Genomic DNA, 57,671 nt, shown 5'->3' with positions numbered 1-57,671 from the left:
AACCGGTTTCCATCCTGGTCGGCTCGCCGTGCCGGAGATCCGCGACCTGCGGGTGCTCGGGCTTGTCGGCATCGTGGACCCGCCCCGGCCGGAGGCGCGCGAAGCTATCGCGGCCTGCCGCCAGGCGGGCGTTGGCGTTAAGATGATCACCGGCGATCACCCCGACACGGCCTCTGCTATCGCCAGTGATCTCGGCCTGGAGGGCAGCGCACTTACGGGTGCGGAGCTTGAAGGACTGACGCAGGAGGACCTGAGCCGACGGATCGATGGCATTGCGGTGTTCGCCCGCGTCGCACCGGAGCACAAGGTCAGGATCGTCCGGGCCCTGAAGGCCCAGGGGCATGTGGTCGCCATGACCGGCGACGGTGTCAACGATGCGCCGGCGCTTAAGAGCGCAGACATCGGAGTCGTGATGGGCCGGACCGGAACCGAGGTGGCCAAGGAGGCGGCCACCATGGTGTTGACGAACGATAACTTCGCCACGATCACGGCGGCCATCCGGGAGGGGCGAGCGCTCTACGACAACATCGTCAAGTTCGTCCGCTTCCAGCTCTCGACCACCATCGCGGCGATCATGACGGTGTTCACGGCGCCGCTGCTCGGCTTTCCCGATCCGTTGACGCCGATTCAGATCCTATGGGTGGCGATGATCATGGATGGACCGCCGGCCGTAGCGCTCGCGCTCGATTCAGCGCGTCCGGGCCTCATGCATGAGCCGCCCCGCCGTCCCGACGCGCAGATCCTGTCGGCCCCTCGTCTAGGCAAGATCCTGGCATTCGGGACCACAATGACGGTGGGAACGCTGGTTCTGCTCTGGTACGGGCTGCAACACCATCCGCGCGAGTACGCCCTCACGCTGGCGTTCACCACGTTCGTCCTGTTCCAGGTGTTCAACGTGTTCAACGCCCGCGCGGAGCGGGGCACGAGCTTCAACAAGAGGTTCTTCCACAACTGGATGCTCTGGCTGTCTCTTGCCGTTGTGGTTCTGTTGCAGGGATTGGCCATCTACTGGGGGCCGGCCTCGGCGCTGTTCGGCACCGTTCCTCTATCGTGGCCAGATCTCGGAATCGCGTTCATCATGGCGGCGAGCGTGCTGTTTCTGGAAGAGGGACGCAAACTGGCTGTGAACCTATGGGAAGTGGCGGCTGCGCGCGCGTCCTTCGGGTTAAAGAAGCGGATCGGCGCGGACATTTAGGGCTAGGCCGGGTTGCGCGAAACTCAGCTCTTTACCGGTGTCCGTTTGCTGTGAAAGCTGATGGCGCTGATCTGAGTTAGATCAAACTGTCCGAACTTTCCGCCGGGTACCTTCAAAAAATGCATTTTCCGGAGATGCCGATGGCCATCAGAGACATTTTGCTCACCCTTACCAGCTATCCGGACCCGACGCCGGTTTCAGTGATTGATCGGGCCGTATCGCTAACCTCGCTTTTTGGCGCACACATAGCGGCGATCTCATGCGAGGCTCATGTACAGGTTCCCGGCAGCTTGCTGTCCGGCGCTGGCAATCTCGGCGCCATCGTGGCCAGCGAGGCTCACAAGAGCAGAAGGAACGCACAGGACCTGCTGGCGGCGTTTGAGGCGGCCGCTCAGAAATTCGGCGTGCAGCGCGAGATCATTCTTGAGCGTTGCCTGACATTCGAAGTGCCGGAGCTGTTGGCGGAATATGCGCGGCTACGTGACCTAACGATCGTGCCGGTGCCGGAATCTTATGATCAATGGCATGCCGAAGCCATCGTCTTTGGGTCGGGGCGGCCGACCCTTGCCCTCCCTGAAACTCCAGCCTCCAAGCCGGTCGAACTGAACAGAGTTATCGTTGCCTGGGACTTCAGCCGCGCGGCCGCGCGCGCTGTCTCCGATGGCATTCCGATTCTAGAGAAGGCGCGAGAAGTGTACGTTCTCACGGTGACCAACGAGAAAGTGATTCCAGGCAAGCGATCGTCATCCGAACTGGCCAAGAACCTGTCGCGGCATGGAATCGATGTGATCGTCGAGGAGGTGGATGCCGCCGGACGGGCCATCGGCGACGTTCTTGCAGCGCAGATCGAGTCCCGCAGAGCGGATCTCCTCGTCATGGGCGCCTATGGCCATTCGCGCTTACGTGAGTTCATATTGGGAGGCGCAACCCGAAGCATCCTGACGAAGCCGCCGATTCCAGTGCTGTTTTCTCATTGAACGGCAGGAGGCCGACAGCTTCGCAAAGTAGGTCGCAAGCGCCGCGTTTTGCTCCGGCCTTAAGCCAGTGTCGCCTAGTTGCCCTGGGCCGACGTCGACAGCTCTGTGTTGGTCCGTCTTACCCCAAAATCGGACATACGAGCGGATGCGCCTAACGGTGCGATCGCGATGACCAGACCGGGACCAGGAATGGTTAATCGCCGCGCAGTCGGTATTGCGAGCGGTACACGTAACCGGTACACAAGTGTTCGCCGGTTAGCTCAAAAGACCAGCAATATCTGCGTATTTTGGCGGTGGCGATCCAGTCCTTTCCTGGGCACCAGCTTTTTCTGGATATCCAGCATTTCCAGATAGATAAATCGCATCCTTGTGTTGCGTGCCCCTTCGCTGTGCAACGAAGGGCTGTGGCCCCCCGATGCGCCGAATGGCTCTCTGTCGGTCATTCCTGCAGCGCATTCCGGCCGGATTGCCGCCGCCTGCCATCACGGACCTGACGCGGACTTCGGATTCATCCTTGTCATTCGCGCCGAGAGATGCGCCCCGTGCGCGGCACGCGCAATTGTACCGGGGCCGAGGCTCGTGCCCCGATGCCAGTGATTCTCAAATCACGCCCGGTAACAGGCGCTCACTTTGAGCGCCAACCGGCGAGGGGGCGCCCTTCGCATGGGACGACGTCTCGCCCAAAATGGCCTCTCGACTCAACGCGGATTTCGGCGATCGCTCACGATGTCGACGCGTCATTCGTATCGATCGCGAGTTCGTCACTCGCGACGCGTGTGACGTCACCTATCCGGCAATTGATCTGCTCGCTGTTTCGCCGTTTCCAATTCGCACGACAATCTGCGGAGCCGAACGGCTGATAACAATGATGTTGACGACGATTGACCGCTTGTTGCGGTAACACGAGCGCAAAGCTGCGTGCACGGCCGCTCCTGCAGATTATGCAACGCTGGTCTGTGATTGATGTCCGGCGCAAAACTCGGATAGCCTTCGGGAAGGCCTAACCCGACAGGGAGTGTGCTTCGTTGAAGAATGATCAAGTGCCAAAGCTTCTTCGACGCGACCTGCTTCGGCTGACGATTGTCGGTGCCGGTGCGTTGGGTGCCGGCCAATTGTTGCCGGCGTCGGCTTCCGCAAAACCCGTTGATCTCGATCAGAAGCGGAGGGCTCGCTATCGACCTGACTCCCAGGAAGTCAGGAATTTCTATCGCGTCAACAGCTATCCCGCTCGATAGGAGACTTCCGTGCTGACCAGGAAGTCCGAACGTCGTCCGGAGCGTGCCAGGCTTTTCGATGCGGCGGCCGATGAAGCATCGACGAAACTGGACCGGCGGACGTTCCTGAAGCGCTCTGGAGTCACGGCCGGCGCATTGGCCACGGTGGGCGAGCTCGCGCTGCACAGCGTGCGCAAGGCCGAAGCCGGTCCGCCGCCACCCGTCGGCGCAACGGTCACGACCCGCAAGAACGTCTGCACGCACTGCTCGGTCGGTTGCTCGGTGATCGCCAAGGTCGCCAACGGCGTATGGATTGGGCAGGAGCCCGACTACGACAGTCCGATCAATCGCGGCTCGCATTGCTGCAAGGGTGCGGCGGTTCGCGATGACGTGTTGAACGAGCGACGCCTGCGTTACCCCGTCAAGCTCGTCAACGGACAGTGGACACGCATCTCCTGGGAGACGGCGATCGACGAGATCGGCGACAAGCTGCTGGATATCCGCCAGAAGGCGGGGCCCGACTCGGTCTATTGGCTTGGCTCCGCCAAGTTCACCAACGAGGCCGCTTATCTCAATCGCAAGCTTGCGGCGTTCTGGGGCACCAATAATTCCGATCACCAGGCGCGGATCTGCCACTCCACGACGGTCACCGGCGTAGCCAATACCTGGGGCTACGGCGCGATGACCAACAGCTACAACGACATCCGCAACGCCAAGACCATCCTGTTGATGGGTGGCAATCCCGCCGAGGCCCATCCGGTTTCCCTGCAGCACATTCTTGAGGGCAAGGAGCTCAACCGCGCCAACATGATCGTGGTCGATCCCCGGATGACGCGGACCGCTGCTCACGCGACCGAGTATGTCCGGGTTCGTCCCGGCACGCATATCGCCACGATCTACGGCATGCTGTGGCACATTTTCGAGAATGGCTGGGAGGACAAGGAATTCCTCAATCAGCGCGTCTACGGCCTGGATGAGGTCCGGAAGCAGGTTGCGAAGTGGCCGCCCAAGGAGGTCGAGCGCGTGACCGGCCTGCCGGAGGCGCAGGTCAGGCACGTCGCCGAACTGTTCGCCAAACAAAGGCCGTCCACCCTGATCTGGGCGATGGGGCAGACTCAATTCACCACCGGCACCGCCAATGTCCGCGCCAGCTGCCTGCTGCTGCTCGCCACCGGCAACATGGGGGTGCCCGGCGCAGGCGCCAACATTTTCCGCGGCCACACCAACGTGCAGGGTGCAACCGATCTCGGTCTCGATGTCACGTCGCTGCCGCTGTACTACGGTCTTGCCGAGGAGGCCTGGCGGCATTGGTGCCGGGTATGGGAGGTCGATTACGACTGGATGAAGTCGCGCTTCCCCGACAAGAAGCTGATGGAAACGCCCGGCATTCCCAGCACGCGCTGGTTCGACGCAACCTTGTTGCCACAGAATCAGGTCAGCCAGCCCAATCCGGTACAGGCCATGTTCATCATGGGCCATGGCGTCAACACCATCACGCGGATGCCGGAAGCGGTGAAGGGCATCGAGAAGCTGGAGTTGCTGGTGGTCTGCGATCCCTATCCGACCGCATGGTCGGTGCTGTCGGAGCGCAAGAACGGCACTTACCTTCTGCCGGCCTGCACGAGCTTCGAGATGGAAGGTTCGCGCACCAATTCGAACCGCTCCCTGCAATGGGGCGAAAAGATCGTCGATCCGGTCTTCGAATCGAAGAACGATTACGACACGATGTACCTGTTCGCCCGCAAGTTCGGATTTGCCGACCTGATGTTCAAGAACATCAAGGTCGAGAACGGCGCGGTCTCGGCCGAGGACATCCTGCGCGAGATCAACCGCGGCGGTTGGTCCACCGGCTATTGCGGACAGTCGCCGGAGCGGCTCAAGGCGCACATGAGAAACCAGCACAAGTTCGATCTGGTGACGCTGCGGGCACCGAAGGACGATCCGGAGGTTGGTGGAGATTATTACGGCCTGCCATGGCCATGCTGGGGCACGCCCGAGTACAGGCATCCGGGCACGCCGATCCTCTACAATACCAATCTTCCGGTGAAGGAGGGCGGCGGCACCTTCCGCGCGCGGTTCGGAGTCGAGCGCGTCGTGAAGCGCAAGGTGATGGAGAACGGGCAGGAGGTGGAGCGGGAAGATCACGACAATCTTCTTGCCGAAGGCTCGTACTCCGTCGGTTCGGAGATCAAGGACGGCTATCCCGAGTTCACCCTCGGCGTGCTGAAGAAACTCGGCTGGGACAAGGACCTCACGGCGCAAGAACGCGAGGTGATCGAGCGCATCAATCAGGCCGATCCCGACAAGGTGTCATGGTCGACCGATCTGTCCGGCGGCATCCAGCGGGTCGCGATCGAACACGGGTGTTCGCCTTACGGAAACGCCAAGGCGCGCATGATCGCGTGGAATCTTCCCGATCCGGTTCCGGTGCATCGCGAGCCGATCTACACGCCGCGTCCCGACCTCGTCGCCGACTATCCGACCTTGCCGGACGCGAAGCAATTCCGCGTGCCCAATATCGGCTTCTCCGTGCAGAAGGCCGCCGTCGATCGCGCGATCTCGAAGCAGTTCCCGCTGATCCTGAGCTCGGGTCGTCTGGTTGAATACGAAGGCGGTGGCGAGGAAACGCGGTCCAACAGATGGCTCGCCGAGCTGAAGCAGCACATGTACGTCGAGATCAACCCGGCGGACGCAGCCGAGCGCGGCATCGTCGATGGCGGCTGGGTCTGGGTGACCGGTGCAGAGAACAGCTCGCGGGCCCGGATGAAGGCGCAGGTGACTGAACGCGTCGGCAAGGGCGTTGCCTGGATGCCGTTCCATTTCGCCGGCTGGTACGAGGGCGCCGATCTCAGGGCGAAATATCCGGCGGGAGCCGATCCCATCGTGCTCGGCGAGAGCGTCAATACGCTGACGACCTATGGCTATGATCCTGCCACCGGCATGCAGGAGCCGAAAGCCACGCTGTGTCAGATCAGGGCCGCATGAGAGGTTAGACCAATGGCACGCATGAAATTCCTGTGTGATGCGGACCGTTGCATCGACTGCAATGCCTGTGTGACCGCCTGCAAGAACGAGAACGAGGTGCCCTGGGGCATCAACCGGCGGCGCGTCGTCACCATCAATGACGGCAAGCCGGGCGAGCGGTCGGTGTCGATGGCCTGCATGCATTGCACCGATGCGCCTTGCGCGTCGGTGTGTCCGGTCAAGTGCATCTACCCGACCGAAGACGGCATCGTCCTGCACAACAAGGATCTGTGCATCGGCTGCGGCTATTGCTTCTACGCCTGTCCGTTCGGAGCGCCGCAATATCCCCAGGTCGGGAATTTCGGCTCGCGAGGCAAGATGGACAAGTGCACCTATTGCGCGGGCGGCGGCGGACCGGAGGCGCCGGGCAGCGCCGAAGAATATGCGAAATACGGCTCGAACCGCTTCGGCGAAGGCAAGCTGCCGATGTGCGCCGAGATGTGCTCGACCAAGTCGCTGCTCGCAGGCGATGGCGACATCATCGCCCAGATCTACGAGGAGCGCGTCGAGAAGCGCGGCTACGGCTCCGGAGCCTGGGGCTGGACAACCGCCTATCACGAGGACGTCAAGTCGTAAGGGGACCTGCGTTTACCGCGATGGAAGGCCGACGATCAGCGACGAAGATTGGGTATCCGCCATGACGGCTTTCGCACGCATTCGCTTCGCAGCGCTGTTGTTGATGCTGTTCGGTCTCGCGACAGCTCCGGTCCTCGCCCAGAAGCTCGGTCCCGACGGGGCGCCCAATCCGACCGCCAGTGTGACCAATCAGAAGACGCTTCTCGAGCAGGTGCCGCGCATCCAGGGCCGGATCGACATCCCCGATGTCAAAGCCAGCGTGTTGATGCAGCCGGCGGGACGGACCTGGGATTATTTCCACGAGGTCCTGCTGCACTGGGGTGGGGCGCTGGTGATCCTCGGCATGCTTGCCGTGCTCGCGCTGGCCTATCTGATCATGGGCCGGCTTCGCATCGAGGCGGGGCGTTCCGGCCAGACGATCGTCCGTTTCAAGGCCTTCGAGCGGTTCGCGCATTGGCTGACAGCGGTTTCTTTCGTGCTGCTCGGCCTGACCGGCCTGAACATCACCTTCGGCAAGGTCCTGCTGCTGCCCCTCGTCGGCCCGGATCTATTCTCGGACATCTCCCAGGTCGCGAAGTACGTGCACAATTTCACGAGCTTCGCCTTCGTGGCGGGCCTCGTTCTGATCACGGTGCTTTTCTTCCGGGACAATCTGTTCAAGCGAGTCGATATTGACTGGGTCAAGCAGGGTGGCGGCTTCATCAAGTCGAAACATGCGCCTGCGGGCCGCTTCAATCTCGGTGAGAAAATGGTCTATTGGCTGTCGGTCGCAGCCGGCCTCCTGGTCTCCGCGTCGGGATTCGTGCTGCTGTTTCCCTTCTACGGCACCAACATAGCGGACATGCAGATCGCCCAGGTCGCCCACGCCGTCATCGCGATCCTGTTCATCGCGCTGATCCTGGGACACATCTATATCGGCACGCTCGGCATGGAAGGCGCATTCGAAGCCATGGGTACCGGCGAGGTCGATATCAATTGGGCGAGAGAGCATCACGACCGCTGGCTCGCCGAAAAGCTCGAAGCGGAAGGCCGGCAAGCTTCGGCTACACCGGCCGAATAGCGCGATGGCGCTCCGGCTACCCTGACCGGGCAATTCAGTTGGAGCGGCCGTCCGGGTCGCGCTTCCCGTCCCGGTCCCGCAGGTAATCGTCGGTGGTGCGGACGGTTGGGCCGGATGCGCCATAAGATTCAAAACCTTGTTCGGCGACGAAGCCGACGCGGCAGTCGCCGCACATCTTGATGGCGTCGAGCCGCTGCGCCGAGCCCGAATACATCCAGTGCTGGCCTTCGAGCTTCGCCACCACACGCTCGATGCTGCTCTTGACGCCGAATGGCTTGCCGCAGCGGATGCAGCAAAACGGCTCCTCTTCCTTGAGAACCCGGGTCGGCGCCCGACTGGCACGGAAGTCAATCTGCGGAACCAGTGTGATGACGTTTTCCGGGCACGTCGTCCGGCACAGCCCGCACTGGACGCAGGAGTCTTCGACGAACCGCAATGCCGGGCGCTCGGGGTCGTCGCGCAGGGCACTCGTCGGACAGACCGACACGCAGGACAGGCAAAGCGTACAGCCGGCAGCATCGATCTCGACGGCCCCGAACGGCGCGCCTTCGGGCAACGGAATGACATCGACGGGTGCGGGCGCCGCGCGGTGCAGTTCGGCCAGCGCAAAGCGCAGCACGTCGCGCTTGCCGCCCACCGCGCGGAAGCTCGCAGGGCGCGGAGTGGGGGCGTCGGCCGGCGCGGTGCGGAGCGCTTCGATCAAATGGTCCGGATCGTCGGTCGCTATGACGGAAAGCCGGGCCGGGCCGAAGCCGAGTCCGGCAAGGATCGGATCGGCGAGCGCGACCGTCCGCGTCAATCCGGAGACGTCGTGGCGCGGCTTGGCCCGCAGCAGGAAACGCACCGCCGACACGCCATAGGCAAAAGCCGCGATGATGCTCTCCAACCCGATTTGCGTGACCTCGTTGACCGCGAACGGCAGCACGTTCGCGGGCAAGCCGTCGCCGAACCGCGACAGCGCGTCGATCAGCGGCCCGCCGTGGCTTTCGTCATGGACGAGGACAACGGCCCGCTCGCCGCCCGCCTGACGGTATGCGAGCAGCAAGGCACGCAGCTTTCTGACCAGCGCGTCTTCCGCCGGCAGCGCATAGGACGCGGCGCCGGTGGGACAGGCGGTCGCGCATTGGCCGCAGCCCGCGCAGATGTCGGCGTCGATCGCCACATGGTTGCCGGCAGGTGTGATCGCGCCGGCCGGACAGGAATCGAGACAGCGGGTGCAGCCGGTCCGCTTCGAGCGCGAGTGCGCGCAAAGTCCGGCGTCGAAGGTGATGTAGCGTGGCTTCTCGAAGGTCCCGACGAGGTCGCGCGCCTTCAGCACGGCCTGGAGGATTGCTGCGGGACTGCCGGGATCCGCACGCAGATAGCCGTCGCGTAGGTCGGCAGGAACCAGCGCAGGCCCGCCGCTCAAGTCGAGGACGATGTCGCAGCTCGAACGGGCGTTGTTGCGCGAGGGGCCGAACGTCAGGGCGCGACGCGAGGACGGTGCGGCTTCGGCGAAATCGTCGACCACCAGATCGAACGCGCCCAGGTGACCCTTGACACTCGTTATCCGGCCTTTGGCAATCGGATAGTCGGCGTTACGTGGCGGTGCGATCGCGGCGGGTGGCGCAATCAGCACGGTGACGTCGAGATGCTCCCTGAGCAAGTCGCCAGCCTCGATCGCGGCCTCGTCGCGGCCGTAGATCAGGATGACTCCGCTGCTTTCCAGCTGGACCAGCGGCGCGGGTGCGGCGACTTCGGCCGCGGCGGCCAGCAGCGCGGCCATTTTCGGTCCCGCGCGGTCGGCATCGCCGGACCATCCGGCGGTCTCGCGGATGTTCGCAAACTGTATCGAATTCGCACGATTATTTTCAGCCGCAACCTGCGAAAACAGCGCCGCCTGCTGCGTGCAGGCCACCGTGAGCGGACCATCTTCGGCGGCGACAGCCTTGAATCGGCCGAGTTCGGCGCCGCAGAGCTGCGTCGCTGCCGTCACTTCACCGCGGCAGCCGCGGCGAATTGCGTCTGCATCGAGCGGCATCGTCCCTTCGCATGAGCAGATCAGGAGGCGCCTGCCGGTGTCGGATATGACGGTCACAATATCTCGCGGCTCCCAAAATAGAGCGGCCACCTACTGGCCCGTTCACCCCCGGAGTATATACTCCGGGTATCGGAAAAGACGACGCCCGTATCGTGAGCGCACGATTACTGCTCTCGCCGGGGCGAGCGCGGCGTCGCTGGATAGGTTGCGGAAGCAGGAACCACGTCTCGATCGCGAGAGGGCACATTGATATCGACAAGTCTTGCACGCATTGCTGTCGGTGTCGCAATCGAGCGGCGCAAGGCGAAGAGTGCGTGGGCCGATTTTCTGTGGCGGCCCGTCTCGGTGTTCGCGGGAGAGCCGACTGCGAAGCCGTGGACGCCGATTGGGGGCGAAGGCGAGGTCAAATTGTTCTATGCCGGTGATGCCGTGATCGAGCTGCACCGGACCGAAACCACCAACTATCGCGAAAATCTCACGTCGGGCTCGCCCACGCTGTGGGTCAATTTGCGCCCGACCGGTTCCGAGCCGCCCTACGAGCTGCTCGCGGTCACGGCCGATCCGGCGGAGGGCGAGGCGTTTACCGATGCAGGCAGCAATCTGGTCGAAGCCGTGCCGATGCCACCAGGCATTTCCGAGATCGTCGGCCGGTTCGTCGCCGAGCATCATGTCGAACGACCATTCGTCAAACGGCAGCGCAATCGTTAGCAACGGCATGAGAGAGATCAATGTCAGAGACTAGCGTCTTCGTTCGCTGGGCGCGGCTCAAGCAAGCCTCGAAAAGCCAAACCGCTGAACTTGCTCCGGCAGACAAGGAGCAGGCTGCCGAGCCGTCCGTAGCGAATGACGAGACAGACCGGCCTTTCGATCTCGCCAGTTTGCCGTCGATCGAATCTATCACCGCTCACACCGACATTGCGGCGTTCCTGCAGACGGGCGTTCCGGCCGAACTGACGCGCCTGGCACTGCGCCGTGCCTGGGCAGCCGACCCTGCGATCCGCGACTTCATCGGGATTGCGGAGAACCAGTGGGATTTCAACGATCCCAACGCAATTCCCGGATTTGGCCCGCTCGATCCGGCGGACAACGTCGCCGATCTCGTTGCGCAGATGTCGAAGGGGCTCGAGCAGGTGGGTGACGCGCTTGCGGACGTGCCGCCGTCAACCGAGCTCATTCCGCAAGGACGGCGCGATGCCGAACAGCCCGGTCTCGAGCCGACGACATGGGCAGCTCAATCGCTGCCCGATGATGCCACGGCACGACCGGACCGGGAGCGGAACCAGAGCATGCAGTCCGTTAGGGCTGCTGCCGGAGAGCCGCCCTCCCAGCCAACACGACGTCATGGCAGCGCATTACCTCGCTAGCAACCGGCAGGATTGTATGTCTTGCGCGATCGAACAATGATGGATCCAACTTCAACAACCGCTTCAGTGCGTATCGTCGATGAGTTCGACGTCGCCCGGGCGCAGGAATATGCGCTGTTGGCGACATTGCTGGCGCGCGGCCCGGACGCGCAGCTGCTGCACCGGCTCTCTGCATTGCACGGCGATGCCAGCCCGATGGGCGTGGCGCACATGGCGCTGGCGGATGCAGCGCGCCGGACCAATGAGCAGGCCGCATCGCGCGAGTTCTTCGCCCTCTTTGCAGGGTTGGGCAAGGGGTCGCTGCTGCCTTATGCATCACACTACCTGTCCGATACACTGTATGGCCGTCCACTTGCGCGGTTGCGGGAAACCCTCGGGGGTCTCGGCGTCGAAAAGGCTCCGGAGCGTACGGAGCCTGAAGATCACGCGGGATTTCTCTGTGAGATCATGGCTGGCCTTGCCGGCGGGAGCATTTTGGCGCCGGCGGGCGCCGAGCGCCTCTTCTTTGATCAGCATGTCTCACGCTGGATGAGGCGCTTTTTCGATGATCTCGAGCGGGCGCGTTCGGCTGACTTCTATGCCGCCGTTGGCGCGCTCGGACGGACGTTTGTCGATATCGAGGCGGAGGCCTTCGCGCTTCCGGGCTGAACACGGTGTTTTGTACGGGCGCCGCACAAATCCGTTTGGGAGCGTGCTAGATTATAAATGTAGGGATCAACAGGATGCGCGTTTTCATTATTGCCTGTCTGTTCGCCGCTGTTGTCGCACTCGGTGCCGCCGGCATCCTTGATCATTTCGTGCAGGAGTCCGCGACGACGGCGTTTGCCGAGTCGAGTGCCCGCGTTTAGCGGTCATTATTGTTTGTTAAGCTTTCTGTTCTCCACATAGACGTGGGAGACGCCATATGCGCCGGTCGCTGATCGCTTGTTTCGTCGTTGCAGCTCTGATCGCCGCTTCTGCCCTAATCTTCAGGACGCAACCTCGCGCGATAGAGCTGTCCGCCGCCGCCATGCCGTCCTTGGTCGAGCTGCATGCCATGGCGGGCGTCCATCAGCTCCCGGATGAGGAGATCGACGATCAGTCGCTCATTTTCCCGGCCAGCGTAAAGCAATAACCTGGCCTCAGACCACCCGTCTCCCGGTCCGTTCCGCCACCGCCTTCTGCACAAAGTACATCGCCACCAGCGAGACGATTGCCGACGCGACGACGACGTAGCCGATCCGGTCGAAATGGAGCAGCGAACCATCCGGTTGTTGCGCGATGATGGCGGCGGCGAGGACCGAACCGAGCCCCCCGGAGAGCTGCTGAAGCGAGGCGCTGACGGCGCTGAAGGAGCCGCGCTGGCTGGGGTCGGGGATCGCCGACATCAGCGCCTGCGACGGAATCATGCGCGAGAAGATGCCGACGAACATCAGCACGTTGACGAGGATCGCGGTCGCGAGCGAGACGTGGCCGAGATGAGTGTAGATCAGCACCATGATGACAGACACCACGCTGCCGAAGACGAAGGTCGGGTACTTGCCGAACGCGTCGCTGGCCTTGCCGACCAGCGGTCCCGTGACGATGCTGAACAGGCCGGAGACGAGATAGATCGTCGGCAGATGCAGGATGTCGATGCCGAGATTATGCACCGTGAAGGCGCTGGAGAAGGGCATCAGCATGTACCCGCCCGTCGCCAGCAGCGTCGTGACGGCGAAGGCCAGCGTATAGCGCGGTTGTCCGACGGTCGCGATCAGATGGCGGAACGGGTTTCTGTCCTGCTTCAGTTTCAGATGCGCGTCGACCGGCTCCATGGCGAAGATGATGACGGCGATTGCGAGGAGCGACAGACCGACGATCGCAATGAAGCAGACATGCCAGTTCCAGTGATTGGCGAGAAACAGCCCGGCGGGAATGCCGAGCACCTGGCTCGCGGCGAACGCGGTCTGGACGAAGCCCATCACGCGGCCGCGCAGGTGCAGCGCGAACAAATCGGTGATGATGGCCAGCACGACCGAGCCGATCACGCCACCGAACAATCCGGTCACGATCCTGCCGAGCAGCAGCACGTGGTAGGTCTGCGCCGCCGCGCAGAGCAGGGTCCCGAGCGTGAAGCCGACATAGAAGAACAGCAGCAGGCGCTTGCGGTCGAAGCGATCGGCAAAGCCGGCAGCCAGGATCCCCGATAGTCCCGCGCTGAACGCGTAGGCCGAGACCGCGACGCCGAATTGCCCGGCCGTGATGTCGAGCGCCGGCATCAAGATGGCGCCGAGCGGCGACATGATGATGAAATCGAGAATGATCGTGAACTGCGTGAACGCGAGCAGCGCGATCAGGAGCATCTGGTAGCGCGAAAAGCCGCGCGGGCGGTCCGATGGATCGTCGATAGGCGCGGCGAGCGTCTGTTCGGTCATGGGTCTCGATTCATGGCGAGCGGGGGAAGAGACTCGCAGATAAGGTGGGCCGGGACGATTTTCATGGGCCGCAGCCCGTTCGTTCCGCCGGAACATGAAGCTCACGCCGGGTTGTGGGATCCATGCAACAGCGAGTCCGGCAGTCCGCTCAACTCCGCTTCGGCCTGCGCCAGCCAGAATCGCATCCCCATCTCACGGTACATCGTCGTCGCGGTGATGAGCTCGTCGCGACCCTGATCCGGACGTCCCGCGTGCAGATACAATTGTCCGAGGCCGTGATGGCAGCGCGCGGCGAGCGGGCGGAGATCGAGTTCATCGGCGAGTGCGAGCGCCGCCCTGTAGTGACCTTCGGCCTGGTCCGGGGAGCTGTCGCCGCTGGAAGCTTCGCCCAGGAGGCGGAGGGCGGCCGCCTCGCCGCTGCGCTGGCCGTTTTCACGGGCCAGCGTCAGCGCCCGCCTGGCAGCCCTGAGAGCATCCGCCTGCCGGCCCGCGAGCAGGTACGCTTCCCCCAGAGGCGGCAGGAACAGCGCCTGGGCAAATCGATGCCCCATCTTCTCGAAGGCCCCAAGCGCCAGCTCCATCAGCGGCAGGCCTTCAGCCGTTCGCCCCAGCAGGGAATAAGCGTGGCCGAGGCTGCCGGAATTGCCTGCGACGAGGAATGGCAGGTTCCACTCGCGCGCCACCGCCAGTCCGCGCTCCAGCACCACGACTGCGCGGCTCAGCTCGCCCCTGGACGCGAGCAGATCGGCAAAACACCAGCTGACGATGCCGAGGCTGTAGGGGTGATCGACCGCCTCGGCGAGGCGGATGCCTTCCTCGCCGTGAGCGATTCCGCGCGCGAACTTGCCCTGGTCGGCGTAGATGCGGGCGAGAAAACCGTGGGCGGTGACCGCCGGAAATCCGGCGAGGGAAAATTGCTGGAGGCTGGCCTCGCCGTCGAGCAGCTCCAGCACGTTGAGGTAATGAGATTCCGACTCGCCGTAGTGCAGCGTCGAGAAGCAGGCGAGTCCGAGAAACAGCGATGCCGAGACCCGGAGCGAAAGTTCGCCCAGCTCTTCCGCGAGAAGATGGGCGTCCCGTCCGAACTTGACAGCGTCCTGCGGATGGCCGCTCAGGCTGAGTGTCTGGCACATGTGAACGGACGCGAGGCAAAGCCGACCGGGATCGTCGAGACGTCTCGCCAGTGCTTCGGCCTCGCGAAGATAGCCGACGATGCGCGCGAACTGGCCGAGCGGAAACAGCGAGGTCTTCAGGTCGAACCTGAGATCGATGGCCTGCTCCATCGTGTCCCGGGCCTGCGGCAGCGTTTCGAGGCCGCGCAGCGCCCGCTCGAAGAAACTGGCCGCTTCGCGATTGGCCCATCGCGCATGCGCGAGCCGCCCCGCGTTGATCCAGTGGTCGGTCGCCTCGCGGGCACGCCCGGCCTCGGTGAAATGATGGGCCACGATCTCGGGTTGGCTTTCGGCCAGCGCCGGGAAGTTCTCGATGAGGACTTTGGCGATATCGGCATGCAGTTGCTGCCTGCGGCTTCTCAGCATCGCGACATAGGCGGCGTCCTGGACCAGCGCGTGCTTGAACGTGTAGCTCGCCTGGAGCGGCGAGCCACGGCGGCTGACGAGGCCGGAGGCCGTCAGCCGTTCAAGCGCGGCGTCCAGATCGACAGGGGGCAGCGCGGATATTGCGGCGATCAGCTCGTAGGAGAATTCCCGCCCGATCGAAGCGCCGATCGAAGCCACGTCCTTCGCCGTGCCGAGCAGATCGAGGCGAGCGGCCAGCGAGGCCTGCAACGTTGCCGGAATAGCGAGCGACGGTCGCGGTCCCTCCGACCCTTCGATGTCGGATGCCTCGCGCAACAACGCCTGCTCGATCAGCGTGCGGGTCAATTCCTCGATGAACAGCGGTATGCCGTCGGTGCGCGACAGGATTTGCTCGACGACGGATTCGGGCAGGGGCTTGTCCCCGGCAACATCATCAATGATGCCGGCGCTGTCGCTGCGGCCAAGGCGGCTGAGGGGCAGCAGCGTCACATGTGGTTGGCCGATCCAGGGAGGTTGGAATTCCGGCCTGATGCTGATGAGCAGCAGCAGCGGCAGATTTGCGGCGCGACGCACCATCGCGTCGAGCAGGTCGAGCGATGTCGGGTCGATCCAGTGGGCGTCCTCGATCACGATCAGCCCGGGCGCCTGCTCCGTTCCGACTGAAAGCTGGTTGAGCAGCGCGTTGAGAGTCATCTCCCGCTTCTCCTGCGGGGAGATCGCCAGGACCGGAACCCGTCCGTCCGAGGGCACGCCGAGAAGCTCGGCGATCAGCGTGACATCGCGGGGCAGATTCTTCGTTGCGGCCGCGAGCAGGGATTCCAGCCTGTCGATGCGTGCGCCGGCGCTGCTCCCGGGCTCGAAATTGGCGGTACGTTCGAACTGGGTGATGAACGGGTAGAGCGCGCTGTGTGTATGATGCGGAGAGCAATGATAGCGCAAGCGGCTGTGGTGCTCGTCCTCGAGCCTCGCCAGCACGCTCTCGACGATACGCGACTTGCCGATTCCGGGCTCGCCCGAGATCAACACCACGCGGCCCGCGCCGGATTTCACCTGATTCCAGCGGCGCAGCAGCAGCTCGATCTCCTCCTGGCGGCCGACAAGCGCGGACAATGCATCGGCGCGCCGCGCATCGAAACGGCTGACGCCCTTGGCCTCGCCAAGCACCTGCCACGCGGACACAGGTTCTCGTAGTCCCTTGACCGCGATATCCGGAAGCGCGTGCGTGTCGAACAATTGCCCGAGCAGCCGCCGCGTGCTCGCCGCGATCGCAACCTCGCCCGGCCCAGCCGCGCTCTGCAGCCGCGTCGCCAGGTCCGGCGTCTCGCCGATCGCAACGTGCTGGCGCAGATCGCCGGGCCCGGGCTTTTCGCCGATCACCACGAGCCCCGTTGCAATCCCCACGCTCGCACGCGGTGCCGTACCGGCCGTTGCCTCCAAGGTGCGGACCGCGTCGACGATGGCGAGGCCCGCGCGTACGGCGCGTTCGGCATCGTGCTCGCGGGCCGCGGGATAACCGAAATAGATCAGGACTCCATTGCCCTGGTGCTGGGCGACGAAGCCCTGGAATTGCGCCGCGATCCTGGCCGCGACCTGATGGAATGCGATGATCTGGTCGTGGATATCTTCGGGGTCGCGCTCCGCGGACAGGGTCATCGCGCCGATCAAATGGCAGGCCATGATCGTCAACTGGCGCTGCTGCCGGCCGCCCGGGCGGAGCGATCCCGAAGGCGGTGCATCGTCGTCGCGTTCCGCGACGGCTATTTCGGTCTCCCGCGGGTGAACGCCATTCAGGGGCTCGTTCGTCCGCGCTGCACCGGATGGTTTGGCGCTGCGAAGCTCCGCGACGAGCGCCTGGGTAACCGCGTCGGGCTCTGTATTCAGCTCGCGCTTGAGCAGCGCGACGAGATCCTGATAGCGTTTCAGTGCTTCGGCCTTGCGTCCGGTGGCGTTGAGCGCCTGGATGACCAGTCGATGAGCGTCCTCACGCAAGGCATTCACAGCGATGGCCCGGTTGGCATTCCTGAGCGCGGATTCCGCATGTCCGGATTGCAGCGCGTGCTGGCCGTGCCTGACCATGGAATCGACCGCGAGGCCATCCAGCCGCTCCCGCTGCTGGTCGCGCCATTCCGACCACGCGTCTTCTTCGATGTTCAAATCCATCAGCAGCGGATTGCGGTAGAGATCGGCGGCCGCGGCCAGCGACGCGCGGCTGCCCTCGACGGTCAACATCTCAAAGCGGACCGCATCGCAATCGATCACGCCGGGCGCGAGCCAGACGTCATTATCGTCGCTTAGAATGGAGTCCTGCCCGAGAATCCGGCGTAGCCGCACCAGGCTCTGGCGCAGGTTCTGCCGCGCCTGGGTCTCGAAATGCGAACCCCACAGCAGGTTCGCGAGCTTTTCGCGCGGTTGGCGGCGCGGCGCGGTGCAGGCCAGATAGGCCAGCAATCCCGCAAGCTTCCGGCCCGGCAACGAAACCACGCCGTCATGTGTCGTCAGCTCAAAGCGCCCGAACAGCGAAAGACCAAATCTCGGAAGCGGCACGTAGTCTCTCACTCCAATGGCGAACGTGGCTCGGCGATAGTATCCCCGGAGCCACACCTTACATGTTTTGACATACTTTGAATGTCACGCGTGCAGGAGTCACGCTGCTGTCACGCTGGACTGACGCCGGGATTGACGGCGGTCTGCCTACAAATCCCCCGCGGCGCGCGCTCCCCAATGGCCAATTGGGGGATGGTGGGGACTAAACATGAATATTTCAGTCGTATTCCGGACGCGAGCAGGCGCGTTCCTTGCAACCGCACTCATTGCCGCGCTCGCGACTGGTGCGGGCGCTCCGCAAGCCCGGGCGCAGTTCGTGTGCGTCGATACTGCCGCCTCCGCGCAAGGTGCGACGGCAACCGGATCAGGCGGCAATTTCGCCTGCGGAACCAATGCCAATGCGACCGGCACAGGCGGCAATAACAGCGCGATCGGGTTTGGCGCCAACGCCAGCGGCAACGTCAGTGGCAACATCGCCGTTGGTCTCGCCAACGCCAGCGGTAATAGCAGCGTCAATACCGCGGTCGGGGACAACGCCAATGCCAGCGGCAACAACAGCATCAACACCGCGACCGGGGAAGCTCTTGCCAACGGCAACAACAGCTCCAACACCGCGAGCGGGTTTGACGCCATTGCCAGCGGTGACGGCAGCAAGAACGTCGCGGTCGGATCCAGCGCCCACGCCAGTGGCACCGGCAGCCAGAATATCGCGACCGGGGCGAACGCCAATGCCGTTGGCAACACCAGCAACAACGTCGCGTCCGGAACCAACGCCAACGCCAGCGGCAATGTCAGCTCCAATGTCGCGACCGGCTTGAACGCCAACGCGAGCGGGGCCGGAAGCCGAAACGTCGCGACCGGCGACGGCGCCAATGCCAGTGGCGCCGGCAGCTTCAACGCGGCGAACGGTTATCTTTCCAACGCGAGCGGCGCCAATTCCGGGAACACCGCGAGCGGGGCTGGCGCCCTGGCAAACGGCACCGGCAGCGCAAACGTCGCGATCGGCACCGACGCCAACGCGAGCGGAAACGGCGTCGCGAATACCGCGGTGGGCAACGTTGCCACCGCCACCGGTGCGAACGCGTCGGCCTTCGGCGCCGGCGCGTCGGCGACCTTCGCGAACTCCACCGCGATCGGCGCTGGCGCCACCGCGACGCGCGCGAACCAGCAGGTCTTTGGCACCGCGACCAACACCTACACGATGGCCGGCATCGCCTCGGCCGCGAGCACGGCCGCACAATCCGGGCCGACCCAACTCGTCACCACGGACGCCGCCGGCAATCTCGCTTCCACGTCGCTTGCTGCGCTCGGGCTCGCCAGCTCCGGCGACATCGCAGGCATCAACAATCAGCTCGCCGGCATCAATGCCCGCCTCAACGACCTCGACGGCAGGACCGGCAAGGCGATCAACGGTGTCGCGATGGCCTTCGCGATGTCCGGCTCGCCGTGGCTGATGCCGTCTGAAAAGGTCGCGGTGACCATGAACTGGGGCACGTTTCAGAACACCAACGCGCTCTCCATGAGTGCCGCGCTCCGCGTCAGCGAGCACGTGCAGGCCAGCGGCGGCCTGACCTACGGCACGAATGGCGGCGGATTGGGCGGACGCGTCGGAATGCGAGTCGGCTGGTGACGGTATGCGTGGTCATTCCATGCAGCCGGTGGCGCGTGCCCTGATTGCGCTGGCGCTACTGTTCTCCTGCGGGAATGACAGGGCGGCAGCACAACAAAAGGCGCCTGCGCCGGCGGCTGCTCCCGTGCAACCGTCCCTGCCCGTGACGCTGGAACAGACGCTCTATCTGATCCGCTCGACGCTGCTCACGCTCAACGATGCCAACCGCACCGGCAATTACACGGTGCTCCGCGATCTCGCCGCGCCCGATTTCCAGGCGCGCAACACCGCCGCCGATCTCGGGCTGAATTTTCTCGACCTGCGGCGTCGCAATTTCGATCTCTACGGCGCGGCGTTGCTGGCGCCGCAATTCACCGATGCACCAGCACTCGATCAACGGGGAATGCTGCGCCTCGCAGGTTACATTCCAACCCAGCCGCAGCAGATCAAGTTCGATCTCACGTTCCAGGTCGTAACCGGGCAGTGGCGTTTGTTCGGGATCGCCATCGCCACACCGGAAGCATCCGTGCAGCCGCGGGCTCAGGTTCAGGCCCAGACCCAACAAGCCCAGACCCAAGCGCCTCCCGCCAAGCTGGCCGCACCTCTGCAGAAGAAATCGCAATGAACCGCTCAGCCAACAGATTCTCAGCCGCGACCGTCATCGGCTGGAATTTTTCACTCCTCCCGGACGGATTTTGAAGAGGAACAAAGATCATGATGTATCGAATGATGATCGCCGCGGCGTTGTTCGCGGCGGTCAGCGCCGCCCCGGTTATGGCTTACAGGAATTCTCCGTCGCTAGGCGACGCGGCAGTACGAAAGAACATCCCGCCGCCGCCGAAGCCCACTCCGGCGCCCCCCAAGCCGCCAGCACCCACGTCCGGAAAGAAGCCGTAACCGCGGCTTGATTGCGTGTCCAGTAGCGAGGTCGCCGTGCATCCGGCGATCTCGCTGCTGTCAGTGTTCTCCAACGGCATGTCGTATTGGCTCATCATGCGCGCGCACCTCTGCGATTATGTTCGAGACGTGTGGAAACGCGCGCGTGTGGCCATGGCCTGCCTTACGGTTTCCTCGCTCGCGAATGCCGCCGAGCCGAACTGGTCGCTGAGCGCCGATCAGGAATTGCGCTATGCGAGCTGGAGCGGAACGCGAGGTTTTCCTGCCAGTGGCTCGACGGCGGCAGGCGCCGGTACGCAGGTCTATGCGCCACTGACGATCCAGGCGAGCGGGCAGCCGCTCGAAAACCTGAAAGTCGATCTGCTCGGCAGGGGCGGCTATGTCTGGTCGCGGCAGTCGACGCCCGGGCTGACCGGCAGCGTCACGACCACGACCGATACGGTCGTATCGGGGACAGCAACCTATCTCGGCATTCCCGGAATTCAGCCGTTTGTCTCCATGAGCGTCAACCTTCCCTCGGGGACGACGGCTCTCTATGGCAGCGCGGCGAATGCGCGGATGGATCAGGACATCGTCGACCTCGCAACCTTTGGCGAGGGTTTGAACATCGGGCCGACTGTCGGCGTTAACCTGCCCATCGGGGAGCAACTCATCGTGACGCTCAGCTCCGGCTATACATGGCGCGGCGCATATCGCATGGAAGCGCTGCTTGATCCCGCAAGCACAGAACCGCAGGCAACCACATTGGTGGGGCCGGGACGGGTGGCGACGCAGAGCGCGTCTCTCGGTTACCAGCTGGCAAATCTGATGTTGCTGGTCTCGGCGTCCTACGCCCGGGAGACCGCGACCTACCTGGATCACATCTCGTCCTATGCGCTCGGTGATCGCTACACGCTGTCAGGCACGGCCGGATACGCATGGACCCAATCGTCGAGCACCACATTCACGGTGTCATGGACGAATGCCGAGAAGAACAGGGTTCTCGATCCGGACCTGATGAAAATCATTCCCGAGTCGTTTCGCTCCAACAGCGCCGTGTATCGGTATCGCCTCGAGCAACCCTTCGTGAGCGGCAACTGGACCGTCGCACCGATGGTGAACTACATGCGGCGCGATCAAAATTCCTACAATCCGATCACGCAGCAATTCATTCCGGCAAAGACCCGCATCGGGACCGGAGGCTCTGCGCAATATTCGCTACGCGAGGGCATGTCCTTGAAAGCGACCGCGGAGCATTTCTGGATCAGCGAGAATCTCACCGAACTGACGCCCGATTTGCGCGTTCGCGGCTGGATTGCGATGTTTGGCGGGAGTATGAAATTTTGACGCGCATCATCACTGGGTTGAGCGGCCTTGCTCTTGCCATGGCATTCGCCGCCGGCTTGTCGCTTTTCGATCGGGCGCAGGCACAGACAAGATGCCCTGAGGGCAGGAGTGCCGGCGGCGAATGCGTCAATGGCGGGCTCGCCAGGTCGATGCGCCAGCGCGCGATCATCTTCTCGCAGCCCAAACTGTCCTACACCGGCGCGCCGGTCTCACAGAGCCGTGGCGACAGCCAGGACACAAACACCCCGAGATCAATCGAGCGGTCCTACGACAAGTATGGACCGCCACCGCCGCAACCGGTGCCGGCGGTGGTTCCGACAGTGCCGCCAACGCCGCCTCCGCCACCACCGCCCGTTACATCCGACAGGCGGCTCAAGCGCGATGTCTTGCTGATCCGGTGTTTCGACAGCGGGATTTGCCTCTACCGTTTTCGCTATCTCTGGGACGACACATTCTATGTCGGTGTGATGGCCCAGGAGGTTGAGCGGATCGCGCCGGATGCAGTGGTGCATGGTCCCGACGGCTATCTCCGCGTCCGCTACGATCTGCTCGGACTGCAGTTCCGCACCTGGAGTGAGGAAGGCCGCTCAACGCTATCCCCATCATATCTCCCTAACAAGATTGGGGTTTTCGTCATATCTACAGGTGCTTTGCATCCGCTTTCGGCCGCTCTTTCACCCCCGAATTAAGCCGCCCTTAGCGAATGCCCGCTAGGCTTGCGACCATCCCTTTCCCTGCTCCCCGGCCTTCGGGCCGGTCAGTCAATTTGCGGTCAGTCGAGCGTTTTCGGATGGAGCAGCCTGCCTGGCAGTACGAGTCTGGCGCCCCGACGTTGTCGGTCACGGCGGCGGCTGCGCGGACGCTGGTCATCGATCTCGAAGGCGCCCTGCTGCGGTCCGAACTCCTGATGGAGGCGCTGTTCTCGAGCCCGGCCCGCCTGCTGGCGCGGTTCGGGGCGGGCGGACGGCCGGGCATGGCGGCGCTCACGGATGTGCTGGCGCAGGCCGACATCGACTACGCCCACCTGCCCTATGATTCCAACGTGCTGAACCAGGCGCTGGCGGCGCGCGCGCGTGGCGAAAAAATCTATCTGGTCGCGGGCCGCCTTGCCGGCCATGCGGCGGGCATCGCCGCGCATCTCGGTTTCGACGGCGTCGTGACGCCGGCCGATCTCGCGGCGGGCGAGCTTCCATTCGATCGCGGCGCGATCGATCGCATCGAGACCCGTGACAGCCGCCACCCCGGCCTGAAGACCTGGGCGCAGGCGCTGCGCGTCTATCAATACGCCAAGAACACGCTGGTGTTCGTGCCTGCGATCACCGCGCACCAGATGAATCTTGCGACGCTCGGCTACGCGTTGCTGGCGTTCCTGGCATTCTCGGCCTGCGCGTCGGGCGCCTACCTGATGAACGATCTGCTCGACCTCGCCGCCGACCGGCAGCATCCGACCAAGCGCCATCGCGCGCTGGCGGCAGGTCGACTGCCGATGTCCTCGGCGCTGCTTGCGATCCCCGCGCTATGGTTGCTCGCGGTTGGCGCCAGCCTCTGCATCTCGCCCTTGTTCCTTGGCGTACTCGGCGGCTATCTCGCCACCACCATCGCCTATTCGCTCGCGCTCAAGCGCAAGATGCTGGTCGACGTCGTGACGCTCGCCGGCCTCTACACGCTGCGCATCATCGCCGGCGCGGTCGGCGTCGGCGTGGTGCTGTCGGAATGGCTCTTGATCTTCTCGTTGTTCGTGTTCACCTCGCTCGCGCTGATCAAGCGCTTCAGCGAGCTCAGCATGCGCGAGAGCGCCGGCCTCGCCGATCCCTCCAACCGCGATTACAGGATCACCGACCTGCACATCATCGGCGCGATGGCGGCGGCGAGTGCCATGAACGCGGTGACCGTGTTCTCGCTCTACGTCTCCTCCTCCGCGGTGACGCCGCTCTACAGCCGTCCCTGGATGCTGTGGCTGCTCAACCCGCTGCTGCTCTACTGGTTCGGCCGCGCCCTGATGATGGCGCATCGCCGCGAGATGCCCGACGATCCGATTCTCTACACTTTTCGCGATGGCGCCAGCCGCGCGACGGTGGCGGCGATGATCTGCATCATGCTGGCGGCGATCTGACCGCGCCCGGCGCGACCAGCTGCCGCTTGCGCGGCCCGCCGCCAGTGGCTACATCGCGGGCAATCCGATTAGCCTATGATGCCGACCGACCAATTCGATTGAGGTTTTGAAACGCCATGACCGTACGCCTGCATCGCGGCGACCTGCCCGACCTGTCCCGCTACACCGGAGCGGTGGCGATCGACACCGAGACCATGGGGCTGAACCCGCACCGCGACCGGCTCTGCGTGGTGCAGCTCTCGCCCGGCGACGGCAGCGCCGACGTGGTGCAGATCCCCAAGGGCCACACCGACGCGCCGAACCTGAAGGCCCTGCTGGCCAATCCCGGGATCACGAAAATCTTCCATTTCGCGCGGTTCGACGTCGCGGTGCTGTACGAGACGTTCGGCGTCATGACCGGCCCGATTTATTGCACCAAGATTGCCTCCCGCCTGACCCGCACCTACACCGACCGCCACGGCCTGAAAGACCTCGTGCGCGAGGTGCTCAATGTCGACCTCTCCAAGCAGCAGCAGTCCAGCGACTGGGGTTCCGACAGCCTGACCGAGCCGCAGCTCGCCTACGCCGCCTCCGACGTGCTGCACCTTCATGCCCTGCGCGAGCGGCTCGACGCCATGCTGGTGCGGGAAGGCCGCACCGCGCTGGCAAAAGCCTGTTTCGACTTCCTGCCGACCCGCGCCCTGCTCGACCTCCAGGGCTGGGCGGAAGAGGACATTTTCGCGCATTCCTGAGGCCTCCGGCCGCTGTTAGCTTAGGGCTGCCGCCCCGTTTCGGACACTTTCGTGCGGCCTGTCGCAGGCTGCATGTTCAGGCGGCGCCGGATACAATGGCGTGCGCCCTCAACCGGACGAGACGAGCGACACCTCGGGAGCTCAGGTGAATTCGGCCCAGAATCCAACCTACGACGCCGCGCTTGCGGCGAAGTTTGCCAGCGCGGCGCGCCACAGCCGCCTGGTGCGGATTCTGCGCATTGCCGTGCCGGCGACGGTGGCAGCATCCCTGGCCGCGATCGTCGCGGTCTCGACCTTCCTCAATCCGTTCCAGATCCCGATAAAACTCGACTCCGGAAATCTCGTGGTGACGGGCACCAAGATCACGATGGAATCGCCGCATCTGGCGGGCTTCACGCCGGACCAGCGGCCCTACGAGCTCTGGGCCAAGACCGCGACGCAGGACATCACCGATCCCGATCATGTCGATCTCAACGATTTGCGCGCGAAGGTGCTGATGGAAGACAAATCGACTTTGCTGCTCGATGCCCGCACCGGCCGCTTCGACAACAAGCAGCAGCAGCTCGACCTGCGCAAGGATATCTTCCTGCGCACCTCGACCGGCTACGAGGCACGGCTGAACTCGGCCTTCGTCGACATGGGCAAGGGAACGGTCTCCTCGGATGAGCATGTCGACGTCAAGCTGACCAACGGCACGCTGACCGCCGACCGGCTGCGGATCACGGAAGGCGGTGAGGTCATCCGCTTCGAGGGCAATGTGGTGATGCATCTGGACAAGCTGGATGACCCCGCCGTTGCCCAGCCTGCGGCGGCCGAGCAGCCCGCGCCGCCTGTAAAGACACGCACGCCTCAGAACAAGTCTGCCAATTCGAAGTGATTTTCATGATGGGATTCTTCTCGCGCAACGAAGACAAGCGGTGCGCCATTCTCGGTGCGGCCGCGCTCGCCGCCACTGTCGCGCTGGTCGCAACCGGTGCGGCCGTCGCGCAGAGCACGATGCAAGGCGTGCCCAACGCGATGCAGGGCTTTTCGCAAAACCGCGATCAGCCGATCCAGATCGAAGCGGCCTCGCTCGAGATGCGCGACAAGAAGAAGGAGGCGACCTTCTCCGGCAATGTGAAGGTCATCCAGGGCGACACCACCATGACCTCGAAGACGCTCGTGGTGTTTTACGATTCGGGCGGCGGCGACAAGCCGGCCGCGCCGCAGCCCGCACCTGCGAAAGGGGCGAAGGCGGCCCCGATGCAGTCGGCGACGCCGGGTCCGGGCGGCAGTTCCTCGATCAAGCGGCTGGAGGCGCGCGGCAATGTCGTCGTCACCCAGAAGGACCAGGTGGTGACGGGCGAGACCGCCGTGTTCGACACCAAGACCAACCTCATCACCATGCTCGGCGGCGTCGTCCTCACGCAGTGCAAGAACGTGCTGCGCGGCGACCGTCTGGCAGTCGACATGACCACGGGCGTCTCGCGGGTGGAATCCGACAGCGGCAGGGTGCAGGCATTGCTGCCGCAGGGCGGCAGCAATGATTGCGGATCGGGGAGCCCGGGCAAGCCCGCTGCGGCGCCGCCGATGCAATTGCCCGGCGCAGGCAAGCAAAAGTAAATTCCTGAAGTAACTTCAAGCGCTTGGGCCAGATTCTCCCGATCCGAGGTTGAAGCTTGCCCGGCGAGGCTGTATCTAGCGCGAAGGGCTTTCCAAGCGGGGTTCGCCGCTTTTCGGGCGTGTTTCACTGGGCATGAGACATTCCTTCACTCATGCTGCGCCGGCGAATCGCAAGGCCGGTGCGGCAGATCGCGGGATCACGCGCGGATCATCGCGCAGGATTGTCGTGAAAGGCTAGAAGGCGGGATGGTCGATCTCTTCAGCATGTTCCGTCGGCGCCCCGCCAAGCGCGGCCGGCCAGGATTTGCGCGCCAGGACATCACCGCCCTCGGTGACAGCGTCGGCGGTCTCGTGCCCAGCCCGGTGCGTGATGCATCGCCGATCGCCCGTGACCAGCCGATGCGCCCGCCCGACCATTTCCAGGCCGACTACCAGGCCGATTACCAGACCGAGCCGCCGCGTGCCCAGGCGGTGCATCCCGTGAGGGCCGCCAGCAGGTCCAACGGCGCCGGCGGGCCGCAGCTTCTGAAGCGGCCGGGCTTCCTGGCTGTGCATAGCGTGGAAAAGAGTTTCGGCAGCCGCCAGGTGGTGCGCGGCGTCAGCATCTATGTGCGCCGCGGCGAAGCGGTCGGCCTGCTCGGCCCGAACGGCGCCGGCAAGACCACCGTGTTCTACATGATCACCGGCCTTATCAAGCCCGATCGCGGTGCGATCGAGCTCGACGGCCACGACGTCACCAAGCTGCCGATGTATCAGCGCGCGCGGCTCGGCATCGGCTATCTGCCGCAGGAAGCCTCGATCTTTCGCGGCCTCACCGTCGAGCAGAACATCCGCGCGGTGCTCGAAGTGGTCGAGCCCTCGCGCAAGAAGCGCGAGCAGCAGCTCGATTCGCTGCTCGACGAATTCAACATCACGCGCTTGCGGAAATCGCCGTCGATCGCGCTGTCGGGCGGCGAGCGCCGCCGCGTCGAGATTGCGCGCGCGCTGGCGACGCGTCCGAACTACATGCTGCTCGACGAGCCTTTCGCGGGCATCGATCCGATCGCGGTCGGCGACATTCAGGACCTCGTCCGCCATCTCACCAACCGCGGCATCGGCGTGCTGATCACCGACCACAATGTGCGCGAGACACTAGGCCTGACCGATCGCGCCTATATCGTCTATGCCGGTGAAATCTTGACCGAGGGTAGCCCGGATGAGATCGTCGCCGATCCCGACGTTCGCCGGCTTTACCTTGGCGAGGAATTCCGCCTCTAGCCCTTTTTTCGCGTTCGTCAAGCCGTGTACATCGGGCCTGGACTAGGATAAGCAAAAATCGGACCAACTTTTGGGATCGGTTCTTGCTTCATGGCGCTCACGCAGAGATTAGAGTTCCGGCAATCGCAGTCGCTGGTCATGACGCCGCAGCTGATGCAGGCGATCAAGCTGCTGCAATTGTCCAATCTCGATCTCACGACCTTCGTGGAAGAGGAACTCGAGCGGAACCCCCTGCTGGAGCGGGCCAACGACGAGGCCCCCGCGGGTGAAGCCCCGGCCGAGACCGGCCAGTTCAGCGATTCCGACGGGGGGCACAACGACGAGCCGGGCGGCGGTCCGGGCGAGGCGTTCGAGCCAGGCCAGGAAGAATGGATGAGCAAGGATCTCGGCACCCGCGCCGAGATCGAGCAGACCCTGGATACGGGCCTGGACAACGTCTTCTCCGAGGAACCGGCCGAGGCCGCCGCGCGCAACGCCCAGGATGCGGCGCCGACCACCTATACCGAATGGGGCGGCGGTGCCTCCGGCGACGAGGACTACAATCTCGAAGCCTTCGTCGCCGCGGAAATCACGCTCGGCGACCATCTTGCCGAGCAGCTCTCGGTCGCCTTCACCGGCCCGGCGCAGCGCATGATCGGCCAGTACCTGATCGACCTCGTCGACGAGGCCGGCTATCTGCCGCCGGATCTCGGCCAGGCCGCCGAGCGCCTTGGCGCATCGCAAGCCGACGTCGAGGACGTCCTTGCCGTGCTGCAAAAATTCGATCCGCCCGGCGTCTGCGCGCGCAATTTGAGCGAATGCCTGGCGATCCAGCTCCGCGAACTCGACCGCTACGACCCGGCGATGCAGGCCCTCGTCGAGCACCTCGATCTGCTGGCGAAGCGCGACATCGCTTCGTTGCGCAAGCTCTGCGGCGTCGACGACGAGGACATCGCCGACATGATCGGCGAGATCCGCCGCCTCAATCCCAAGCCCGGCATGAAGTTCGGCTCGGCGCGGCTCCAGACCATGGTGCCCGACGTCTATGTCCGCCCGGGCCCGGATGGCGGCTGGCATGTCGAGCTCAACAGCGACACCTTGCCGCGCGTGCTGGTCAACCAGACCTATTATTCCGAGCTGTCGAAGAAGATCGGCAAGGACGGCGACAAGTCCTATTTCACCGACGCGCTCCAGAACGCGACCTGGCTGGTGCGCGCGCTCGATCAGCGCGCCCGCACCATCCTGAAAGTTGCAACGGAAATCGTGCGCCAGCAGGACGGCTTCTTCACCCACGGCGTGGCGCATCTGCGGCCGCTGAATCTGAAGGCCGTGGCCGACGCCATCCAGATGCATGAATCCACGGTGTCGCGCGTCACCGCCAACAAGTACATGGCGACAAATCGCGGCACATTCGAATTGAAATATTTCTTCACGGCCTCGATCGCCTCCGCCGACGGCGGCGAGGCGCATTCCGCCGAGGCCGTGCGCCACCACATCAAGCAGCTGATCGATTCGGAAGCGCCGGCGGCGATCCTGTCGGATGACACCATCGTGGAACGCTTACGCGCCTCGGGAATTGATATTGCCCGCCGCACGGTCGCGAAGTATCGCGAAGCCATGCGCATTCCCTCGTCGGTACAACGCCGCCGTGACAAGCAGAGCGCTCTTGGTAACGTCCTCTCCACCGCAATGCCCGATCGCTCCCGCAACACCGAGCCGGCCTGATTGCGCTGGCGCGAAATCGGGCTACTCTCGATCCCCCATCGAGACCGATCCAAGCTGGGCACTTAAAACCAAGCGAGGCATCACATGACCCTCAGAATCTCGGGAAAGAGCGTCAGCGTCGGCGACGCCCTGCGCGGCCGCGTGACCGATCGGACCGACGAGGTCCTGCGTAAATATTTCGACGGGAACTATTCCGGCCACATCACCCTGAGCAAGGATGGCTTCGGCTTCCGCACCGACTGTGCCCTGCATCTTGATACGGGAATTACGCTGGAGGCCGATTCGAACGCGCCGGATGCCTATGCCAGCGCCGACCAGGCGCTCCTGATGATCGAGAAGCGGCTCAAGCGCTACAAGAGCCGGCTCAAGGACCGCTCGGCCCGCAAGGCCCATGTCGCCTCCGCCGCTCTCGCCGCCCTCGATGCCACGAGCTATGTGCTGGAGGCGCCGGGCGAGGGCGAGGATGAGGAGGAAATCACCGGCTACAGTCCCGTCATCATCGCCGAGGCCACCACCTCGCTGAAGCAGCTGTCGGTGAGCGAGGCCGTGATGGAGCTGGACCTCAGCGGAGCGCCCTGCCTGGTATTCCAGCACGGCTCTAGCGGCCGGGTGAACATCATTTACCGCCGGGCCGACGGCAATGTCGGCTGGATCGACCCGCCGGGGGCCAAACCGGACGGTTAAGGGCCGGAACCGGCCCCCGTACCAACCGCAGCCCTTAACAATGAGCGGGGCAAAGCCGCACGCAGCAGTTGGCACCGGGATTGCGTTGGAGTAGAAGCGCCCCACATCAGGATCGGGGCTAAGTCCCCCTCCTGCTTCACCTTCTTGATGCCGGCCAGGCATGGTTTGACCAAGCTGGCCAATTCGGAACCTGACGGTTTAATTCACCTCGGAAACCTTCCATGCCGATTACCGATCTGGTCGCACCCGAGGCGATTCTCCCGGCATTGAAGGTCAACAGCAAGAAGCAGGCGCTGCAGGAGCTCGCGGCCAAGGCCGCCGAGCTGACCGGGCAGAACGAACGCTCCGTGTTCGAGGTGCTGCTGCAGCGTGAGAAGCTCGGCACCACCGCGGTCGGCTACGGCGTCGCCATTCCGCACGGCAAGCTGCCCAAGCTGGAAAAGATCTTCGGCCTGTTCGCGCGCCTCGATCGTCCGATCGATTTCGAGGCGATGGACGGCCAGCCCGTCGATCTCGTCTTCCTGCTGCTCGCCCCCGAAGGCGCCGGCGCCGATCACCTCAAGGCGCTGGCCCGCATCGCCCGCCTCCTGCGCGACCAGGATATCGCCAAGAAGCTCCGCGCCTCGCGCGACGCCCAGGCGATCTATTCGGTGCTGGCGCTGCCGCCCGCGACCGCGGCGTAACGTCGCCTCTCCTCGTCGCCCGCTGAGAAGCGGAATCGATCCACGCAATTGCCAATGCACGCCGGCCATCTCCGTGGCATGCGCGCGGGATGTCGTGATCGCGCAACAACCGACGAGATCATGCGAAAAAAATTCCCCGTTTGAGACGTCCGGCACATCGCGCCATGTCGGCGTCCGCTAAGGACGGCTAGGAACGCAAGTGGCGCTTGGATCGACGCGCCGTCCTGCGCTTTCGCTGATGTCGTTACCTATCGCCCGCAGTCGGGCCCATAGGATGAAAGTGGTTGGCGCGGTGCAGTGCAGGGCTATTGTGGCGGGGCTAGTCATAGCAGGTACCGCAGTCCCGGCCGTCGCGCAGGAAGCCGGATCGCTGCTCCGGGAGATGCAGCGGCAGCAGGAGTTGCAGCGGCAGGAAAGGCTGCCGGCCCCTGACGAGATTCGACCGTGGCAGGCGCCCGCGGCCATCCCCGACCGGGGCGAGCGCATCATCGTGAAGGGCGTTCGCTTCACCGGCAAGGTGGAACTGCTGCCACAGGCCGAGCGCGAGCAACTCGCTGCCTCGGTGCGCGGCAAGCGCCTCGGCATCAAAGGGCTCTATGCGTTGGCCGATCAGGTGACTGCCGTGCTCCAGGGCCGCGGCCGGTTGCTGGCGCGCGCGCTGCTGCCGCCTCAGGACATCACCAACGGCATCGTCACGATCGAGATCGCCGAGGGCGCGCTCAAGACCATCACGCTCGACCGCGCCAGGGGCGTGCGCGTGCGTGAGGACCCGTTGCGCGCGATCATCGAAGGTCGTCTCAAGCCGGACGGCGTGACGCGGCAGGATCTGGAAGACGCGCTGTTGCGGATGAACGACCTGCCTGGCGTGTCGGTGCATGCCAAGCTCGCGCCGGGCGATGCGCCGAACGCCAGCAAGCTCGTCGTCGGCGTCGCGCAGGTGCCCGTCGTCGGGGGCGGCCTCTGGGGCGACAATTACGGCAGCGCCAACGTCGGCAAGGCGCAGGGCAACGGGCTCATCTCGCTCACCGACGTGTCCGGCTACGGCGACCTGACGCGGCTTTCCGGCACGGTGTCGCAAGGGCAGGAGTTCGGCTCGCTGACGACGAGCGTGCCGCTCGGCGCCAGCGGCTTCATTGCCAATGCGAACTATAGCTATCTCGGCTACCACAACATCGACGCCATTGGCCGCGCCCTCGGCCTCACCGGTTTCGCTCATTTCGCCAATGCCGGCGTCGACTACAGCCTGATCCGCTCGCGCGATTTCAACCTCCAGCTCGGCGGCGCCGTGACCTGGAAGGCGCTGGTCGACGACAGCATCGTCGGAAAGCTTCAGGACAAGCGCTCGACCTCCGGCACGCTCAGCCTCAACGGCGACCGGCGCGACGCGCTGCTCGGCGGCGGCATCACCAACTGGTCGGTGAGCTGGACTTTTGGCGATCTCGATCTTTCGCGCCTGCCGGGCGCGCTCGCGGCGGACCAGGCCGGGCTCCGGACGCAAGGGCAGTTCAACCGGATCAATGCCGCGGTTGCCCGGCTTCAGGCCTTGCCCGGCGACTTCGCACTGTTCGGTCGCCTCTACGGGCAATGGGCCGACAAGAACCTCGATTCCTCGGAAGATTTTGCGCTGGGCGGCCCGTTCGGCGTGCGCGGCTATCCCGTGGGCGAGGCGCGCGGCGACATGGGCGTGCTCGGCACGCTCGAGCTCCGCTACAACGCGCCGCTGCCCGTGCGCTTCGGCGGCCTGCAACTCGCGAGCTTCCTGGACGGCGGCTACGTCAAGATCAACGTGTCGCCGAACGGCATCGCGCCGGTCACTGTCTGCGGCTGCAACGATTACGGGCTCGCCAGCGCCGGCCTCGCCGCGCGCTGGACGCGCGAATGGCTGAACGTCTCGGCGAGCTGGGCCCATACGCTGGGCGACAATCCCGGCCGTTCCATCATCACCGGCGCCAATGCCGATGGCGTCAAGGCCAACGATCAGTTCTGGCTGCAAGCCGGCATTCGCTTCTGATGTTTCGAGGGGGCACGCGATGACATCGACCCTGCCGCGGATGCGACTCGCAATCGCGCTGTCCGCGACCACGATGCTGACGCCGCCGGCGCTGGCGCAGACGCTGCCGACCGGCGGCCAGGTCGTGTCGGGACAGGCCACGATCAGTCAGTCCGGCAACGCCATGACGATCAACCAGTCGAGCGACCGGATGATCGCCAACTGGCAGAGTTTTTCGATCGGCGCCGGCAGCTCCGTGACCTTCAATCAGCCCGGCGCATCCTCGGTCGCGTTGAACCGCGTCGTCGGCCAGGACCCGTCAAGAATCCTCGGCAGCCTCAGCGCCAATGGCCAAGTATTCCTGATCAATCCGAACGGCATCGCCATCGGCAAGACCGGCAGCGTGCAGACCGGTGGCTTCGTCGCTTCCACGCTCGGCATCAGCAACGCTGATTTTCTGGCCGGCCGCTACAATTTCACCGGCAGCGGCGGCGCGATCACCAATGAGGGCAGCATCTCCGGCAAGGTGGTGGCGCTGATCTCGCCGAGCGTCAGCAATTCCGGCAGCATCACCGGCAGCACGGCGCTCGCCGCCGGCACCGACGTGCTGCTCGACTTCAACGGCGACGGCCTGCTCTCGGTCGAGGTCAAGGCCTCTACCGTCAAGACCCTGGTCGAGAACAAGGGATTGATCCGCGCCGATGGCGGGCTCGCCATCCTCACCGCCAGGGGCGCGAGCGACGCCATGAAGGGCGTCGTCAACAACACCGGCGTGGTGCAGGCCGCGAGCATCGGCAGCAGGAACGGCCGCATCCTTCTGCTCGGCGGTGCCAAGCACGGCGAGGTCAATGCCGGCGGCACGCTGCGGGCCCGCTCGGTCGAAACCTCCGCCGCCAAGGTCAATCTCGCCGCCGATCTGAAGGTCGATACGCTGGGCGGACGCTGGCTGATCGATCCCGTCAACATCACCATCGACGCGAACTACGCTGGCGTCTTGCAGACCGCGCTTGCGAGCGGCGACGTGACGGTGACGACCTCGGGCAGCGGCGCCGACGCGGGCAACGTCACGGTCAACTCCGCCGTCACCTGGGGCTCGCATATCCTGACGCTGCGGGCCGACAACAACATCGTCATCAATGCGCCGCTGACTTCGACCGGCACGACGAGCAGTGACGGCCTGGTCCTGCAATACGCACAGACCACGGCCACCGGTGGCTACACCATCAACGCACCGGTCAACCTGGCCGCTGGCAGCCTGTTCCAGACTCAGAAAGGAACTGATGCCGCCATCACCTATGCGGTGATCACCGACGTGAATGCCCTGCAGAACATCAACACCAACCGGTCCGGCAACTACGTGCTGGGCGCGAACATCGATGCCAGCGCCACGGCGGGCTGGAATGGTGGCGCCGGCTTCACACCGATCGGCGGCATCGGCGATATCAGCAGCTATTTTTCCGGCATTTTCGACGGGCTCGGTCACCACATCAGCAACCTGACCATCAACCGGCCGTCCAGCGATAACATCGGCCTGTTCGGCTACATCCATGGCGGGACCATCCGCAATGTCGGATTGGAAGGCGGCAGCGTGACGGGCAACAATGCCGTCGGCGGGCTGGTGGGGTCGAGCGGCCTCTGGGTCTACGGCGGCACGAGCAGCGTCGCTTACAACACCATCAGCAACGTTTACAACACGGGCAATGTGACCGGCAGCGGCGCCATGGTCGGCGGGCTGGTCGGCGACGCCTATATCACGACGATCAGCAACTCATATGCCACCGGCACGGTTGCGGGTTATGGCGCCGCCGGCGGGCTGGGAGGGCGCGTCGTCGCCTCGTCCGTCTCCAACTCGTATGCGACCGGCAACGTGTCCGCTGTCTGGGACGGCGCCGGCGGGCTGATCGGGTACAATATCGGCACGTGGATCGGACCGGGCCCGGCGGATTATGCCATCGGTACGGTGAGCCACTCTCATGCCACGGGTACGGTAACTGGCGGCGTCAATGTTGGTGGCTTGTTGGGTTACAGCAACATCGGTCTCGTCACCGACAGTTACGCCACTGGTAATGTCTCGGGCACAGGTTCTAATGGAGGCACAGGCACAGCTGCCGGCGGACTGGTGGGGTTCGCCTCGTACAGCCAGGTCGAGCGGTCTTACGCCACCGGCAACGTGTCCGGTGTCGATGCGGTCGGCGGGCTGGTGGGGGGCAACTGGTACGGCGGCACGGTAAGCCAATCTTACGCGACCGGCAACGTGTCCGGAACGAGGTCGGTCGGCGGGCTGGTCGGGCACAGCAATGAAGCCGTTTCAGTGCTCGATTCCTATGCCACGGGAGCGGTTTCAGGAAATTCCGAGGTCGGCGGGCTGGTGGGGGTGAATCAGGAAAGTCACGTGGGCCGGAGCTACTTCGCGGGCACCGTGTCGGGAACCAGCAATGTCGGCGCGATCGTGGGGATGAACTGGGATGGCGGCGACGTCACCCAAAGCTATGCGAACAGGGACACATCGGGGCAGAGCGCCGCCTGTGGCGCATCCTTCGGCGGCGGCATCTGCGATGGCGGCATGCTCACCACAGCACAGCTGCGCGATCCCTTCACCTTCATCAACAACGGCTTTGACTTCGTCGGCATCTGGGGCAAGTCCGTCAGCGGCGCCAACAACGGCATGCCGGTGCTGCGCGCGTTCGGCGACACCGTCTATGATGCCTATGTCAACGTCGCGGGCTCGGCCAGCACCACCTATGGCACGCTGGCCTCGCTCGGCGGATTGACGATGACCGGCGTGAACGCCAATCGCGTCACGCTCGGCTGGGGCAGCGCAGTCACCACCGCATTGGGCGCGGGCAGCTACAATCTCAGCGGCCCCGACGTTCTCAACGCGACCGGCTCGGGCGGCGCGGTCTATGTCGGCTCGGTCGCGGTCGGCCTCACCATCGACAGGGCGGCGCTCACCATCAGCGCCAACGCGTCCAAGACCTATGACGGCCTCGCCTTCTCCGGCGGCAGCGTCGCTTATTCCGGCTTCATGAATGGCGAGACTGCGTCCGTGCTGTCGGGCGCGCTCAGCTATGGCGGCACCGCGCAGGGCGCGGTGAATGCCGGCCGCTACAGCCTGACGGCGTCGGGCCTCTCCTCGGCCAACTATGTGATCACCTATGTCGACGGTTCGCTGACCGTCAACAAGGCGCCGCTCACCATTGCAGTCAACGGCGTCACGAAGATTTACGACGGCGTGCCGTTCTCCGGCGGCAGCGCGATCTATTCCGGCTTCGTGAACGGGGAGGGGATGTCCGCGCTATCCGGCACGCTCGTCTACGGCGGCTCGGCCCAGGGCACGCGTAATCCCGGGGTCTACAGCATCGCCGCCTCGGGGCTGACATCCGCGAACTACGACATCACCTATGTCGACGGCCGGCTCGCGATCATTCCGCGCGACGCGGGCGCCTGCTCGCTTGGGGCCGGCGGCAACCCGGTCTGCGGGGCCACTCCGCCCAATCCCGCCGCGCCCATCGGGCTGAACGACCAGGCGCCGATCGAGGTCGTGCTGCGGTAGAGCACCTGGCAGCGGCACAATCGCTGCACCTCGTGACGGCATTTGCGCCCACATGCTACGCCTGGTGAGACCGCAGAGGCGGCCCCCACGCGTTCGAACCGAAGCCCCGCCGTCCGCGACTTATTCTCGCAGCCGGGCGCTGTGATGTTTCTCCGCCGGATTTGACCGTCGCGCGTCCCGGCGCGGCTTCGGTGCAGGGTTTTTTGAGCCATGAATTGCGCTTCGATCGGCCGGATTTTCGGCCTGCTTTGCTCGGTCACCATTGCCGTGACGGCTGCCGTTCATGCCGACGATGCATCCAACGACCGCGTCATCGCCGAAAAGACCGAGATCATCGCGGCTGATCCGACCAACGCGGTTGCCTACGAGCTGCGTGGCGAAGCCTGGTACCTGAAGCGCGACAAGGATCGCGCCTTCGAGGATTGCAGCGCCGCGATACGAATCGATCCGAATTTCGGGCGGGCTTACAACTGCCGCGGCCGCGCCTATTCGGCGAAGGGCGAACGGGACCGCGCTTTGGCCGATTACAACGAGGCCATTCGCCTCGATCCCGGCTACGGCCCGTCCTACACCTCCCGTGCCCTCGAATATTTCAACAAGCGCGATTTCGATCCCGCGATTACTGCCTTCACCGAGGCCGTCGAACGCAACCCCAAGCAAGCCTATTTTGCGGTCGTCATGAGAGGCGAGGCGTATGCGGCGAAGGGCGACACCGATCGCGCCGTCGCCGATTACAACGAGGCGATGCGCCGCAATCCCTCCGCCGCATGGCCCTACGAGCTGCGAAGCACCGCCCATTTCGAGAAGGGCGAGTTCGATGCAGCGCTCGACGACTGCAACAGCGCGGTCCGTCTGGAGCCCAAGAGCGCCGGCGGGCATTACTGCCGGGCCGTCGTCCTCCTGAAAAAGGACGACGCCGATGGTGCCATTCGGGAGTTCGACGAGGTCACGAGGATCGCCCCGGCGTTCGTGAAGGCCTATCTCGCGCGTGCCGTCGCTTGGCACAAGAAGGGCGACGACAAACATGCCATTGCCGATTTCGACGAAGCGATCAGGCTGCAGCCGGGAAATTCGACGGCCTACAACAATCGCGCCGCTGCGTTTCGCGACATGGGCGAGCACGATCGCGCGCTCGCCGACTACAACGAGGCGATCCGGCTCGATCCCAACAACCAGGTCGCGTTGGTCAATCGCGGCATCCTCTATATGAAACTGTCCGACGCCAAACATGCGCGCGCGGATTTCAAGAGCGTGCTCGCGCTGCCGCCGGGCGACCAATGGGCCGTGGAGACGGCGCGCGAAGGGCTTGGCTTTTTGAAGTGATACGAGAGCAGGGCGCGCTGCAACTCCACACCCCGTTATTGCGAGGAGCCACCCGGTCCCGCCTTCGGCGGGCCGGATGGCAGGCTTCGCTGCGCTCGCAATGACGAGGAGAGCGCAGGCGATCTATCACCCAAATGAAAACGGGCACGGCTTTCGCCGGCGCCGCTCGTGCGCGTCAGCAGACCGTCGGCAGCAGGCGCCGGACTTCGTCGAGCAGTTCGGAAATCGCCGTCTTGTCGCCCGCGAGGTGCCTAAGCAGCGCACTTTGGAATAGACCGTCGAACAGCGCATAGAGCGCGGCGGGCGACGACGCCGGCCGCTTGCCGCCGAGCTCGGCATAGCGGGAGGCGATGCGCCAGATCATCGCTTCCAGGCTCTTGTCGATCTCGAGTACATCCTTGCGAAACGCCGCCTCGAACATCGCCTGCGAGCGCAGGTCGTACCAAAGGCGGTGCATACGGGCTTCGTTCTGCAGCGTTGCTGCGAGCTTGGCGAGGAAACCCTCCGTCAATTCGTCGCGGCTCGTTGCTGTCGCGACGACATCGTCATATCGCGTCACGCACTTCGCCTTGTAGTGGCGGACGCAGCAGCAGATCAGGTCGAGTTTGTCGCTGAAATAATAGTGGAACACGCCGTGCGTGAACGCCGAGTTCTGCGCGATTTCGCGCAGGCTGGTGCGTGCGAAGCCGAGCTCTCCAAGCGTTTCGAGCGCGGCCTCGGCAAGCTCGACGCGCCGCGCGTTGAACTTCTCGTCGCGCAGCACCTCGGCCGCATCAGCCACACGCCGGGCCGCTCCCGTCACCTGCCGCGCCATCTCGTCCCTTCCTCAGTCCCGTTCTTTCAAGGACTTATACCGCGTCGACCGCGGAATGCTCCATCCCCTCACAACCACTTCCTTTGACAACTGTCAAATTCGTTCTTGACAAGTGTCAAGATTTTGGCGGAGGTTCGCACCAAGAATTTGGACAGTCGTCAAGACGTCCGACCATGGAGGAACGCTTCGCTGGGTGCCGCCGAAAGGCCTGCGCCCATCGACCTGGTGCGCGCCGATTGGCGCGGCACGAATCGATCACCAGCAACGGAGGAGTGCGTCATGAGTGGGAAGAGCCTTGCAGGCAGGAAAGCCCTGGTCACCGGCGGTGCCCGAGGAATCGGCGCGGCCATCGCGCAAGCGTTGGCGCGAGCCGGCGCCTCGATCATGATCGCCGACATCCTGGAAGAGACCGGCCGCGCCAGCGCAGCCGCTATCGCGAAGGAAGACGTCGCCACGGGCTTCGTCCAGCTCGACGTCACCGACGACGCTCAATGGGAGCGGGCGGTTGCCAAGACCGTCGCAACCCTCGGCGGCTACGACATTCTGATCAACAATGCCGGCATCGAGATCACGTCGCTGATCTCCGAGGTCAAGGCCGAGGACGCGCGGCGGATGTGCGACGTCAACATCGTCGGCACCGTGCTCGGCATGAAGCACGCCTTCCGTGCCATGCGCCCGGGCGGGCCGGCCGGCAAGGGCGGCGCCGTCGTCAACATCGCCTCGGTTGCGGCAACGATCGCCTTCCCGAGCATCGCGGTCTATTCGGGCACCAAATCCGCGGTTGACCGCATGACGCGGGTCGGAGCGATGGAAGCCGGCAAGCTCGGTTTCGGCGTGCGCGTCAACTGCATCTATCCTGGCCTGATCCCGACCGACATGGGCATGCAGCTCGCCAACGACATCGTCAAGGTCGGGCTCGCGGCTGACGTCAACGCCGCAGTCGGCTCGGTGGTGGAGCAAACCCCGCTCGGCCGTCTCGCCGAGGTCACGGACATCGGCGATGCCACGGTGTTCCTGTGCTCGAACGAGGCGCGCTTCATCACCGGCATCGGACTGCCGGTCGATGGCGGCATGGGCATGTAGCAAACAACCAGACACCGAACATTTCGGAGGAACGCAATGAGTGCGAAGAAACCCGTCATCGTCTATGGCGCGTCCGGCTACACCGGCCGGCTGGTCTGCGAATATCTGCGCGAGTACAACATCCCCTTCATCGCTGCCGGCCGCAGCACCGAGAAGCTCAACGCTGCAATGAAGGCGAACGTGGCCGGCATCGAAACCGCCGACTACGAGGTGGTGGAAGTGCCGCACACCGTGGCTGCGCTGACTGAATTGTTCAATGGCGCCTCGGTGGTGCTCAACACCGTCGGCCCCTTCGCCAAGTTCGGCGGCGAGGTGGTGCAGGCCTGCTGGGCTTCCAGGTGCCACTACACCGACACCACCGGCGAGCAGGACTGGCTGATCACGCTCGAGCAGGAGTGGGGCACGAAGTTCGCCAATGCCGGGCTGCTGTTGGCGCCAGGCATCGCGCAGATGTACACTACCGGCGAGATCGCCGCGCAGCTGTGCCTGGAGACGCCCGGCCTCGACACGCTGGACATTGCCGTGTTCTGGGGTGGCAGCCCGACCATCGCATCGACGCAGACCATCCTGGTCAACGCCGCGATGGCCAAGGCCTACTACCTGGAGCAGAACAAGTACGTCGAGCATCAGCCCGATGCCGGCCTCTACAACCTCGCCATCCCCGGTCAGCACGAGCTGGCGCTAGCGTTGCCCTGGGGAGGCACCTCGCACCCGGTGTGGTTCAAGCGCGATCCGCGCGTGGCCAACGTGAAGGTGCTGGGCGGCGTGTTCAATCGCGCGCTGATGCTGGGCGTGCCGCAGATCGTCGCGGCCGCGCTGGAGGCGACCAAGGACATGAATCCCGACGATCGCTACGCCGCATTGGCGCAGACCGCCGCCGGTGTGATGAACACCATGCCGCCGCGCGAGAACCCGCGCGTCAACAAGTCGATGGATTCGGTGCATGCCTCCGGCCCGTTGGGGCGCGCGCACTGCATCATCTACGGCAACAGCAACTACAAGCAGACCGGCTTGCTGCAGGCCTATGCCGCGGCGCACCTGCTGCAGCAGCCGCCGAAGCGCGTGGGGTTCGCCTCCGGCTGCCAGGCGTTCGGCCATCACGAGCTGCTCGGGCAGTTGCGCAGCTTCGGGCTCGTCAGCAAGCCGGTTCTGACCGTGCACGATTGAGTAAATCACGGGTGACGCGGACCTCCGCGTCACCCGCTACCGCTTCGGGTGTTGATCATGCGTTTCATCGATTACCTGGACAAAGGTGCCTCGCTCGGCGCCGACGCGCCGTGCCTCACCATGGATGGCCGCGACCTCAGCTATCGCGACGTGCAGTTGCTGAGCTACCGCGTCGCGCGCGGGCTCGCGCGATCGGGGATTGCTGCCGGCGAGAAGGTCGCAATCCTGTCCGGCAACGATCCGGTCGCGTTTGCCTGCGTGTTCGGCATTTCCCGCGCGGGCTCGGTCTGGTGCCCGATCAATCCGCGTAATGAGGCGGCCGAAAATCGGCTCATCCTCGAGCAATTTGACTGCAGCCTGCTGTTGTTTCATTCAAGCTTCGCGTCGATGGTCGAGGCGGTGCGTGCAGAGCTGCCAAAGCTGCGCGCCGTCGTCTGCCTCGATGCTGAGTTGTCCTTCGCGCCATCGTTCGACAGCTGGCTCGCCGGTCTTGCAGACGACCACTATCAACGCGAGACGATCGACGATCTCGCGATGATCCCGGGCACCGGCGGCACCACCGGCAAGCCGAAGGGGGTCATGCTGTCGGGCCGCAACATCGAGGCGATGACGGCACTGACGCTGATGGGCTATCCCTTCAAGGGCCGCCCGGTCTACCTCGCGCTTGCGCCGCTGACCCACGCGGCCGGCGTGCTGTGTTTCCCGATCATGGCGCTCGGCGGCCGCATCGTGATCATGCATCACCCCGACATCGCAGAATTTCTCGATCTGATCGAGCGCTATCGCGTCACGCACACCTTCCTGCCGCCGACCGTGATCTACATGCTGCTCGATCATCCGAAGCTCGACTCCGCGCGGCTCGGGTCTCTGCAATGTTTCTGGTACGGCGCGGCGCCGATCTCGGCCGCGCGGCTTGCGGAGGCGCTCCAGCGTATCGGGCCGATGGCGCAGTTGTTCGGTCAGACCGAAGCGCCGATGATGATCTCGATGATGGCACCTAGCGAGCATTACAATGCCGACGGCACGATCGCGATGGAGCGTCTCGCCTCGGCCGGGCGGATCAGCCCGCTGGTGCAGGCCGGCATCATGGATGGCGACGGCAATTTGCTGCCGACCGGCGCCCGCGGCGAGATCGTGGTCCGCGGCTCGCTGGTGATGGAGGGCTATTACAAGAATCCCGAGGCTACGGCGGAAGCCTCCGCACATGGCTGGCACCACACCGGCGACATCGGCTACATCGACGGCGACGGCTACCTCTATATCGTCGATCGTGCCAAGGACATGATCATCACCGGCGGGTTCAACGTCTACTCGATCGAGGTCGAGAACGCGCTGCGGGCGCATGAGGCGGTGCAGGATTGCGCCGTGATCGGGCTGGCGGACGAGAAATGGGGTGAGCGGATCGTCGCCGTCGTGCAGCCCCGCGCCGGCCAAAGCGTCGATGCGACGGCGCTGGCGGCCTTCGTCAAGCAGCGGATCGGCAGCGTCAAGACACCGAAACAGATCGAAGTCTGGGACGATCTGCCGCGCTCCAAGGTCGGCAAGGTGCTGAAGCCGGACATCCGCGCGCGGCTGGCGGAGCGTTCAGGCTGCTGAGGCGCATCTTATTGCAGCGCCCATCGCTTCGAAGATATCCGCGAGACGCGCTGACGCGGACATTCGCGCGGGCCTGGAACTCTCATCCGAGTCTGGGCAGGCAAACGCATGTTTCCGCTTTTCGATGCACGTTTTGGGTGTCACCATGCTTTTGAACGGACGGGAGGGCCGCCATGCGCTGGTGTGTCTCGGTCGGGGCGGTGCTTGTTGCGGGGGCGATCGTCGGAGGTGACGTTGCCAGCATTGCCGCGCCGGGCCAGAAATCAGGGATAGCCGACGCCAGGCACAGCGCACTGTCCGTCAATGTCGAGCTCGTTATCGCCGTCGACATCTCCTATTCGATGGATATGGACGAACTCGCCGTTCAGCGCGAGGGCTATGCACAGGCCATCGTCTCGAAAGAGTTTCTTCAGGCGCTAAGCGCCCGTCCGGCCAGCAAGGTGGCTCTGACCTATTTTGAGTGGTCGATGTCGGGCGACGAGAGGATCATCATTCCCTGGCGGGTGATCGACGGTCCGGAATCGGCGGACGCCGTGGCGGCCGAGATCATGAAGGCTCCGATTCGCCGAGGTTCGAGTACCTCGATCTCCGGCGCGATCAATTTCGCAGTGCGGCTGTTCGAAGAGAATCCCTATCGCGGGTCGCGGCGCGTCATCGATATTTCCGGCGATGGGCCGAACAACGACGGAGACCCCGTGACCGGCGCGCGCGACGCTGCCGTTGAGAAGGGTATCATCATCAACGGCCTGCCGATCATGGTGAAGGAGCCGTCCTTTGCAACGACCGATATCGAGAACCTCGATCTCTATTACGAGGACTGCGTGATCGGAGGGCCGGGCGCCTTCATCATGACAATCAAGGATCGCGAAAAATTCCAGGAAGCGATCCGGACCAAGCTTGTTCTCGAAGTTGCGGGGCTGACGCCGGAGGGGAGGATCGTCCGAACCGCCGAGAATGAGCCCCGGGTGTCCTGTCTGGCCGGCGAAGAAAAATGGCGGGAGCGCCGGCGACGGATCATGCGCTAGTTGCCCGTCAGCAAGGCGAACCGACGCCGGTCGATCGCCTCACGCGCCACCAGCCCTGCCGCCCTGCAAAGATCTGGCGCATAGAGTTGGCAGCGCCGCTCCTGCTTCTCGGCCCATAAAAAATGCGCGGGCCGCCTTGAGGCATGCCTGCGCGTTTGAATTCGTCAGCTGTGCGCGCCTGCGTCAGTGCACGCTCACCGCTTGCAGCTCGTTGCTCCAGGCGTTGGCGACTGCGGCTTCGCGGCTGTCGGTCAGCATGATCGGCGTGCCGTCTGCGGCGTGGAGCGCGAAGAGCTTGAGGCCCGGCGCGATTTTCGGCGCTTCGGGAAACAGGCCCGGCACATCCTCGGAGCGGATCTGCTTCACATAGGCGATATGGCCTTCGCCGAGGGTTGCCAGCGTCTCGGGCGAGACGTTCTTGGCTTCGTATTCGAACGCAACGTGACCTTCACTCATGGTCTCGACTCCTTCACAGAAACTAAGCGGTCGAGTCCGCTACTCGTTCCATTATTCGTGCTCATTGATAGCGATTGTCTTAACGATCCTCTCCGGTTCAGGCCGGGCAAGATCGACCGACAGCAGCCCGTTCTTCAGATCCGCACCCAGCACGAGCATCCCCTCCGCCAGCACGAAGGTGCGCTGGAAGTGGCGCGCGGCGATGCCGCGATGGATGTATTGCCGGGTCTTGTCGTCCTGCTGACGCCCGCGAATCACGAGCTGGTTTTCCTCAATGGTTACATCGAGTTGGTCGCGGGTGAATCCGGCGACTGCCAGCGTGATCCGCAGCCGCTCGGGCTGGCCGTCCGATCGGTCGCACCTCTCGATATTGTAGGGAGGGTAGCCGTCGGCGCCTTTGACGACGCGGTCGAGCACACGCTCGATCTCGTCGAAGCCCAGAAGGAACGGACTGGAAAGCGTTGGAACACGAGACATAGTTTACAAAGTCCTCTCGAAGCGACTTTGGCATTTCAGGGCCCGGAAGCGGCGCCCCTTGGTCAGCAATATGGTCATAACCCCGTGTCGGTTCAAGGACGTAGCCGGGGGCCTTTGGATGGGCCATGTCGCCGCGCCATGGCGCAGATCGTCATGGCCGGGCTTGTCCCGGCCATCCACGACCTCACGCGGCGCGCCAAGAACGTGGATGCCCGGAACGAGCCCGGGTATGACGAATCGACGAACGATTTATCTCAATGAAAACAAGCCCCTGGCTACTGTGCATGGGGTTGTTTTTCACGTTTTTGATCGGCCGGCCCTCGGAACCGGTCAGGCCTCGATCCGCGTCCGCCCGTCACCGCTGAAAAGGTGCAGTTTCGGCCGCACCGCCGCGACGCGGATCCTCGCACCGATGGCGGGGGCCTCGGTTCCGGGAATGCGGACGATGACCTCGCCGGGCGGCAGCTCGCCCGGGGTGGCGGCGACGCGCTGCTCGTCCTGGGCGCGCGTGCCGTAGACGAAGGTTTCCGCGCCGACGCGCTCGATGGCTTCCACGGTCAGCGGCAATGCGACACCGCCGGCCGGGGTCTGGTCGGTGATGACGAAATCTTCCGGGCGGATGCCGAGGATGCCGGCCTCGGTCGCGCTGCCGCCGAGCTGCGATTTGATCTCATCGGCGCGCGTCGACATTAGGTTCATCGGCGGCGCCCCGATGAAGGAGGCGACGAAGGTCGTTGCCGGCTTTTCGTAGATCGCCAGCGGATTGCCGACCTGCTCGACCTGGCCGCCGTTCATCACCACGAGAATATCGGCGAGCGTCATCGCCTCGAGCTGGTCGTGGGTGACGTAGATCGACGTCGTGTTGAGCCGGCGCTGCAATTTGCGGATCTCGACTCGCATCGCGATGCGCAGCTTGGCATCTAAGTTCGACAGCGGCTCGTCGAACAGAAACACTTTTGGCTGGCGCACGATGGCGCGGCCCATGGCGACGCGCTGGCGCTGGCCGCCGGAGAGCTGGCGCGGCTTGCGCTCCAGCATCGGCGCGAGCTCGAGCACGCGCGCGGCTTCCTCGACGCGGGTCTTGACCTCGGCTTCCGCCATGCCGCGGTTGCGCAGGCCGTAGGCCATGTTGTTGTAGACGCTCATATGCGGGTAGAGCGCGTAGTTCTGGAACACCATCGCGATGTCGCGATCGGCGGGCTCGATCTGGTTGACGACGCGGCCACCGATGTCGATCTCACCGCCGGTGACGGTCTCGAGCCCCGCGACCATGCGCAGCAGCGTGGACTTGCCGCAGCCGGAGGGACCGACCAGCACGCAGAACTGACCGTCGGCGACGTCGACATTGACGCCCTTGATGGCCTCGAAGCCGCCCGTATAGGTCTTGCGGACGTTGCGCAGGGTGACGTTAGCCATGAAAACTCACTTTTCGGTCTCGACCAGGCCGCGCACGAACAATTTCTGCATGGCGACGACGACGAACACCGGCGGCAGCATCGCCAGCACGGCCGTCGCCATCACGATTGGCCATTCGGTCAGCGCATCGGTGGTGGTGATCATCTTGCGGATGCCGACCTGGATGGTCTGCATGTCGTCGCGCGTGGTGATCAGCAGCGGCCAGAGATATTGATTCCAGCCGAGGATGAAGAGGATCACGAACAGCGCCGCCATGTTGGTGCGCGACAGTGGCAGCAACGTATCCCAGAAGAAACGCAAGGGGCCGGCGCCGTCGATGCGCGAGGCCTCCAGCAGCTCGTCCGGCACGGTCATGAAGAACTGGCGGAACAGCAGCGTCGCGGTGGCCGACGCGATCAGCGGCAGCGCGAGGCCGGCATAGCTGTCGAGCATGTGCAGGTCGGCGACGATCTTGTAGGTCGGGTAGATGCGCACCTCGACCGGCAGCATCAACGTGATGAAGATGATCCAGAAGATCGCCATCCGGAACGGAAAGCGGAAATACACGATCGCATAGGCCGAGATGATCGAGATCGCGATCTTGCCGATCGCGATCGCCAGCGCCATCACCAGCGAGTTCAGCATCATGTTGCCGACGGGCTCGCGGGTCGAGCCGCTCGTGCCGACGAAGATGGTCTGGTAGTAGACCTCGAAGAAGTGCCCGCCGGGCAGCAGCGACATCTGACCGTTGGCGATCAGCGCGTTGTCCTGGGTCGAGGCGACGATCGCGATGTAGACGGGGAATGCGACGATCGCGATCCCGACCCAGAGGATGAAATGGGCGACGTAGCGCCTGATGCCCTCGTCCTCGACCATCAGTAGGTCACCTTGCGTTCGACGAAGCGGAACTGGATTCCCGTCAGCACGATCACCATGACCATCAGGATCACCGATTGCGCCGCGGAGCTGCCGAGATTGCCGCCCAGCAGGCCGTCGGAATAGACCTTGTAGACCAGCGTGACCGTCGACGTGCCGGGACCGCCGCGGGTCATGGTGTCGATGATGCCGAAGGTGTCGAAGAAGGCGTAGACGATGTTGACGACCAGCAGGAAGAAGATCGTGGGCGACAGCAGCGGGAAGGTCACGGTCCAGAACCGGCGCATCGGACGGGCGCCGTCGATCGCGGCGGCCTCGAACACGCTTCGGGGGATGGCCTGCAGGCCGGCGAGGAAGAACAGGAAATTATAGGAGATCTGCTTCCACGCCGCGGCGAGGATAATCAGCGCCGCCGCCTGGTTGCCGTCGAGCAGCGGATTCCAGTCGACGCCCAGGCCGCGCAGATAGCGCGACAGCACGCCGAGCGAGGGATGCAGCATGAAGATCCAGAGCACGCCGACGACGGGCGGCGCCACCGCATAGGGCCAGATCAGCAGCGTGCGGTAGAGCATCGAGCCGCGCAGCGGCTTGTCGGCCATCACGGCGAGCAGCAGCGCAAACGACAGCGACGACACGGCGATCGCGAACGAGAAGAAGAAGGTCCGGACGATCGCCTCGAAATAGGCGGGGTCCTTGAACAGCTCGATGTAATTCTCGAACCAGACAAAGGTGCTCGAGAGACCGAAAGCATCCTGGAGCAGGAAGGACTGGATCACCGCCTGCAGGGCCGGCCAATAGAAGAATATCAGGACGATCGCGAGCTGCGGCGCAACCAGCGCGTAGGGCAATAGCTTTGATTGGAAAATGGCTTGCTTTTGCATGATGCCAGCTGAAGCGGCAGGCCGGCTTACCGGCCTGCCGCTGATCGCCTCACTTGACGGCGGTCTTTTCGAACTGACGCAGCATCGTGTTGCCGCGCTCGACGGCGGCGTCGAGCGCCTGCTTGGCGGTCTTCTTGCCGGCCAGCGCCTGCTCGATCTCTTCCGACCAGACGTCACGGAGCTGAACCATGTTACCGAGACGCAAGCCGCGCGAATTCTCGGTCGGCTCCTTGTTGGTCAGCTCGAGCAGCGGGGTCTCGAGATAGGGCTGATCCTTGTAGAAACCTTCTTCCTTCGCCTTGGCGTAGGCCGCCTTGGTGATCGGCAGATAGCCCGAGGCCTTGTGGATGTAGACTTGGCGATCGGTGTCCGAGAGGAAGGTCAGGAACTTCGCGACGCCCTTGTATTCCGCGGCCGACTTGCCGCCCATGACCCAGAGCGAGGCGCCGCCGATGATCGAGTTCTGCGGCGCGCCCTTGGCGTCCGGATAATAAGGCATCGGCACGGCGGTGAAGTTGAACTTGGCCTGCGCCTTGACGTTGCCGAAGAACGCCGACGAGGTCAGGTAGATCGGGCATTCACCCGAGGTGAAGCGGCCTTCGCCGGTGTTGGTGCGGCCGGCATAGTCGTAGGTCTTGTTCTTCTGGAGCTCGACCAGGGTTTCGAGATGCTTGACCTGGAGCGGGCCGTTGAACTCCAGCACGGTGTCGAAACCGTCGAGGCCGTTGGCCTTGCTGGCGAGCGGCACGTTGTGCCAGGCGGAGAGCTGCTCGAGATTGACCCAGGTGACCCAGGAGCCGGAGAAGCCGCAGGTGTCATGACCCGCAGCCTTCAGCTTCTTGGCGGCCTCGAACGTTTCGGGCCAGGTCTTGGGGATCTCGACGTTCGCCTTCTTGAGCTCGTCGAGGTTGACCCACATGACGGTCGACGACGAGTTGAACGGGAAGGACAGCATCTCGCCCTTCGAGGTCGAGTAGTAGCCGGTGATGGCGGGCAGGTAGATCTTGGGGTCGAACTTCTCGCCGGCCTCGGCCATCAGCTTGTAGACGGGTTTTACGGCGCCGGTCGCGGCCATCATGGTCGCGGTGCCGACTTCGAACACCTGCATGATGTGCGGGGCATTGCCGGCGCGGAACGCCGCGATGCCGGCGTTCATCGTATCGGGATAGTTGCCCTTGTAGGTCGGGATCACCTTGTAGTCGGTCTGCGAGGCGTTGAAGTCGGTGGCGAGCTTGACGATGACGTCATTGTTGGCGCCGGTCATCGCGTGCCACCACTGGATTTCGGTCACGGCCAAGGCCGGCGATGCGCCCATGCCGATCGTGATTGCAACTGCGGCAGCCGCCCCAAAGTGTCGAAGAGCCATCAAGTAAACCTCCCTTGGCCGTCAAAAAGAAGCGCTTGCGCTAGCAGCGCCATATGACGTTCACATGACTGTGTAAGCGGGAGAAACGAAAGCAGCAAGCGCGGCCAAAAGGGAAGCCGTTAAATAGGCGAATGCCGAGCGCGCAGCCTCCTCCGTTCCCGGTGCACATGCGTGCCCGCGCCGCAGTGCGGCATCATTGTGTGAGGCTGAAGATCAGGCCGCAGGCTCAAAAACCTCTCCCGCTTGCGGGAGAGGTCGCGTCGGAGGCGCGGGTGAGGGCTCTATCCTCTGGGGGATTGTCCCATTGCGGAGACACCCTCTCCCCAACCCTCTCCCGCAAGCGGGAGAGGGAGCGCACCTGCCCTGGCGCTCGATCGTCGTCGTTGTCTCAGCGCTTGCGCTCGGGGCCGCAGACGGTGCCCTTTTCGACCATCGCGTCGATCTCCGATTTGGAGTAGCCGAACTCGCCCAGCACCTCCTGGGAGTGCTGGCTGAATTTCGGCGGCAGGCGGCGCAGGCTCGGCTTGCTGCGATCGAGCCGGATCGGCGAGGCCACGCCCTTGTACCAGTCCTTCTCGATGACATCGCCGCGGGCGATCGTGTGCGGGTTCGTCAACGCCTGGTCGATCTTCTGCACCGGACCTGCGGGCAGGCCGGCGGCGAGCAGACGATTGCACAGCGGCTCGGCCTCGTGCTGGCTGAACACGGCGGCAAGCTCGGCCCGCAGCGCCTCGCGATTGGCGATGCGGTCCTTGTTGCGGGCAAAGCGCGGATCGGTGCCGAGCTCGGGCTTGCCGATTTCCTTGGCGAGCTTGCGGAAGGTGCCGTCATTGCCGACACCGATGAAGATGTCGTCGGTCCTGGTCGGGAAGATCGCGTAAGGCACGAGATTGGGATGCTCGTTGCCGGTGAGCGACGGCGGCTTGCCGTGCATGAAATAATTCGCGGTGTGCGGATGCATGATGGCAAGGCCGGTCTCATAGAGCGTCGTCTCCAGGAACTGGCCCTGGCCCGAGCGCTGCCGCTCCGACAGCGCCATCAGGATGCCGATCGCCGCATAGAGGCCGGTGGTGATGTCGACGAGCGGCACGCCGATCCGCATCGGTCCGCTCTCGGGCGAACCGGTCGCCGCGATCATGCCGGTCATGGCCTGGATGATGGCGTCATAGCCGGGATTGCCGCCGCGCGGTCCGTCGGCGCCGAAGCCGCAGATTCGGCAATGCACGAGGCGCGGGAATTTCTTGCTGAGCACATCGTTGCCAATGCCCCATTTTTCCAGCGTGCCCGGCTTGAAATTCTCGATCAGGACGTCGGCGGTCTCGAGCATCTTGAGCAGCACGACACGGCCGCCTTCGGAGGCGAGGTCGAGGCCGATCGAGCGCTTGTTGCGGTTGATGCCGATGAAATAGGCCGCGTCTTCCTCATGGAACGGAGGGCCCCAGTCGCGCACCTCGTCACCGGCGGGCGGCTCGACCTTGATCACGTCGGCGCCGTGGTCGGCGAGGATCTGGGTGCAGTAGGGACCGCCGAGCACGCGCGTGAGATCGATGACGCGCAGTCCGCTCATTGCGCCCAAAACGGCTTCAGTCATGCCTTCGCTTCCCCTGTCTCGATCGTTGATCACAGGCCTAGCGAGGTTTTTTTGCGCCAGCAATGGCTTGGTGCGTAGGGGCGTATGCGGTGCCGCCGTGCAATCCCGCGGCGTGGCAAAACAACGAAACTAAAGGGAAGCGGCCGGCCCGAGGGGGATCTCGGGCCAGCCAATCCGCCGTTTGATCAGACGACCGTCAGGCGAACGTCGACATTGCCGCGCGTGGCATTGGAGTAGGGGCACACCTGGTGGGCCTTCTCGACCAGCGCCTCGGCCTCCGCGCGGGCAAGGCCCGGCAGCGAGACGGCAAGATCGATGTCGAGACCGAAGCCGCCGGCCGAGCGCGGGCCGATGCCGACCGTGGAGGTGACCGAGGCGTCAGCCGGAACCTTCGGGCCGCCCTGCGAGGCCACGAACTTCATCGCGCCGATGAAGCAGGCGGCATAGCCGGCCGCAAACAGCTGCTCCGGATTGTTTCCGGCGCCGCCGCCGCCGCCGAGCTCCTTCGGCGTCGTGAGCTTGACGTCGAGCGCGCCGTCGAGGGTCGCCGCATGGCCGTCGCGGCCGCCGGTGGCCTTGGCGCTGGTCTTGTACAGGACGTTCACGGACATTTTCGTCTCCTCAGGTCTTCGGGTTGGGGTGGAACCTACATCGCAAACAATTAGATTGTGTGCAATTGAAATCTGCATGCCTCACATTTAATTGTTCGCAATTGAATGTACGGCCGCCCGGTCCCAGAATGGAGGAAACCGCGTGAGATTCTCGATGCCCCGGAAATTATCGGCGCTGGACCCGCAGCGCCTCGACAACCAGATCTGCTTCGCGGTCTATTCGGCCGCACATGCCTTCAACCGCGTCTACAAGCCGCTGCTCGACCGGCTCGGCCTGACCTACCCGCAATATCTGGTGATGCTGGTGCTGTGGGAGCGCGACGACGTGCCGGTCAAGGACATCGGCGAGAAGCTGTTCCTGGATTCGGGCACGCTGACGCCGCTGCTCAAGCGCCTCGAGGCCGCGCACCTCGTCAGGCGCACGCGCTCGCGCGAGGACGAACGTCAGGTGCTGATCGCGCTGACCCCGCAGGGCCACGCCTTGAAGGAAAAAGCGCGCGCCGTGCCGCAGTCGATCCTGGCGGCGTCGGATTGCTCGGTGTCGGAGCTGGTCGCGATGAAGGACGAGATCGTCGCGCTGCGCGATCGGTTGAATGCGGTGATCGGGGAGTAGGGGGGTCAGAAGTGCTTCTTCGCGAAGGCACGCCCCGAGCCCGATTTCAGGTATCGCTCTAACGCGACAGCGCGTGCCGCGTCATCAAAAGCGAAATAGGTCCGAATTCTCCAAGGCCCATATTTCGACGTGTGTGGCACCTCGCCGGCGTTATGTTTTGCTAAACGAGCCCGTAGGTCGTCGGTGATGCCGACGTAGAAATGCTCGGAATCGAGACTTTCGAGGATATAAACGTATTTCATTCCGCTTCCTCCCCCGGAGGGCAGGATAGCAGCTTGGAACCATCTCGGGGCTTCGTTGGTGATCCTCGATGAAGTCCGCCGCCGCCCTTCGGGCTATGGCGGGACAGCCTCCGCTCACTTCGCTACGAGGGACTTCCCGGGCTTGCCCAGCCGAAGCTCGCGAAGCGAGCGAAGGCTGGTGGAGCCAGGCGGGATCGAACCGCCGACCTCTTGCATGCCATGCAAGCGCTCTCCCAGCTGAGCTATGGCCCCTTAGTCTTCCAGTTGGGAGGATCCTGGTGGATCACTCCCGACCGCCGAGCCTGGTGACTCGCGCGGTGCACCCTTTTTCACAGATCAGGGCTGATCTCAAGTCTCTTCATCACCTCCGACATCACCAATGATGTCGGTCACGTCCTCATCGCCCTCTTCTTCGTCGGCGATGAAGGTCGAATCATCGTCATCGTCGTCGTCGATGGTCTCGTCGACCTCGATATCGTCCTCGGATTCGGGCACCACCGCCTTGACCTTGCCGGTGTTCTCCTCGGCATCGGCCTCCTCGAGCGAGACCTCTTCGACCTCTGCCGGCTCCGGCGCGGTGTCGGCGGCCGCTGCGTGGCGGGCTTCGGCGCCGCGGGTTGCGCGAGCCGGCGCCACGGGCGCGATCGGCACGACCTCGCCGGTATAGGGCGAGATCACCGGATTCTTGTTGAGGTCGTAGAATTTCTTGCCCGTGGTCGGGCAAATACGTTTGGTTCCGAGTTCGGACTTGGCCACGGCAGGAATCCTGGGAATGTCTGAAAAGCGGTGTTTCACTTGGCTAGTTGGCGGCCCGCTGTCAATAGCGCATTACGGGAGAAAGACATGCCCGTGACGGCGGGCAGACCTTGTGGTACCTGCCCCGCGAGCCCCGCAGGGATGTTTCGGGCCTATCCAAGGACACAAACTTGACTGATTCCGACAAGCCGACGCCGCTTCAGTCGCGCGCAAGCGGCCCCCTGACCGGGAAAGTACGGGTCCCCGGGGACAAGTCGATCTCCCACCGTGCCCTCATCCTCGGCGCGCTCGCGGTTGGCGAGACCCGGATTTCGGGCCTGCTCGAGGGCGAGGACGTCCTCAACACCGCAAAATCCATGCAGGCGCTGGGCGCCAGGGTCGAGCGCACCGGCGATTTCGCCTGGAAGGTGAACGGCGTCGGCGTCGCCGGCTTTGCCGAGCCCAAGGCAGCGCTCGATTTTGGCAACTCCGGCACCGGCTGCCGTCTCGTCATGGGCGCCGTCGCCGGCTGCCCGATGTCGGCGGTTTTCGACGGCGATGCCTCGCTGCGCAGCCGTCCCATGCGCCGGATCCTCGACCCGCTCGAGAAGATGGGCGCCAAAGTGGTGTCTGGCGGCGAGGGCGGCCGTCTGCCGCTAACCGTCCAGGGCGCGCGCGATCCGCTGCCGATCACCTACAGGACCCCGGTCGCCTCGGCCCAGATCAAATCGGCCGTGCTGCTCGCGGGCCTGGCCGCGCCCGGCGCCACGACGGTGATCGAGACCGAGGCCAGCCGCGACCATACCGAGCTGATGCTGAAGCACTTTGGCGCCGACATCACGTCCGCGCAGGAGGGCCAGCACGGCCGCCGCATCACGCTGGTTGGGCAGCCCGAACTGCACGGCGCCACCGTCGTGGTGCCCGCCGATCCCTCCTCTGCCGCCTTCCCGATCGTTGCCGCGCTGATCGTCGAAGGTTCGGATGTCGTCCTGTCCGACGTCATGACCAATCCGCTGCGCACCGGCCTGTTCACGACGCTGCGTGAAATGGGTGCCTCGATCGAGGAAAGCGAGGTCCGTGGTGACGCCGGCGAGCCGATGGCGCAGCTGCGCGTGCGCGCGTCGAAACTGCGCGGCGTCGAGGTTCCGCCGGAACGGGCGCCCTCGATGATCGACGAATATCTCGTGCTGGCGGTGGCGGCCTCATTCGCCGAGGGCACGACCATCATGCGCGGCCTTCAGGAGTTGCGCGTCAAGGAATCCGATCGGCTTGAGGCCACCGCCGACATGCTCCGCGTCAATGGCGTGAAGGTCGAGGTCTCCGACGACGATCTGATCGTCGAGGGGCGCGGCCACGTTCCGGGCGGCGGCACAGTCGCCACGCACATGGATCATCGCATCGCGATGTCCGCGCTGGTGATGGGCTGCGCCTCCGACCAGCCCGTGACCGTCGACGACACCGCCTTCATCGCCACCAGTTTCCCGGATTTCATTCCGATGATGCGTTCGCTTGGGGCCGAGTTTTCATGATCATCGCCATCGACGGGCCCGCGGCCTCGGGCAAGGGGACGCTCGGCAAGCGCCTCGCCCATCATTACGGCTATCGTCATCTCGATACCGGCGTCATCTACCGCGCGGTGGCCTATGCCCTGATGGAATCCGGTCACGATCTCCGGGACGAGGCGGCTGCTGTGCAGGCTGCGCTGGACCTTGATCCCGAAAAGTTCGGCAATCCCGCCCTGAAGACCCAGGAGGCCGGCGAGGGCGCCTCGATCGTCTCGGCGATCCCCAGGGTTCGCGAGGTCCTGCTCAATTTCCAGCGGCAATTCGCCGCCGATCCGCCCGGCGCCGTGCTCGACGGCCGGGACATTGGAACCGTGATCTGCCCCCATGCCGACGTGAAGATTTTCGTGGTCGCCGATCCCAAGGTCCGCGCCCGCCGCCGGACCATGGAGGCCAAGGCGAGGGGCGAGGAGGCGGACGAGGCGGCGGTGCTCGCCGACATCATCCGGCGCGACGAGCGCGACAAGAACCGGCCGATTGCGCCCCTGAAGCCGGCCCCGGATGCTTACTTGCTAGATAACTCCCAACTGGATATAGAAGGCGGCGTCCGGGCCGCCATCGACATTATCGAGGCCGTCCGAGCGGGCCGGTCGCGGGGTTAAGCCGCCGCCGTCATTGGAGGAAGCGCCCGCTCCCGCTCTTTGAGGTCGATAACCCCGGTCCCCTGTTTGGGCCCGGCGCGAGATCCAGGCTCCGGACTAAGATTTCCACGTATCGAACGCGCGGGCCTCAGCCGGCCCGCTTCCGCTGTTCCGCCTCCATGCCGGAGCAGCGAGCGGTCGCTCGAAGGTCTTGCGGACCTTCCGACACTGCGTGTGCGATACGCCCTTGAACCCAACGGCCGGCACGACATCCGCAACTGGAGAACAAATGGCTTCGACTTCTGCTGATACCTATAGCCCGTCGCGTGACGATTTCGCCGCGATGCTCGACGAGTCCTTCGCGGGTGGCAACCTGCAGGAAAGCTCCGTCGTCAAGGGCAAGGTGGTTGCAATTGAAAAAGACATGGCCGTCATCGACGTCGGCCTGAAGACCGAGGGCCGCGTTGCCCTGCGCGAATTTTCCGGCCCCGGCCGTGACAGCGAGATCAAGGTCGGCGACGAGGTCGAAGTGTTCCTCGATCGCATCGAGAACGCCCTCGGCGAAGCCGTGCTGTCGCGCGACAAGGCGCGCCGCGAGGAGAGCTGGGGCAAGCTCGAGAAGGCCTTCCAGAACAACGAGAAGGTCAACGGCGTCATCTTCAACCAGGTCAAGGGCGGCTTCACCGTCGACCTCGACGGTGCCGTGGCCTTCCTGCCGCGCTCGCAGGTCGACATCCGTCCGATCCGCGACGTTGCGCCGCTGATGAACAACTCGCAGCCGTTCCAGATCCTCAAGATGGATCGCCGCCGCGGCAACATCGTCGTCTCCCGCCGCACGGTGCTGGAAGAGACCCGCGCCGAGCAGCGTCAGGAGCTGGTGCAGAACCTCGAAGAGGGTCAGGTCATCGACGGCGTGGTCAAGAACATCACCGATTACGGTGCGTTCGTTGATCTCGGCGGTATCGACGGTCTGCTGCACGTCACCGACATCGCGTGGCGCCGCGTCAACCACCCGACCGAGGTGCTCTCGATCGGCCAGACCGTGAAGGTCAAGATCATCAAGATCAACCACGAGACGCACCGCATCTCGCTGGGCATGAAGCAGCTGCTGGACGATCCGTGGCAGGGCATCGAAGCCAAGTACCCGCTGGGTGCCCGCTTCACCGGCCGCGTCACCAACATCACCGACTACGGTGCGTTCGTCGAGCTCGAGCCGGGCATCGAAGGCCTGATCCACGTCTCCGAGATGTCGTGGACCAAGAAGAACATGCACCCCGGCAAGATCGTTTCGACCTCGCAGGAAGTCGAAGTGCAGGTGCTGGAAGTCGATTCCGTCAAGCGCCGCATCTCGCTCGGCCTCAAGCAGACCATGCGCAACCCCTGGGAGGTCTTCGTCGAAGGTCACCCGACCGGTTCGGTGGTCGAGGGCGAAGTCAAGAACAAGACCGAGTTCGGTCTGTTCCTGGGCCTCGAGGGCGACGTCGACGGCATGGTCCATCTCTCCGACCTCGACTGGAAGCTTCCGGGCGAGCAGGTGATCGACAACTACAAGAAGGGCGACGTGGTGAAAGCCGTGGTGCTCGATGTGGACGTCGAGAAGGAGCGCATCTCGCTCGGCATCAAGCAGCTCGAAGGCGACCCCTTCGCCGAGCCGGGCGATGTCAAGAAGGGCGCGGTCGTGACCTGCGAAGTGCTCGAAGTGAAGGAAAGCGGCATCGAGGTGAAGATCACCGGTACCGACTTCTCGACCTTCATCAAGCGTTCGGAGCTCGCCCGTGACCGCAACGACCAGCGCGCCGAGCGCTTCGCCGTCGGCGAGAAGGTCGATGCCCGCGTGATCCAGTTCGACAAGAAGGCCCGCAAGGTCCAGGTGTCGATCAAGGCGCTCGAAGTCGCCGAAGAGAAGGAAGCCATCGCGCAGTACGGCTCCTCCGATTCGGGGGCGACGCTCGGTGACATCCTCGGCACCGCGCTCAAGAACCGCGACAAGTAAGCGAAACACCCGTTTCGCAACCATCAAAGCCCCGGCGCGAGCCGGGGCTTTTTTGTTGTGGCATGCTTCACTGTCGTCCCGGGGCGCGCGAACCGCGAGCCCGGGATCCATAACCACAGGATCGAGTTTGGCGAAGACTCGTGGTTGCCAACTCGCGCGACAACTTCTCCCTGGGGGTATGGGTCCCCGCGCCCCGTGCGCAATTGCGCACTAGGCGGGGACGACATCTGAGGGCTGCGCTCCATCCGAGCTGCGCCAGCCTTGTTTTCTTCAAATTACGCCGCAATTGATGTATCCAGATAAGCCAATGGTCACGCTGTGACGGCACAACGCGCCCGGCCTTTCATTTGGAGATATTCCGATGTCGCTCGATTCGGACATCATCGTCGATCGCCGCAGGATTCGTCGCAAGCTGACGTTCTGGCGCGTGATGGCTGCGTTGATCGCGATCGCGGCGATTGCGGGCTTCGCGCTGATCGCGACACCCGGTGCGCGCGGCACGTTCGCATCCGCCGGTTCGATCGCGCGGGTCCAGATCGATGGCCTGATCCGCAGCGACTCCGATCGCACCCAGGCGCTGGAGCGACTGGAGAACTCGCAGGCCGCCGCCGTCATCATTCACATCAACTCGCCGGGTGGCACCACCGCCGGCTCCGAGCAGCTTTATGACTCGCTTGTGCGGCTGAAGGCGAAGAAGCCGCTGGTCGTCGTGGTCGAAGGCCTCGCCGCGTCCGGAGGTTACATCACCGCGATCGCGAGCGACCACATCATTGCCCAGCAGAGCTCGCTGGTCGGTTCGATCGGCGTGCTGTTCCAGTTTCCCAACGTCACCGAGCTGCTGAAGACCGTCGGTGTGAAGGTCGAGGAGGTCAAATCCTCGCCGCTGAAGGCCGCGCCGAACGGTTTTGAGCCGACCAGCCCCGAGGCCCGCGCCGCGCTCGATGCGCTGGTGAAGGATTCCTATGCCTGGTTCAAGGGATTGGTGAAGGAGCGGCGTGGCATGGATGACACGCAGCTCGAAAAAGTCGCCGATGGCCGCGTCTTCACCGGACGCCAGGCGATCGATCTCAAGCTGATCGATCAGCTCGGCGACGAGAAGACCGCCGTGACCTGGCTGGTCGAGCAGAAGGGCGTCAAGAAGGGCCTCACCGTCCGCGATTACAAGCTCCAGCCCCGCTTTGGCGATCTGCCATTCCTCAAAACGGCTGCCGTCGTCACGCTGGAAGCGCT

The 57,671-nt window shown here is 64.2% G+C and carries 50 protein-coding genes and 1 tRNA gene (2 of these 51 running past the window's edge); 35 read left to right on the top strand and 16 right to left on the bottom strand.

Annotated features, from left to right (window positions below; all coding sequences use genetic code 11):
* Together AB7008_RS00730 and AB7008_RS00725 are read left to right on the top strand one after the other, a co-directional pair.
* On the top strand, positions 1-1,195 hold the final stretch of the coding sequence (locus AB7008_RS00730; protein ID WP_441261170.1) for a cation-translocating P-type ATPase. Its footprint begins 1,562 nt before the window's first position; the window shows 1,195 of its 2,757 coding nt (coding positions 1,563-2,757); its start codon lies off the left edge, out of view; it ends in the stop codon at positions 1,193-1,195.
* A 140-nt stretch (positions 1,196-1,335) separates the two neighbouring features.
* On the top strand, positions 1,336-2,172 hold the full coding sequence (locus AB7008_RS00725; RefSeq protein ID WP_441258268.1) for a universal stress protein: 837 nt from the start codon (positions 1,336-1,338) through the stop codon (positions 2,170-2,172).
* Between the two features lie 260 nt (positions 2,173-2,432).
* On the opposite strand, the gene AB7008_RS00720 is transcribed toward AB7008_RS00725, so the two are convergent.
* Positions 2,433-2,615, bottom strand: a complete 183-nt coding sequence (locus AB7008_RS00720) for a hypothetical protein (RefSeq protein ID WP_441258267.1) — start codon at positions 2,613-2,615, stop codon at positions 2,433-2,435.
* Between the two features lie 801 nt (positions 2,616-3,416).
* Here AB7008_RS00720 and AB7008_RS00715 point away from each other — a divergent pair.
* From AB7008_RS00715 to AB7008_RS00705, 3 genes are all read left to right on the top strand, one after another.
* Positions 3,417-6,371 carry a formate dehydrogenase subunit alpha gene (locus tag AB7008_RS00715; protein WP_441258266.1) on the top strand — a complete coding sequence of 985 codons (2,955 nt, stop codon included), beginning with the start codon at positions 3,417-3,419 and terminating at the stop codon, positions 6,369-6,371.
* Positions 6,372-6,383: 12 nt separating this feature from the next.
* The gene (gene fdh3B / locus AB7008_RS00710; RefSeq protein WP_028155471.1) at positions 6,384-6,986 is read left to right on the top strand and encodes a formate dehydrogenase FDH3 subunit beta; all 603 of its coding nucleotides are present in this window, start codon (positions 6,384-6,386) and stop codon (positions 6,984-6,986) included.
* A gap of 61 nt (positions 6,987-7,047) precedes the next feature.
* Positions 7,048-8,046, top strand: coding sequence for a formate dehydrogenase subunit gamma (locus AB7008_RS00705; RefSeq protein WP_041957215.1), 999 nt, complete (start codon positions 7,048-7,050; stop codon positions 8,044-8,046).
* Positions 8,047-8,080: 34 nt separating this feature from the next.
* Here AB7008_RS00705 and AB7008_RS00700 read toward each other — a convergent pair whose 3' ends face one another.
* Complete coding sequence (locus AB7008_RS00700; RefSeq protein WP_441258265.1) at positions 8,081-10,066, bottom strand: 4Fe-4S binding protein; 1,986 nt, start codon at positions 10,064-10,066, stop codon at positions 8,081-8,083.
* A gap of 246 nt (positions 10,067-10,312) precedes the next feature.
* Here AB7008_RS00700 and AB7008_RS00695 point away from each other — a divergent pair, with 246 nt between their 5' ends.
* From AB7008_RS00695 to AB7008_RS00675, 5 genes are all read left to right on the top strand, one after another.
* Complete coding sequence (locus tag AB7008_RS00695) at positions 10,313-10,774, top strand: DUF3305 domain-containing protein (protein ID WP_248880745.1); 462 nt, start codon at positions 10,313-10,315, stop codon at positions 10,772-10,774.
* Positions 10,775-10,794: 20 nt separating this feature from the next.
* Positions 10,795-11,430 carry a DUF3306 domain-containing protein gene (locus tag AB7008_RS00690; RefSeq protein ID WP_441258264.1) on the top strand — a complete coding sequence of 212 codons (636 nt, stop codon included), beginning with the start codon at positions 10,795-10,797 and terminating at the stop codon, positions 11,428-11,430.
* Positions 11,431-11,466: 36 nt separating this feature from the next.
* Positions 11,467-12,078: a TorD/DmsD family molecular chaperone gene (locus tag AB7008_RS00685; RefSeq protein ID WP_441258263.1), complete on the top strand. Its 612-nt coding sequence runs from the start codon at positions 11,467-11,469 to the stop codon at positions 12,076-12,078.
* Positions 12,079-12,152: 74 nt separating this feature from the next.
* Positions 12,153-12,278 (top strand): hypothetical protein, encoded by a 126-nt coding sequence (locus tag AB7008_RS00680; RefSeq protein WP_256376444.1) that lies wholly within the window; start codon positions 12,153-12,155, stop codon positions 12,276-12,278.
* A gap of 56 nt (positions 12,279-12,334) precedes the next feature.
* Complete coding sequence (locus AB7008_RS00675) at positions 12,335-12,544, top strand: hypothetical protein (RefSeq protein WP_441258262.1); 210 nt, start codon at positions 12,335-12,337, stop codon at positions 12,542-12,544.
* 7 nt (positions 12,545-12,551) lie between these two features.
* Here the strand turns inward: AB7008_RS00675 and AB7008_RS00670 are convergent, their stop codons facing one another.
* Both AB7008_RS00670 and AB7008_RS00665 read right to left on the bottom strand, forming a co-directional pair.
* Complete coding sequence (locus tag AB7008_RS00670) at positions 12,552-13,823, bottom strand: MFS transporter (RefSeq protein ID WP_441258261.1); 1,272 nt, start codon at positions 13,821-13,823, stop codon at positions 12,552-12,554.
* A gap of 101 nt (positions 13,824-13,924) precedes the next feature.
* On the bottom strand, positions 13,925-17,905 hold the full coding sequence (locus tag AB7008_RS00665) for an AAA family ATPase (RefSeq protein WP_441258260.1): 3,981 nt from the start codon (positions 17,903-17,905) through the stop codon (positions 13,925-13,927).
* Between the two features lie 208 nt (positions 17,906-18,113).
* Between AB7008_RS00665 and AB7008_RS00660 the strand changes: the two genes are divergently transcribed.
* From AB7008_RS00660 to AB7008_RS00590, 15 genes are all read left to right on the top strand, one after another.
* The gene (locus AB7008_RS00660) at positions 18,114-19,535 is read left to right on the top strand and encodes a beta strand repeat-containing protein (protein WP_304492204.1); all 1,422 of its coding nucleotides are present in this window, start codon (positions 18,114-18,116) and stop codon (positions 19,533-19,535) included.
* A 19-nt stretch (positions 19,536-19,554) separates the two neighbouring features.
* Positions 19,555-20,139 carry a hypothetical protein gene (locus AB7008_RS00655; RefSeq protein ID WP_248880731.1) on the top strand — a complete coding sequence of 195 codons (585 nt, stop codon included), beginning with the start codon at positions 19,555-19,557 and terminating at the stop codon, positions 20,137-20,139.
* Between the two features lie 287 nt (positions 20,140-20,426).
* Positions 20,427-21,737 (top strand): hypothetical protein, encoded by a 1,311-nt coding sequence (locus AB7008_RS00650; RefSeq protein ID WP_304492203.1) that lies wholly within the window; start codon positions 20,427-20,429, stop codon positions 21,735-21,737.
* Positions 21,734-22,426, top strand: a complete 693-nt coding sequence (locus tag AB7008_RS00645) for a tail fiber domain-containing protein (RefSeq protein WP_248880727.1) — start codon at positions 21,734-21,736, stop codon at positions 22,424-22,426. The genes AB7008_RS00650 and AB7008_RS00645 overlap by 4 nt, the downstream gene beginning before the upstream one ends.
* Before the next feature lie 101 nt (positions 22,427-22,527).
* Entirely contained in the window at positions 22,528-23,850 is a 1,323-nt protein-coding gene (locus AB7008_RS00640; protein WP_304492202.1) for a UbiA family prenyltransferase, read from the top strand.
* A gap of 116 nt (positions 23,851-23,966) precedes the next feature.
* A complete protein-coding gene (locus tag AB7008_RS00635; protein ID WP_028155462.1) occupies positions 23,967-24,581 on the top strand; it encodes a ribonuclease D in 615 nt (204 codons plus the stop codon).
* Between the two features lie 145 nt (positions 24,582-24,726).
* Positions 24,727-25,458: an LPS export ABC transporter periplasmic protein LptC gene (gene lptC / locus AB7008_RS00630; RefSeq protein WP_028155461.1), complete on the top strand. Its 732-nt coding sequence runs from the start codon at positions 24,727-24,729 to the stop codon at positions 25,456-25,458.
* Between the two features lie 5 nt (positions 25,459-25,463).
* The gene (locus tag AB7008_RS00625) at positions 25,464-26,183 is read left to right on the top strand and encodes an LptA/OstA family protein (RefSeq protein ID WP_304492201.1); all 720 of its coding nucleotides are present in this window, start codon (positions 25,464-25,466) and stop codon (positions 26,181-26,183) included.
* Positions 26,184-26,429: 246 nt separating this feature from the next.
* Positions 26,430-27,440, top strand: a complete 1,011-nt coding sequence (gene lptB, locus AB7008_RS00620) for an LPS export ABC transporter ATP-binding protein (RefSeq protein ID WP_248880721.1) — start codon at positions 26,430-26,432, stop codon at positions 27,438-27,440.
* A gap of 90 nt (positions 27,441-27,530) precedes the next feature.
* A complete protein-coding gene (gene rpoN, locus AB7008_RS00615) occupies positions 27,531-29,144 on the top strand; it encodes an RNA polymerase factor sigma-54 (protein WP_028155459.1) in 1,614 nt (537 codons plus the stop codon).
* Between the two features lie 84 nt (positions 29,145-29,228).
* On the top strand, positions 29,229-29,828 hold the full coding sequence (hpf, locus tag AB7008_RS00610) for a ribosome hibernation-promoting factor, HPF/YfiA family (protein ID WP_028155458.1): 600 nt from the start codon (positions 29,229-29,231) through the stop codon (positions 29,826-29,828).
* A gap of 221 nt (positions 29,829-30,049) precedes the next feature.
* The gene (ptsN, locus tag AB7008_RS00605; RefSeq protein WP_008141251.1) at positions 30,050-30,511 is read left to right on the top strand and encodes a PTS IIA-like nitrogen regulatory protein PtsN; all 462 of its coding nucleotides are present in this window, start codon (positions 30,050-30,052) and stop codon (positions 30,509-30,511) included.
* A 274-nt stretch (positions 30,512-30,785) separates the two neighbouring features.
* Positions 30,786-32,522 (top strand): ShlB/FhaC/HecB family hemolysin secretion/activation protein, encoded by a 1,737-nt coding sequence (locus AB7008_RS00600; RefSeq protein ID WP_304492200.1) that lies wholly within the window; start codon positions 30,786-30,788, stop codon positions 32,520-32,522.
* Between the two features lie 19 nt (positions 32,523-32,541).
* Positions 32,542-36,054: a two-partner secretion domain-containing protein gene (locus AB7008_RS00595; RefSeq protein ID WP_441258259.1), complete on the top strand. Its 3,513-nt coding sequence runs from the start codon at positions 32,542-32,544 to the stop codon at positions 36,052-36,054.
* A 210-nt stretch (positions 36,055-36,264) separates the two neighbouring features.
* Positions 36,265-37,377: a tetratricopeptide repeat protein gene (locus tag AB7008_RS00590; protein ID WP_441258258.1), complete on the top strand. Its 1,113-nt coding sequence runs from the start codon at positions 36,265-36,267 to the stop codon at positions 37,375-37,377.
* Positions 37,378-37,552: 175 nt separating this feature from the next.
* Here the strand turns inward: AB7008_RS00590 and AB7008_RS00585 are convergent, their stop codons facing one another.
* The gene (locus tag AB7008_RS00585) at positions 37,553-38,191 is read right to left on the bottom strand and encodes a TetR/AcrR family transcriptional regulator (protein WP_304492197.1); all 639 of its coding nucleotides are present in this window, start codon (positions 38,189-38,191) and stop codon (positions 37,553-37,555) included.
* A gap of 279 nt (positions 38,192-38,470) precedes the next feature.
* Between AB7008_RS00585 and AB7008_RS00580 the strand changes: the two genes are divergently transcribed.
* The 4 genes from AB7008_RS00580 (at position 38,471) to AB7008_RS00565 (ending at position 43,062) form a co-directional block, all read left to right on the top strand.
* Positions 38,471-39,274: an SDR family NAD(P)-dependent oxidoreductase gene (locus tag AB7008_RS00580; protein ID WP_028155453.1), complete on the top strand. Its 804-nt coding sequence runs from the start codon at positions 38,471-38,473 to the stop codon at positions 39,272-39,274.
* A 36-nt stretch (positions 39,275-39,310) separates the two neighbouring features.
* Entirely contained in the window at positions 39,311-40,441 is a 1,131-nt protein-coding gene (locus tag AB7008_RS00575; protein ID WP_441258257.1) for a DUF5938 domain-containing protein, read from the top strand.
* 57 nt (positions 40,442-40,498) lie between these two features.
* Positions 40,499-42,037 carry an AMP-binding protein gene (locus tag AB7008_RS00570; RefSeq protein WP_441258256.1) on the top strand — a complete coding sequence of 513 codons (1,539 nt, stop codon included), beginning with the start codon at positions 40,499-40,501 and terminating at the stop codon, positions 42,035-42,037.
* Positions 42,038-42,210: 173 nt separating this feature from the next.
* Positions 42,211-43,062 carry a DUF1194 domain-containing protein gene (locus AB7008_RS00565; RefSeq protein WP_441258255.1) on the top strand — a complete coding sequence of 284 codons (852 nt, stop codon included), beginning with the start codon at positions 42,211-42,213 and terminating at the stop codon, positions 43,060-43,062.
* A gap of 183 nt (positions 43,063-43,245) precedes the next feature.
* On the opposite strand, the gene AB7008_RS00560 is transcribed toward AB7008_RS00565, so the two are convergent.
* Positions 43,246-43,518 carry a DUF1150 family protein gene (locus AB7008_RS00560; protein ID WP_011083553.1) on the bottom strand — a complete coding sequence of 91 codons (273 nt, stop codon included), beginning with the start codon at positions 43,516-43,518 and terminating at the stop codon, positions 43,246-43,248.
* Positions 43,519-43,569: 51 nt separating this feature from the next.
* Positions 43,570-43,995, bottom strand: coding sequence for an Hsp20 family protein (locus AB7008_RS00555; RefSeq protein WP_014438749.1), 426 nt, complete (start codon positions 43,993-43,995; stop codon positions 43,570-43,572).
* 138 nt (positions 43,996-44,133) lie between these two features.
* Here AB7008_RS00555 and AB7008_RS00550 point away from each other — a divergent pair, with 138 nt between their 5' ends.
* Positions 44,134-44,256 carry a hypothetical protein gene (locus AB7008_RS00550; protein WP_441258254.1) on the top strand — a complete coding sequence of 41 codons (123 nt, stop codon included), beginning with the start codon at positions 44,134-44,136 and terminating at the stop codon, positions 44,254-44,256.
* 69 nt (positions 44,257-44,325) lie between these two features.
* On the opposite strand, the gene AB7008_RS00545 is transcribed toward AB7008_RS00550, so the two are convergent.
* The 6 genes from AB7008_RS00545 to AB7008_RS00520 all read right to left on the bottom strand — a co-directional run bounded on the left by AB7008_RS00545 (position 44,326) and on the right by AB7008_RS00520 (position 50,715).
* Positions 44,326-45,411, bottom strand: a complete 1,086-nt coding sequence (locus tag AB7008_RS00545) for a sn-glycerol-3-phosphate import ATP-binding protein UgpC (protein ID WP_038932745.1) — start codon at positions 45,409-45,411, stop codon at positions 44,326-44,328.
* A gap of 6 nt (positions 45,412-45,417) precedes the next feature.
* Entirely contained in the window at positions 45,418-46,266 is an 849-nt protein-coding gene (gene ugpE / locus AB7008_RS00540; RefSeq protein ID WP_014490910.1) for a sn-glycerol-3-phosphate ABC transporter permease UgpE, read from the bottom strand.
* Positions 46,266-47,147, bottom strand: a complete 882-nt coding sequence (gene ugpA / locus AB7008_RS00535) for a sn-glycerol-3-phosphate ABC transporter permease UgpA (RefSeq protein WP_248880706.1) — start codon at positions 47,145-47,147, stop codon at positions 46,266-46,268. Before ugpA ends, ugpE begins: the two co-directional genes overlap by 1 nt.
* Before the next feature lie 49 nt (positions 47,148-47,196).
* The gene (gene ugpB, locus AB7008_RS00530; RefSeq protein ID WP_028155447.1) at positions 47,197-48,513 is read right to left on the bottom strand and encodes a sn-glycerol-3-phosphate ABC transporter substrate-binding protein UgpB; all 1,317 of its coding nucleotides are present in this window, start codon (positions 48,511-48,513) and stop codon (positions 47,197-47,199) included.
* A gap of 388 nt (positions 48,514-48,901) precedes the next feature.
* Positions 48,902-50,104, bottom strand: coding sequence for a CaiB/BaiF CoA transferase family protein (locus AB7008_RS00525; RefSeq protein WP_028155446.1), 1,203 nt, complete (start codon positions 50,102-50,104; stop codon positions 48,902-48,904).
* A 185-nt stretch (positions 50,105-50,289) separates the two neighbouring features.
* Complete coding sequence (locus AB7008_RS00520) at positions 50,290-50,715, bottom strand: organic hydroperoxide resistance protein (protein WP_014490914.1); 426 nt, start codon at positions 50,713-50,715, stop codon at positions 50,290-50,292.
* Positions 50,716-50,869: 154 nt separating this feature from the next.
* Between AB7008_RS00520 and AB7008_RS00515 the strand changes: the two genes are divergently transcribed.
* Positions 50,870-51,328: a MarR family winged helix-turn-helix transcriptional regulator gene (locus AB7008_RS00515; protein WP_028149792.1), complete on the top strand. Its 459-nt coding sequence runs from the start codon at positions 50,870-50,872 to the stop codon at positions 51,326-51,328.
* Positions 51,329-51,333: 5 nt separating this feature from the next.
* Here the strand turns inward: AB7008_RS00515 and AB7008_RS00510 are convergent, their stop codons facing one another.
* The 3 genes from AB7008_RS00510 to AB7008_RS00500 form a co-directional block, all read right to left on the bottom strand.
* On the bottom strand, positions 51,334-51,570 hold the full coding sequence (locus AB7008_RS00510) for a GIY-YIG nuclease family protein (RefSeq protein ID WP_304492188.1): 237 nt from the start codon (positions 51,568-51,570) through the stop codon (positions 51,334-51,336).
* Positions 51,571-51,746: 176 nt separating this feature from the next.
* Positions 51,747-51,822: transfer RNA gene (locus tag AB7008_RS00505), tRNA-Ala, on the bottom strand.
* 96 nt (positions 51,823-51,918) lie between these two features.
* Positions 51,919-52,326: a TIGR02300 family protein gene (locus AB7008_RS00500; RefSeq protein WP_014490916.1), complete on the bottom strand. Its 408-nt coding sequence runs from the start codon at positions 52,324-52,326 to the stop codon at positions 51,919-51,921.
* A 170-nt stretch (positions 52,327-52,496) separates the two neighbouring features.
* Between AB7008_RS00500 and aroA the strand changes: the two genes are divergently transcribed.
* The 4 genes from aroA to sppA form a co-directional block, all read left to right on the top strand.
* A complete protein-coding gene (gene aroA / locus AB7008_RS00495) occupies positions 52,497-53,834 on the top strand; it encodes a 3-phosphoshikimate 1-carboxyvinyltransferase (RefSeq protein ID WP_441258253.1) in 1,338 nt (445 codons plus the stop codon).
* On the top strand, positions 53,831-54,469 hold the full coding sequence (gene cmk, locus AB7008_RS00490; RefSeq protein WP_441258252.1) for a (d)CMP kinase: 639 nt from the start codon (positions 53,831-53,833) through the stop codon (positions 54,467-54,469). The genes aroA and cmk overlap by 4 nt, the downstream gene beginning before the upstream one ends.
* Positions 54,470-54,737: 268 nt before the next feature.
* The gene (rpsA, locus tag AB7008_RS00485; protein ID WP_014490919.1) at positions 54,738-56,441 is read left to right on the top strand and encodes a 30S ribosomal protein S1; all 1,704 of its coding nucleotides are present in this window, start codon (positions 54,738-54,740) and stop codon (positions 56,439-56,441) included.
* A gap of 361 nt (positions 56,442-56,802) precedes the next feature.
* Positions 56,803-57,671, top strand: partial view of a signal peptide peptidase SppA gene (gene sppA, locus AB7008_RS00480; RefSeq protein ID WP_028149797.1) — the 5' portion only. Its footprint extends 112 nt past the window's final position; the window shows 869 of its 981 coding nt (coding positions 1-869); the start codon lies at positions 56,803-56,805; its stop codon lies beyond the right edge, outside the window.

Source organism: Bradyrhizobium sp. 521_C7_N1_3, assembly GCF_052075975.1.
Taxonomy (GTDB): Bacteria; Pseudomonadota; Alphaproteobacteria; order Rhizobiales; family Xanthobacteraceae; genus Bradyrhizobium; species Bradyrhizobium japonicum.
This window is presented reverse-complemented; position numbering and strand designations above follow the sequence as displayed.

Coding starts and splice junctions, on each gene's coding strand:
- cmk (WP_441258252.1), top strand. CDS start 53,831: ATGATCATCGCCATCGACGGGCCCGCGGCCTCGGGCAAGGGGACGCTC.
- ugpA (WP_248880706.1), bottom strand. CDS start 47,147: ATGCAAAAGCAAGCCATTTTCCAATCAAAGCTATTGCCCTACGCGCTG.
- AB7008_RS00525 (WP_028155446.1), bottom strand. CDS start 50,104: ATGACTGAAGCCGTTTTGGGCGCAATGAGCGGACTGCGCGTCATCGAT.
- AB7008_RS00705 (WP_041957215.1), top strand. CDS start 7,048: ATGACGGCTTTCGCACGCATTCGCTTCGCAGCGCTGTTGTTGATGCTG.
- AB7008_RS00640 (WP_304492202.1), top strand. CDS start 22,528: ATGGAGCAGCCTGCCTGGCAGTACGAGTCTGGCGCCCCGACGTTGTCG.
- ugpE (WP_014490910.1), bottom strand. CDS start 46,266: ATGGTCGAGGACGAGGGCATCAGGCGCTACGTCGCCCATTTCATCCTC.
- AB7008_RS00510 (WP_304492188.1), bottom strand. CDS start 51,570: ATGAAATACGTTTATATCCTCGAAAGTCTCGATTCCGAGCATTTCTAC.
- AB7008_RS00595 (WP_441258259.1), top strand. CDS start 32,542: ATGACATCGACCCTGCCGCGGATGCGACTCGCAATCGCGCTGTCCGCG.
- AB7008_RS00590 (WP_441258258.1), top strand. CDS start 36,265: ATGAATTGCGCTTCGATCGGCCGGATTTTCGGCCTGCTTTGCTCGGTC.
- AB7008_RS00545 (WP_038932745.1), bottom strand. CDS start 45,411: ATGGCTAACGTCACCCTGCGCAACGTCCGCAAGACCTATACGGGCGGC.
- rpoN (WP_028155459.1), top strand. CDS start 27,531: ATGGCGCTCACGCAGAGATTAGAGTTCCGGCAATCGCAGTCGCTGGTC.
- ugpB (WP_028155447.1), bottom strand. CDS start 48,513: ATGGCTCTTCGACACTTTGGGGCGGCTGCCGCAGTTGCAATCACGATC.
- AB7008_RS00560 (WP_011083553.1), bottom strand. CDS start 43,518: ATGAGTGAAGGTCACGTTGCGTTCGAATACGAAGCCAAGAACGTCTCG.
- AB7008_RS00670 (WP_441258261.1), bottom strand. CDS start 13,823: ATGACCGAACAGACGCTCGCCGCGCCTATCGACGATCCATCGGACCGC.
- AB7008_RS00575 (WP_441258257.1), top strand. CDS start 39,311: ATGAGTGCGAAGAAACCCGTCATCGTCTATGGCGCGTCCGGCTACACC.
- AB7008_RS00720 (WP_441258267.1), bottom strand. CDS start 2,615: ATGACCGACAGAGAGCCATTCGGCGCATCGGGGGGCCACAGCCCTTCG.
- AB7008_RS00680 (WP_256376444.1), top strand. CDS start 12,153: ATGCGCGTTTTCATTATTGCCTGTCTGTTCGCCGCTGTTGTCGCACTC.
- AB7008_RS00550 (WP_441258254.1), top strand. CDS start 44,134: ATGGCGCAGATCGTCATGGCCGGGCTTGTCCCGGCCATCCACGACCTC.
- AB7008_RS00565 (WP_441258255.1), top strand. CDS start 42,211: ATGCGCTGGTGTGTCTCGGTCGGGGCGGTGCTTGTTGCGGGGGCGATC.
- AB7008_RS00515 (WP_028149792.1), top strand. CDS start 50,870: ATGCCCCGGAAATTATCGGCGCTGGACCCGCAGCGCCTCGACAACCAG.
- AB7008_RS00660 (WP_304492204.1), top strand. CDS start 18,114: ATGAATATTTCAGTCGTATTCCGGACGCGAGCAGGCGCGTTCCTTGCA.
- AB7008_RS00725 (WP_441258268.1), top strand. CDS start 1,336: ATGGCCATCAGAGACATTTTGCTCACCCTTACCAGCTATCCGGACCCG.
- lptB (WP_248880721.1), top strand. CDS start 26,430: ATGGTCGATCTCTTCAGCATGTTCCGTCGGCGCCCCGCCAAGCGCGGC.
- fdh3B (WP_028155471.1), top strand. CDS start 6,384: ATGGCACGCATGAAATTCCTGTGTGATGCGGACCGTTGCATCGACTGC.
- hpf (WP_028155458.1), top strand. CDS start 29,229: ATGACCCTCAGAATCTCGGGAAAGAGCGTCAGCGTCGGCGACGCCCTG.
- AB7008_RS00635 (WP_028155462.1), top strand. CDS start 23,967: ATGACCGTACGCCTGCATCGCGGCGACCTGCCCGACCTGTCCCGCTAC.
- rpsA (WP_014490919.1), top strand. CDS start 54,738: ATGGCTTCGACTTCTGCTGATACCTATAGCCCGTCGCGTGACGATTTC.
- ptsN (WP_008141251.1), top strand. CDS start 30,050: ATGCCGATTACCGATCTGGTCGCACCCGAGGCGATTCTCCCGGCATTG.
- AB7008_RS00690 (WP_441258264.1), top strand. CDS start 10,795: ATGTCAGAGACTAGCGTCTTCGTTCGCTGGGCGCGGCTCAAGCAAGCC.
- AB7008_RS00555 (WP_014438749.1), bottom strand. CDS start 43,995: ATGTCTCGTGTTCCAACGCTTTCCAGTCCGTTCCTTCTGGGCTTCGAC.
- AB7008_RS00675 (WP_441258262.1), top strand. CDS start 12,335: ATGCGCCGGTCGCTGATCGCTTGTTTCGTCGTTGCAGCTCTGATCGCC.
- AB7008_RS00580 (WP_028155453.1), top strand. CDS start 38,471: ATGAGTGGGAAGAGCCTTGCAGGCAGGAAAGCCCTGGTCACCGGCGGT.
- AB7008_RS00625 (WP_304492201.1), top strand. CDS start 25,464: ATGATGGGATTCTTCTCGCGCAACGAAGACAAGCGGTGCGCCATTCTC.
- AB7008_RS00600 (WP_304492200.1), top strand. CDS start 30,786: ATGAAAGTGGTTGGCGCGGTGCAGTGCAGGGCTATTGTGGCGGGGCTA.
- AB7008_RS00700 (WP_441258265.1), bottom strand. CDS start 10,066: ATGCCGCTCGATGCAGACGCAATTCGCCGCGGCTGCCGCGGTGAAGTG.
- AB7008_RS00655 (WP_248880731.1), top strand. CDS start 19,555: ATGCAGCCGGTGGCGCGTGCCCTGATTGCGCTGGCGCTACTGTTCTCC.
- AB7008_RS00685 (WP_441258263.1), top strand. CDS start 11,467: ATGATGGATCCAACTTCAACAACCGCTTCAGTGCGTATCGTCGATGAG.
- AB7008_RS00520 (WP_014490914.1), bottom strand. CDS start 50,715: ATGTCCGTGAACGTCCTGTACAAGACCAGCGCCAAGGCCACCGGCGGC.
- AB7008_RS00570 (WP_441258256.1), top strand. CDS start 40,499: ATGCGTTTCATCGATTACCTGGACAAAGGTGCCTCGCTCGGCGCCGAC.
- AB7008_RS00585 (WP_304492197.1), bottom strand. CDS start 38,191: ATGGCGCGGCAGGTGACGGGAGCGGCCCGGCGTGTGGCTGATGCGGCC.